Source organism: Domibacillus aminovorans, from assembly GCF_001643235.1.
Classification (GTDB): Bacteria; Bacillota; Bacilli; order Bacillales; family Domibacillaceae; genus Domibacillus; species Domibacillus aminovorans.
Map to the genome: position 1 here is coordinate 1 of NZ_LQWY01000021.1, position 57,671 is coordinate 57,671.

The following is a 57,671-nucleotide window of genomic DNA, read 5'->3' on the forward strand; positions in this document are numbered from 1 at the left end:
TTTTTGAAGCTTTCCAGTCAAGCATCTACTTTTGCAGTGCTCTCCATTACCAAACGGAATTTTCCGAAAATATAATTCAAATACTGCTTTTTTTGTATGTGTGCCATCGTACCAGTACGTTTCAGCCATATTAATTTGGTAAAGGTCCGTATGCAAGGCAAGACTGTCGTCTTCATATCGTGACATAATTACTACTCCCTTTTGCTTTTCCATCGCGCTTCATTCCTGTCATCTTACACCTTTTTGCATGTGGCGGCAACCGCTCCTGGGACATTTATTGTCTCTAACAAACAAAAACCCGCATTACACGAGTTTTTTTGCTTCAATATATACGATGTGATGTCCGTCCATTTCCGTCACTTTAAACACCCAATCGTCCTCTTCAATACTATCGTGTAATTCCGTGTCTATTTTGCCCGTTAAAAACCAGCCGCCAAGCGTATCAACGTCTTTATCATCTAGCGCCGTGCCAAGAAGGTCGTTTACTTCTCCAATTAACACTTTTGAGCTAAATAAATAATGATCCTCTTTTACTTTGCGTACTTCTGCAATTTCATCGGCATCAAATTCATCACGGATTTCGCCGACAATCTCTTCTAAAATATCTTCAACGGTCACAAGACCAGCCGTACCACCATATTCATCAATTAAAATGGCCATATGCGTCCGCTCTTTTTGCATTTTCACAAGCAAATCATGAATAAGTATATTCTCAAATACACGAATAATCGGTTTGACAAACGGACGCAGCTGTTCGACTTTCGGAAGTGGTTCTTCTTTCACCGCAACAGTTAAAATTTCTTTAAAGTTGACCATACCGATCACATTGTCCTTATCCCCGACAATGACCGGATAACGTGTATATTTTTCTTCTTTGACAACCTCAATCACATCATTCATCGTGTCTTCAATCGACAGACTGACCATTTCCGTCCGCGGCACCATTATTTCTTTAGCCATGCGCTCATCAAATTCAAAAATGTTATTCACATACTTTAGTTCATTTTGATTAATTTCTCCACTTTCATAGCTTTCAGATAGCAGCAGCCGCCATTCTTCTTCCGTATGAACAGATTCGTGTTCTGACGCCGGCTTCATTCCAAAAACACCGACTAACAGACGGGCAGATCCGTTTAACACCCAAATAAACGGATACATGATGCGGTAAAACCAGATCAACGGAACAGCTAATGCCAGCATAACAGCTTCTGCTTTTTGGATCGCAACTGTTTTTGGCGCCAGTTCCCCGACGACAACGTGCAAAAATGTCACAACGGAAAACGCGATCACAAATGACAAAATCGTCGCTATAGATGGTGCTAGTCCAAATTGCTCAAACACCGGGTGCAATAGCGCCTCAACGGTCGGTTCGCCTAACCAGCCGAGTCCAAGCGCTGTAACGGTAATTCCAAGCTGACAAGCGGATAAATACTCATCCAAATGCGTTGTGACACGCTCAACTGCTGCCGCACCTGGTTTTCCTTCTGCGACGAGTTGTTCGACACGCGATGAGCGCATTTTAACAACCGCGAATTCTGCTGCAACGAAAAATGCAGTCAGTGCGATTAATAGAGCGACTCCGATTAAATTGATTATCTCCAATGACAAGCCCCGAATAAACGAGGCCTACACCTCCTGTAATATAAAAATAAACCGTTTATTTTATCTTATTATACCACGTTATATATCCATTTAACACAAAATCCGGCTCAGCATCGCTGACCGGACTGTTAGTAAAGTTCGTCTACCGTGACGAGTTCATACCCTTGCTTTTGAAGATAAACGATCACATCTTCAAGGGCATCAGCCGTCGTTTTGTGAATATCATGCATTAAAATAATCGTGCCGTCTCTCGTATCCCGTTTCACAATATCATAAATGGCTTTCGGGTTGTGGGATTTCCAGTCAAGCGTATCGACAGACCAAAGAACAGGTGGTACGCCAATAATTTGATTGACTTGTTCATTCGTTGCTCCATAAGGCGGACGGACCGCAATCGGCGAGACACCAGCCGCTTGTTCAACAGCTTCAGCCGTCATACCAAGCTCTTTCTTTACCGCTTCCACTGTAATTTTCGTTAAATCTTTATGGCTCCATGTATGGTTGCCAATTTCATGGCCTTCCTGAACCATCCGATCCACAAGTTCCGGATAAAAATCAACACGGCTGCCGAGAACAAAAAAGGTTGCTTTCACATCATACTTTTTTAACACATTTAAAATAGCCGTCGTGCTGTCTGGATTCGGACCATCATCAAATGTAAGGGCCACTTTTTTTACATGATTACCGCTGGATGTAGCAATCGTTTCCTGAGCCTGCTGTTCTGCTTCGATATTTTTGGCAAAGCGTTCCCGCCATTCCTTTTTGAAATAAGGATAAACCTTTTTAAACGGTAATCTCGCCTCTTCTAATTCAACTTCATTAAAAGTGAAGACCACATTATGCTCTTCTATATACATATTTGACAGTGCCTGTTCACCCGCGAATTGTTGAGCGACTTGTTTACTTTGTCTTTCTTTTTCCGGAAGAGCATTTTGCAATGCACGTGCAGCTTTGTCTGGATTAATAAATAACTCCCGCGACGTGATCCACTTTTTAGCTGCCACATCTGCGATCACTGTATCGCATGAAACAGTGTTTTTACCCGTTCCGATATATGTGTCTGTCGTGAATAAAATAGAATAAAACCCTTCACCTGCTGGATTAAGACGGAATGTAAGGGTAAATGATGCTGGTTTTTTAGACATTCTACCTTTACTAATCGTATCCAATTCGTCAAAAAATTGTGTTTCTTTTGCCCGGACATACTTTTCTATCTGTTCATTTAAAGTCGATTCTGAAAAAACGGGATAATGAACAGCCATATTATAAAGCTTTTCTTCTGCCACTTTCGTTTTAATGTCCACACCGTCATATTTTGATTTTTTCATTTCTGTTGCCCAAACAATCGCCTCATCCCCGCTGTCCGTTCCTGTCACAAGGAGGTTAGCTGCGATCATAAGAATAAACAGCGTTATACCGCCTAGCGCCACAAGAATTATTTTTTTTTGTTTCATCTTGTATCCCCTACTATTTAGCACATATTTTGGTTATCACTTCCATTTATCAATTTTAATTAATCTATGAAAAGAACACAACCCTTTTCCTGAAATAATTGTTACATTTTTGTCATCGTTTGTCGCAGAATGCAAAGTGCATCTTTTTTAGTTAACGGAGTTTCTCCACATAAGCGTCCAATTTCGAATGCCCATGGAATGTCTAAAGCAGAGGGGAGCGGCTCACTGAAAACAACAGATGGCCGATCATGTTTTACTAGACTACCTTCGTTTAAAATCATATATTCATCCGCCCATTCATAGGCAAAATCAACATGATGGGTTGATGCGATGACGGTTTTTCCACGCTGATGGAACGTGTTAATTAGAGCAACAAGTTTTTGCACATTCGCGGGGTCCAGTCCAGCTTCTGGTTCGTCCAGAACGAATACATCCGGATTCATCGCTGCTACACCAGCAATAGCGGCACGTTTTTTTTCACCTGCGCTAAGTGCATGAGGCGGTTTATGACGAAGGTGATCAATTCCACACGCCTTCATCGCTTCAGTTGCGGCTATTCTCGCCGATTCTTTCGTCCAGCCGAGCTGAAGCGGTCCATACATCACATCTTCCTCTATTGTCGGCGCAAACAACTGCATATCCGGGTTTTGCATCACAAAGCCGATTCTTCTTCTCCATTTTTGCAAATGCTTCCTTTTGTAGGTAAGCTCTTTCCCGTCCCATGAAATGGCACCGGCAGTTGGCTGCATTAATCCGGTTAAATGATGAAAAAGAGTCGATTTTCCTGACCCGCTTTCACCGAGGACAGCTATTTTCACGCCACTTTTGATCGTCGTATTGATTTGTTTTAATGCTTCTGTTCCATCAGGATAAACGGAACAAATACTTTTTAATTCGATCATTTCTTTTTCCTCCAGAATGATTGCCATTCAGACGATGGAATATAGTCCAAACCGCCACGTAAATCGACAGCATGCTGCCTCTCATTCATTTCCATTAATGTTGATGTAAAGATATGAACGGCGGCTCTCGCAGCCATTTGAATACCCGGGCGTCCGGAGCGCAGTGTCTGTGCCATTATCACCTCACTCTTTTTTTCCCATAATTGAAAAATAAAGCGATAGACGAGTGCCACAATTTCAATAAATAATGACGGCAATTTACACACATTCATCAACCAGATGATTTGTGTAAATGGCGTTGTCAAAATAAATGCGTAGAGAGATGCCGCAGAAGCAAACGCCGCACAGGCTGTTGTCACAGCTTCTTGTATGGACTCTTTATTTGCGTATATAGATAACCAGCCTTCAAAAGAAAAAGCAATTGGCAAAACGCCGGCTAAAATAAACGCAGCCGGCGCCAGTAAAAGTCGAATATATAAAATGAGTGATACACCGCCCCAAAAAACAAACATGGAAGCCATGATCACAACAAAAAACGTTGCAGCAGGGTCTCGCCATATTAAAGAAAGAAACAGCATCGGTAAACAGATAGCCGCCTTTTCAGCAGGGTGAATACGAGCGAAACGACTGTTGTATGCCGCGCGGTTGAGTACATTCATGATTTCTCTCTTTTCGAACGTGTGCGGATCGTCCCAATTACGTATCCGATTACGCCAGCGCCAATGGCAGCCTGCAATGAAAAAAGAAGACTCTCCGTTTCACCGCCTGGCGGTTCAAAAATGGGTGTGGCCCACGGTTTATAATCCGTTTGAATAGCCGTGATTTTTTCTTCTGCAAGACCGTCTGCTCCGCCAAATTCACTGTCCTGCCACATAAAAAGCGGAATGATAGCAATTGCCGCGGCTAATAAAAATAAGGTGATGTTTTTTTTCATGAGAAATGAACCCCTTTCAGCGATGTACGGTGCTTCTCTAACCAATTAACGGCAGCGGCTGTCAGCAATCCTTCACACACGGCAAGCGATACTTGTGTCACGGCGAAAATGCCCGCAAATTCAAGAAATGATGCATATACTCCGCCCGTTTCAGATGGAAAAGCAAGTGCCAGTTGCAAAGACGTAACTGTATAGGTAACGATATTTGCCACAAAGGCCGTGAAAAAAGCATTCGTTCCCGCTTTCATTCCGGCTTTTTTCAACATACGGTACACGGCATACGCCGCAAATGGACCGGCAACCGCCATTGAAAAAGCATTCGCACCGAGCGTTGTAATGCCGCCATGCGCAAGCAAAAGAGCCTGAAATAGCAGAACAATCATACCTAGTACGGTCATTGCTGCTGGTCCAAACATCATCGTGCCAAGTGCTGTCCCGACCGGATGCGAACTACTGCCGGTCACAGAAGGAATTTTTAACGCGGATAAAACAAACGCAAAAGCACCAGCAAAACCGATCATAAGCTTCGCTTCCGGGTTTTCATCAACAGCTTTTTTTAACGTTTTTAATCCCCATAAAAAAAATGGTATGGTCACGATCCACCAGAAAACAGCCCATCCTATGGGCAAAAACCCTTCCATAATGTGCATCGCTGCCGGTTCTGTGTAAGAGTTTAGCCAGAAAAAGACAGCAAGCAATAAAATGATTAATTTATTCATACAGTAGCCTCTTTTCGATTAATTGAACGGGCTGCAGCGACAAAAGCAGCAGCAAATTCTTTGTTGGATGGAAAATAAATGTGTATATCCGGTCAGCGTATTAAAGGTTAAACAGCTATCCGGTTTTGCTCTGGACCGCTCTTCAGACTGATAAGCCCTCTGGAAGCCACACACCGGTTAAGGCGGTCAATTCAGTGGTGCACGTGTTGATTTCATTATGATGTGGCGTCGGATAATGTGCACATAGAATAGATTGATTAATGCGACTACCTGTATCACTTCTTTGCCAACTCTTCTCATGCATGTCGAACCATCGCAAATAAGAACGTGCCGATTCATTTCGGTTAATTTCTATGTTGACGTATGTCGATCACTCCTTTTTTCAGAAACGCAAAAAGCCCCCGCTTCTTCAATGGAAGCGGGGGCAGAAAATCGCAAAAAAGGCATACTTTATACGCATTCATCCCGTTCTTCCCACCGAAGAATAATGTTTTGGCATTAAAAGCAGGTCTCCTGGCTTGCGGTCCTTTTACTTTTGTCCCCCTTCCCGGTGTATTCACCAGTGGATATGGACAATTTCATCGCGCTTACAGTAGCGGGGGCTGCATCGGATTCACACCGATTTCCCTATTATCCCGGACGTTCAAACTCCGGGCACTTTCAATGTTTCATATTTAGTTTTGTTATTATAATCAAGAATAGCAGGAAACCCACTATTTTTACAAGGGAAAATTAAGTATTTCAGTAAAAAACTGATTAGTCGTTCATAAACCAAGTAAAAAAAAAAGCGCCAAAGTATCGCGCTTTTTCAAATTAATCATCTGTATCAGTTTCGCCGACTGTTACTTCACCGGTTGCACCGTGTACATACACGTCCGTTTCTGTTTTGCCGTTACGAACCTCAATTTCATAACGGCCGTCGTCAAGCTCGACATTCGTTACGTTACCTTTTACTTTTTTCTTCGCAGCCGCAATCGCTTCTTCTTGTGTAACCGTTACGTTCACCACCTCGTTATTGTCGTCATGATCATCACGTTCTGTTTTCAAAATTTCCCCCGTGTTGCCGTCAATGTCGATATCATCGCTATCTGTATCTACTTCATACACGAGTCCATTCCATTCGCGCTCAAGTTCAATGCTTTTGACGACCGCTTTCGTTTCTTTTTCCGCGATCGCTTTCGCTTCTTCCATCATCAATTTCACATCCACACTCGGCACTTCTGCTTGAATTTTATCTGTTTGAACACCCCACACAGCCCCTCCACCAATAAGTCCTATTGCTAATAATCCGCCTGCCATTGTACGTTTTTTCATGTTGTTTTCCTCCTTGTTTTTTGATCTTGCTTCTATCATAGCCGTGCAAGATGAGAAAATAAGGGTAGAAAAATGAGAGTTTGATGAGAGACATTAATCATCCCATGAAATGGACATAATCTCACCTGAAATAGCATTCACCTGCACGGTTGCCTCGCCACCGTTTGCAAGATCAATATCGACAATAAACGAACCAGCTTCTTCGTCGTCACCCATTTCAATTTCGTCGATCGTACCTGGCACTTCACCGAGCGCAATCTCTCCCGCTTCCACTTCTGTCAACGGTCCTGATTCCTTCACCGGAGCTGTTTCTTCTCTATGTACATACTGTTCTTCAATCGCTGGCTCTAACATACGGGTCATTTCCTGCAGCTCACCCGTCTTACTGTCGACAATCATCTCATATTCACCTTCCGCCACCTCAATCGTATACACATACTGTCCGTTCCGCTCGGCTGATTTTGTCACCGTGCCGCTATACCTCTCGGCCAGCTGCTCACCCGCATCTGCCATCGTAACGTCCGGTGTCTGAACAGTTCGATATAAGAAGAAAAGAGTCGTAGCTGCTGTTAAGACAACGATTGTGATCCAAACTTTTTTCATTTCTCTTCACTCCGTTTTTTCATTCATTGTAGCCCGGTATTCTGAGATATCGCTGAGAGTGATGATCGCAGTCGTCCCTTTTCCTTCTTCACTTTCTATTTTTACATCTGCTCCGATCGCAACCGCTATATCTTTAGCCAGCGACAGTCCAAGACCGAATCCCCCCGTTTTACGCGAACGCGCTTTATCGACTCGATAAAAACGGTCGAAAATTTTATCGATGTCACTAGATGGAATGCCGATCCCTTTATCGATGACACGAATTTCATTTTTTTCAACGAGAAGATGTATTTCGTCATCTGAATATTTACGGGCGTTATCGAGAAAAATGTATAAAATTTGGCGTAACTTCGCACGATCAGTAATTATCGTAAAGGGTGCATGTACCCCCACATCAATACGTCGATCATACGCTTTTTCAAACGCTTCCGCGGCCTCCTTTACAAATGACGCCACGTGTACAGACTCTTTTTGAATATTCCATGATTCATCGCTCCGCGCAAGCGTTAATAGTTGCTGCGTCAACTCTTTCATCCGCACCGCCTCTTCATGAATCGCTTCAACAGATTCATCAAATAAATCTGGCCGGTCTTTCCCGCGTCGCTTTAACAAATTCGCATACGATTCAACGACCGTCAGCGGAGTCTTCAATTCATGCGACGCATTTTGTACAAACGCTTCCTGCTTCACATAGTTTTTTTCCAACTGCTCCATCATATCGTTAAACGTTTCCGCCATTTCATTTAATTCATCATTTTGTTTGCTATTCATTTCAATTTGTTCATACCGTCCGCTTTCTCGAATGTGGCGCATCGTTTGCGTCATATTCACAATCGGATTGGAAATGACCGTACCAAGCACACGCGCTGATATGACTGCTGGAATAACGGCTAAAATGGAAGCGGCGATTAACACAATTCGCAAAATGTCGAGAATGCGGTCAGTCGCCTGCAAATTCTCCATTATTTCTAATGACGCTACGTCCCCATTTCGCCAAATGACAGGCGCAATCACACGTGCATAGCGTGCGCTTCCAACCTCGATCACATTCCGCTGTTCGGCCGTTTCGTATACAGCTTCAATATCACGCAAATCGATGGCTCCCGGGGAGGCAGAAACACCGTCCACTGTCGAATCAGGTAATATAATGCGCACCATCCCGTCCGCCGGCGCATATGCCCGAAGCAAATCAGCACTTGACACGGAAGCAGCTGGATTCAAAACTCCGGTCATAATCCGTCTCGCTTCTGCCACTGTTCGGTCAAGGTCTGCTTCTTTTAACATACTGCCTGCCGCAAAATAGACCGCTGTGTTCATGACGATGACGATCACAATAAGTAGCACACTCGTGCCGAGATGAATTTTATTTTTTAGCTTCATCAATCTTTTAGTACGTAGCCGACGCCGCGCACCGTATGAATAAGCGGCACACCAAACGGCTTATCTATTTTATTCCGCAAATAGCGGATATACACGTCGACCACGTTCGTATCTCCATAGTAATCGTATCCCCATACACCATCAAGCAGCTGTTCACGAGATAACACATGGCGCTTATTTTTCAATAAATAGAGAAGCAAATCATACTCACGCGGCGTCAAATCAATTGATTGACCGGCACGTGTCACGTCACGTGACTCTTCATTCACGAATAGATCAGCGGCTGTTAGAGCCTTCGTTTGAACCGACTTGCGAAGTGCTGCCCGAATTCTTGCAAGTAGTTCGTCCATATCAAACGGCTTCGTCACATAGTCACTCGCGCCGATATCAAGACCTTCCACTTTGTCCACCACTGTATCTTTCGCCGTCAGCATAATAACGGGCACGTCGCTTCCTTGACGAATCCGGCGCAGGACACTCATGCCATTCATTCCCGGCAGCATGACATCAAGGAGAACAAGATCAAATGTCCCTTCACGAAAAGCCGCAATGCCATCAAGTCCGTCAAATGCTTTTTTCGTTTCATACCCTTCATGCTCCAGCTCCAGTTCAAGCACGCGAGCAATCCGTTCTTCGTCTTCTACAATTAAAATACGCTGTACGCTCACATCCAGGTCTCCCCTTTCGTTACTACTTATTATCGTTGTGACGATACATTTTGTCCAAACAAAAGGACGGTCCACGGGGGACCATCCTTTTGTTCATTCGTTTAAAAAGTCATGAATTAGCATCTTTAGTTCTTCATGTTCTTTTACATCGCCCAGTACCGCTTCAATAACACGGCGGCGTGGTTCCGTCGTCCGCAGTTCATCCTGTAAAAAAGACAGAAGTTCTTCTTGATCAGAGTCTCCCGTATCCTGCATCAAACCGATCTTCCGCATTAGTACGCTTTTCTTTTTTTCACGATTTAACGCCGTTTCTGGCATCCACCGTTCTAGAATACGTGAATCAAAAAGCTGATCATCTGTCTTCATTACATCTTTCACAGTTGACTCGACACGGCGCATCGCATAGCCGATAATAGTATCAAGCTCCAACGTCTCTTCAACCGCCACAACAAAATGAACCATATTTTGTACCACACCGAGCAATGTAACCGCTAAGTCCGTTGAATAAGGCCGCACCTTTTCGCCAAACACTTCGATCATCCGCCTTTGTATCCATCGTAGTTCCTTTAAATGATGCTGTTTCACAAACTTTTTCAGCTCGACATCCTCCGACGCAAACACTCCTTGAAAAAGCACAAACAAATTATTCTCTTTATTCACTTCCATTTTCACTTTAATCTGCTCGATAAATACTTCTTTATCATGAACGGGCCGCCCGGCAAGCATATTTATCCGCCGTTCATCCGTTTCACTGTTAATTTTTTCAAAAATACTAATTAACAGTTCATTTTTCGACAAGAAATAATTATAAAACGTTCCTTTCGAAATGCCGCTTTCCTCTAAAATATCTTGCACGGATGTGGCTGCATATCCTTTTTCAACAAATAGAGCATGTGCTGCCACCATTACCTTTTTCTTTCGTTCATTCAATTCGTTGCACTTCCCCTAATTTGAACTCATAGTCTAAACACATACTAGCGGAAAATCCCTTTCATTTCAAGACTTTTTAAAATTGTTCGTTTGATTTTTTATACTATTGGTATATTATAAAATTTGTTTAAACAACAGTCTAGTGAATGAAAAAATAAAGTCTTCGAATGGAACGGGAGACCCTGTTTCTATTTCTGATCAACTTTCATCTTTTCTGCGCCACTTAGCTTTTAAATGTTTCGTAATGAACAATCTCTTCAAACGGCACATGCGTCTTCGGTTTCGGTTTCACATCGATGTGCCCAGTGCCGATGACTGCTAAAATGCGGCGATCTTCTGGTATGTCGAGTGCCTCTCGAACGTGCGACTCTCGTTTTGCGGACTCATCTGCATCTTCCGAATGATATATCGCTCCAAAAGCAGCGCCGAGATTCTCCTGTTCAGCCGCCAGCCAAATAAATGCAGAGGTGATGGAAGCATCCTGCAGCCAATATTTACTTACATCCGGACGACCGGTAATCACGATTCCAGCACCAGCAGTCGCCAGCCATTTCATAAACGGGGTAGCACTTGATAAATGAACTAACTTGTCCCGATCCGTTACGATGATCAGTTCACGCGACGGCAAATTATTCCCGGTGGGCGCTAAATACCCAGCGCGGATAATTCGTTCCAATGCGCCTTTGTCAATTTCCAGCGGTGCAAATGCCGTTATTTCCCGGCGTCCTTCAATCGCTTCATGTACATTCATTTCCATTCCCCCTTCTCACTCCATTTTATCAGATTTTTCAGACTAATCGAATTGGATTACTCTTACTGAATGATTTCATCGCTAAAAACGCCCTTCGTCTAAAATCGGCGAGGGCGTTTTTGCTTACTTCACTGCATTTGTTAATGATTTAATGATGCCAACATGTGTGCCTTCATGCCATGTGACAAACTGAAGAATCGCTTCAACCGTCGCCATCTCAAATCCAGCAATCGTAAGCGGATTTGATGCTTCAGCACTTAGTTTCTCTGCAAAATGCGCTTTAATACGGCCTGCCTGCTGCTCAAGTGCCTGTACAATTTCCTCTGCTTCCGGTACGTCGCCTGTCCACTCAGATGGACGTGTTCCCGTCGCAAACATTGCACCCCACTTAGGGCGCTCAATCTCATAGCTGTCATCCGCCATATGCAACAGCCCTTCTGCTGCAAAATAAATATGTCCCGCATTCCAATGAATCGTATTTGGATAGCCATCCGGCTGCTCGCCCCACTTTTCCTTCGGTGCCTGTTGCAGCGCGCCAATTGTAGCCGCACGTGAAAATCCAAATTGTTTAATTGATTCCATCAAAATCACTCCTTTATGTAAATACATATTTCATCATAATATATACTTCATGCCATACATACTATTCCGTTTCATTTTTCGTACAAACGACGATGCCAATTGGGTAGTGCCGCCCCTTCCTTCCAGGTACCGGTTCAACCAACACACCTCGTTGATAGTAGCATTCTACCGATTCATAACGATTAAATGTGCTGAAAAATTCATGTTCTGTCAACTGATGCACATGAAATTTTTCCAACGTCGGCTGGCCGCGTCCGTGGCCAAACGGCGTTGATATGATGAGTGTTCCCCCGGGTTTTAACATCGTATACAAATGATCAAGATACATTGTTTCATCTTGCATATGTTCGATCGTTTCAAAACTAAATATGGAATCGAACATCCCTAATTTCTCAGGCAGCATCGGATCCGCAGCATTCTGCGCCTCAAATGTAACGAGTGGATGATAATAGCGTCCTTTCGCATATACGATCGTCTCGACATCACGATCAACGCCAATCACTTCCGTCAGTCTCTTTTTCGCTGCTTTTGCAATAATCTGCGTGCCAAATCCGCTTCCACACGCAATATCAAGCACGCGCCCTTTTGCATAGTGAATCGCAAACTGGTAACGCGCAATATGCTCAAGCAGCATTCCATTCATTGCGTTCATCTCATCCGGCCAAATCCGTTCCTCTGTCTTCTCCATAAATGACCGCCCCTTTTCGCGAACAATGCCTTTATCGCCGCTATCCATTTATTTTATCATTTTTCGATATAAAAAATGCCCCTCTCTATGGATCCTATCAAGTTAAAGCGGCCTATTTTTTCAATTAAATAACAATTTTACAAATTTCTAAAGGAGTATCTTCTGAAAAGTCGAATACGTTAAGTACTTACAAATTCCAAAAGTTTAAAATCAGTTGCCCAATCAAGAAGAGCTGATCATTGACGAGATGCCATTCACATGGAAGTGCGTGCAATTTCACTTTAAATCTAGTTAGGAGGGTATGCCTTGAAGGCGCCTACGAAGCCATGGACATTGTTGTATAAAATACAACAAGAAGTGATTCCCGACGCTCATCATTATTTAAATGAGTGGAGGGAGAAGGCTAACGAGATCCCGAATGAAGAATTACGAAAACAAGCGCTTTCCAGCATTAAAGAGAAGGCTTTCCACTGTGAGGGTGGAGCTGTTTATGGATTGCTTGCTGGAAAGGAACGCAGAAACATCATTCGATTTATTGTGGCTTATCAAACGATCAGTGACTACTTAGATAACCTTTGTGACAGGAGCACTTCCTTGGAAGAAAGAGATTTCCGTATGCTTCATCGGTCTATGCATCATGCCTTAACCCCAGGAATAGAGCCTGAAAATTATTATCAATATCGGAACGATCAAGACGATGGCGGGTACTTGGCTTCTCTTGTGTTAACTTGTCAAAATGTTTTGAAAAATCTATCCGGATTTCAAAATGCACAGGACGCCATGCATCAACTAGCAGGTTACTATTGTGATTTACAAGTATTCAAACATGTTGAAAAAAATAAACGTGTTGAGTTATTAGAAAATTGGTTTGAGAGGCACAAACACGAAGTACCTGCAATGACTTGGTATGAATTTTCTGCTTGTGCAGGTTCTACATTAGGCATTTTTTGTTTTGCTGCCTATGCGTCATATGGTTTAAAAGCAGAAGAAGTGAACATATTAAAAAATGGATATTTCCCTTGGATTCAAGGTCTTCATATTATGCTTGATTATTTTATTGATCAAGAAGAAGACCGGGAAGAGGATGATTTGAATTTTGTCTTCTACTATGAAAGTGAAGAAAAAATGGTACAACGAATTAGATATTTCAAAGAAAAGGCCGAGGAGAGTATTCGAAGTTTGCCGGACTGGAAATTTCATCAACTTATTAACAAAGGTCTGATCGCCATTTATCTAGCGGATAAGAAAGTTCAAGAAGATAAGGAACTGAAACGAACAGCTAAACGATTTATCCGCTTCGGTGGGTTGCCTACTCTATTTTTTTATCTAAATAGTTGGGTGTATCGCCAAGCATAAAATGCTGTTTCAAACAAAAAACCCCTCCCGAATAATCATTTCGGAAGGGATTCTTCTTATTTACCAATAAACATTTGTGTCCAGTGACCGTCTACATATCCAACGCCAATGTGCGTGTAGTCTGCACTTAAAATATTTTTACGGTGCCCATCACTGTTCATCCAAGCATCCATTACTTCTTCCGGTGTTTGTTGTCCTTTTGCGATATTTTCACCGGCTGATTTGTACGTGATGCCAAACTGTTTCATCATGTCAAACGGCGATCCGTATGTCGGAGACTGATGAGAGAAATAGCCTTTATTTTTCATATCTTGTGATTTTGTACGCGCAACATCACTTAACTTCGTATCTAGTTGAAGAGCTTTCACTCCTTGTTTCGCGCGTTCTTGGTTGACCAATTCAAAGACTTGCTGTTCAAATGCGCTGACGCTTCCTGCTTTTTGCTCAGTTTGCTGCGGCTGTGCTACAGGCGCTTTCGGTTGTGCTGCAGGTGCTTTTTCTTGTGTTACAGGTGCTTTCGGTTGTGCTGCAGGCGCTTTTTCTTGTGTTACAGGTGCTTTTGTTGTCTGTTCAACTAGTTTTTGTATGTCAATATTATATTTCTTTGCAAATTCATCTAGATTAACTTGTTGAACATTATATTTCTTTACTAATTCATCTATGTTGACTTGTTGAACTGTTTGTGTTGATTCGTTGACGTTACATGTCGGCGATGCTGCCTCTGCCTGACCTGCTGTGAAGAGTCCTAATGTAACAGCACCGGCTAGTGTTGCCATGCGAATATTCTTTTTCATACTGTAATTCCTCCTAAAAGTTTATGTTTTTCTTGATCTATTAATGTCTGTCCCCCTGCTGCCCATTTATTGTTGCACGATCTTTTACCGCCCCGCAATGCATTCTGGCGTGGCAAATTTCGCTATCTTTTGAAATTGATAGTTTCCTATAATCACCATCCGTTTAAACACTGACACAGTAACGGGTTGAACACGATTGATTTTTTCACTACTTTTTTCAGTAATGAAAGTGTAAATGCTCTGTCATATTCGTCACACAAAAAAAAGCGCCTAAAAGGCACTTTTTTACAGATTATAGACAAAATCTTCATATTGAAGGCGATGTCTACAGGTTTTCACGATATATTACATATTTCCAAACTGCGCTTCATGAAGACGGCGGTAATGGCCGCCTCGCTCAAGCAGCTCGTGATGGCTGCCCTGCTCTTCAATACCAGCCGGCGTCACCACAATAATTCGGTCTGCGTGCTTAATGGTCGCAAGCCGATGGGCGATAACGAGCGTTGTACGCCCGACAGCGAGCTCTGCTAGTGCCAGCTGAATGGCAAGCTCTGTTTCAGTGTCAAGTGCAGATGTCGCTTCATCCAAAATTAAAATCGGTGGATTTTTTAAAAAGATCCGTGCAATGGCCAGACGCTGTTTTTGCCCGCCGGATAGTTTCACCCCGCGTTCGCCGATGACGGTTTCAAGTCCTTCTGGTAAAGAAAGAACGAACTCATCAAGACGTGACCGCTTCAATGCACCCATGATCGCTTCATCAGATGCCCCAAGGTCGCCATACAAAATGTTTTCACGAATCGTTCCGGAGAATAAAAAGACATCCTGCTGTACGATGCCGATCTGGCGTCTGAGAGAGGCGAGTGTCATTTTTTTCGTATCCAGTCCATCGATGGAGATATAGCCTTCCTCCACATCGTAAAAACGCGGCAGCAAACTGCACATCGTCGTTTTACCGGCACCAGATGGTCCGACAAACGCTACCGTCTCTCCTGCTTTAATCCACAAGCTAATATTGTTCAACACAGATGTTTTGCCTTCATAGCCGAACGTGACGTTATGGTAGCCAATATCACCACGCACTACATCAATGTCGATTGCATCCAATGAATCGGCCACATCCTGTTCTGTATTCAGCAGTTCGACATACCGTTTAAAACCTGCAATGCCTTTCGGGTAGCTTTCAATGATTGCATTGATTTTTTCAATCGGTCGGAAGAAAATGTTCGACAGCAAAATAAAGCCCACAAACTCTCCGTATGTCAACTCGCCTTGCATGATAAAATAGGTGCCGCAAATCAGGACGAACAGTGTGACGGTCCGCATCAGCATATAGCTGATCGACATGTTGAGCGCCATGATTTTATATGAGAAAAGCTTCGTCAATCGGAAACGGCTGTTGTTTTCTTCAAACTGCGCTCTTTCATGTTTTTCATTGGCAAACGCCTGCACGACACGAATGCCGCCCATGCTGTCTTCAATACGGGCATTAAAGTCCGCAATATCACCAAACAGCCGATGAAAGGCGCCAGTCATTTTTTTGTTGAAGTAGATAGCCAACCATAAAATAACCGGAATAATGATAAAGGTTAATACAGCTAACTTCCAGTTAATGTATGCCATCATCGCAAACGCGCCGGTCAAAGTCATCAAAGCGATAAACAAATCTTCCGGACCATGATGCGCCATTTCACCAATTTCCATTAAGTCACTCGTCATCCGTGAAATAAGGTGACCGGTTTTCGTATTGTCAAAAAATCGAAACGACAGCTTTTGCACGTGGCCAAAGAGTTTACGGCGCATGTCTGTTTCAATGTTAATGCCGAGCATATGTCCCCAATACGTCACTACATACTGAAGGCCGGCATTGACAATGTAAATAAGCAAAAGCCCGATGCTCACGGCCAAAATTAAATTCCAATCGCCATCCGGCAAAAGATCATCAATAAAATGATTAACAACGAGTGGAAAGGCGAGTTCCAAAAGCCCCGCCATCACTGCACAGAAAAAGTCCAAGAAGAAAAGTTTCTTATAAGGACGGTAATAAGAGAAAAATTGCTTAATCACATCTTCACCTGCTTTTTTAAAAATAAGAGCGTGTTTCCCTTTAAACCTGCCATCACTTCTAATCATTTGATTTTATATCAAATTTTATATATAAAACAAATTATTGTAATTGATAATCACTTTCAATTAAAAATCTACCACAATTCTGTCTAATATGTCTATACTTTCATGTAAAAACGGACTATCTCATATGCTCTAATAATTGCGTTTTAAGACAATGCAGTGATTGAGAATTTCTTTGGCCTATTAAAATCAGAATTACTCTACTTACAAGAGTTTGAAAGTATGAAACACTTCAAGTGTGAGCTTAAACAATATATTAATTACTATAATCACAAACGAATTAAGGCAAAACTAAAAGGCCTAAGCCCGGTGCAGTACCGGACTCAGACCTTACAAGCAGCCTAGCTAAATAAAGTGTCTAACTTTTTGGATCCACTTCAAAGCTGGGGGCTATTTCCTTATTAAATTTTCGGGTGAACAAAATCGTGATTGCGCTTTAGCTATCGTTGAAATCTTTTAAGTCATTTCAATCGTACATGGGCCCGATTCAAAGTGTTCCCCTAATAGAAAACCTTGTTCATCCGTATAATCAATGTGTATCTCCTCATTTAAATAACGCTTTGTGAAGTGATCGATTCGAATTTGAACACCTTTATTCTCCAAAATAATATCATGTCGCCGCGGCTCATCGAAAATAATGGAAAGATTGACGGCCAATCCGCATCCTCCAGATAGATTGGCGTCAATCCGTGGAAACTTCCCTTCATTTGAAACAGATGCTTTTAGTTTATTCACTGCCGCCTCCGTTAACGATATACGTATGTCTCTCCCTCCTCCCTAAGAGTATGCAGTTTATTCCTCTTTCGAATAACGCAATATGGGCTGTCTTGCCGCTTGTACTTCATCTAATCGTCCAATGATTGTTGTATGTGGTGCTTCTAATACGACGTCTGGATTTTCTTCTACTTCTTTGGCAATCTGAATCATTGCCTCAGCAAAAGCATCCATCGTTTCTTTCGACTCTGTTTCCGTTGGTTCGATCATCATGCATTCCTCTACATTTAATGGGAAATAAATGGTTGGTGGATGATAGCCAAAATCGAGCAGCCGTTTTGCCATATCGAGTGTTCTTACACCTAGCTTTTTCTGTCTGGACCCTGATAAAACAAATTCATGCTTACAATATTGTGAATACGGTGATTCAAAATAAGGCTCCAGCTTTTTACGCAGATAATTGGCGTGAAGGACGGCACTTTCGGATACTTGACGTAACCCAACAGGTCCCATTGTACGGATATACGTATACGCACGTACAAGAATGCCAAAGTTTCCATAATACCCTTTCACACGGCCAATTGATAAAGGATGATGACTATTCAATACATATTGATCGTTTTCTTTCTCAATACGCGGCACCGGCAAATACGGAATCAGTTTCTCTTTCACACCAACTGGACCTGCACCAGGACCGCCACCACCATGAGGTGTTGTAAATGTTTTGTGAAGATTTAAATGGACGATGTCAAAGCCCATGTTCCCAGGTGTCGTTTTTCCTAAAATGGCATTCGCATTGGCCCCATCATAATACAGTAAGCCGCCTGCTTCGTGAACAACCTTGGCAATGTCAACAATGTCTTTTTCAAATAGCCCTAATGTATTTGGATTTGTCAGCATTAAAGCTGCTGTGTCATGACCGACATGCTTTTTCAATTCTGCCAGATCGACTAAACCATCTTCATTTGACGGTATGGTCACTGTTTTAAAACCTGCCACTGTTGCACTCGCTGGATTCGTCCCATGTGCAGAGTCAGGAACAAGTACTTTTATTCTTTTTTCTCCTTTTTGCTCAAAGTACGCTTTGACCATCATTAGCCCTGTCCATTCTCCTTGCGCCCCAGCTGAAGGCTGCAGCGTCACGGCATCCATGCCCGTAACTTCAGCTAAATCTTCTTGCAACTCATGTAAAAGTTTGAGCGCTCCCTGCACCGTTTCAACGGGCTGATATGGATGGATCCGGCTGAATCCCTCAAATCGTGCCACATCTTCATTAATTTTTGGATTGTACTTCATCGTACACGAACCGAGTGGATAAAACCCATTATCGATGCCATGGTTTTTGTTCGAAAGGGCTGTGTAATGGCGAATTAGCTGAAGCTCTGACACTTCTGGGAGTTCCGCTGGCATGTCTCGTATTAAATGGGCGGGCAGTTTATCATGTAAATCGACTTTGTCAACGTCACTTTCCGGAAGGCTTGATCCGATTCGCCCTTGGCGACTCATTTCAAAGATTAATTCATTGTATTCAACCATTTTTCATCGCCTCCAACACCTTTACAAATTGGTCTATCTCCTCTTTTGTCCGTTGCTCTGTCACCGCAATCAGCATTTCGTTCTCAAGTCTATAGTCATTTCCTAAATCGAATCCACCGATCATTCCTGCCTCTAACAGTTTTCCATTTACTTCTTTGACGGGTAGCGGAAATTCTACAATGAATTCATTAAAAAATGGTGCTTTATTTTTCACGTTAAAACCTTTCTTTTGAAGGCATTTAGCCATATAATCCGCTTTTTCAATGTTCAACTGTGCCATCTGACGGATTCCTTCTTTGCCAAGTGACGCCATACAAACAGCAGAAGCAAGTGCATTTAATGCTTGATTTGAACAAATATTAGAGGATGCTTTATCTCGGCGAATATGCTGTTCGCGCGCTTGCAGCGTTAAGACAAACCCTCGTTTTCCTTGGTCATCCGTCGTTTGTCCAACAATACGTCCAGGTACTTTGCGCATCATTTTTTTCTTCACAGCGAAATAGCCGCAATGCGGGCCACCAAAAGACATCGGGATTCCAAGCGGCTGCATGTCCCCGATCACGATATCCGCACCTAGTTTACCTGGTGCCTCTAAAAGCGCTAAAGCGAGCGGATTGGCACTCACGATGAAAAGCGCGCCTTTCTCTTCTGAAATGGTCTTGATCTTCGTTAAATCTTCAATAGAACCGAAAAAGTTTGGATATTGAACAATGACCGCCGCCGTGTCTTGATCCATTTGTTCTTGCAGCTTTTCGAGATCTGTTATATCTCCATCTAGTGCAGCTTCTTCGACAGTATATTCTAGTCCGCCTGATACGGTATTTAAGATCGCTCTCGATTCAGGATGCACCGATTTAGATACAATCACTTTTGAACGTCTCGTTGACGTAATAGCAAGTGACGCAGCTTCTGCCAGTGATGTAGGACCATCGTACATCGAAGAATTCGCTACATCCATTCCTGTCAGTTCACAAACCATCGTTTGAAATTCAAAAATAGCCTGTAATTCCCCTTGGCTGATTTCCGGCTGATAAGGTGTATACGCCGTATAAAATTCAGACCGTGAAATGACATGATTGACGACACTTGGAATGTAATGATCATATGTGCCAGCACCGAGAAAAATAGGATAGTGATTGGCATGTTTATTTTGTGATGATAGCTGATGCATTTTTTTTACAAGAAGCGGTTCTGGTACGGCATTCGGGATGTTTAGCTCACCATCTAAACGAATTTCTTTTGGTACGTCTTCAAACAATTCATCTACTGAAGAAATCGTTAAAAGAGCAAGCATCTCTTCTTGATCTTGTTTTGTGTCTGGTAAGTATCGATAAGTGGACGTCATTTTATCGTTCCCCTTCTCTTTTGTAGAATGGTGTTTTGACAACATGGGCATCCACTTTCTTATGGCGAATTTCTACTTTTAGTGGCGTCCCCTCTTTAGTATGTTCCGATTTAATCAAAGCAAGGCCGAGGTTTCTCTTTAAAGTCGGTGAGTGCGTTCCCGATGTCATAAAACCAATCTCCTCTTCCGTTTCGGAAAATACTTTATACCCGTGACGTGGAATACCTCTTCCTGTCACTTCAATCCCGACTATTTTTCTTGTTAACCCGTCTTCCTTTTGTTTTATAAGAGCTGATTTGCCGATAAAATCACTTTCTTTCGTCGTTTTTACAGCAAAACCGATTCCTGCTTCTAGCGGGCTGATGTCACGCGTGAGCTCTTGGCCGTACAAAGCAAGACGTGCTTCTAAACGAAGGGTGTCACGCGCACCAAGTCCGCATCGCTTTAAGCCCTCTGCTTTCCCATCTTCTAGAAGGCTCTCCCAAAGTTTTTCCGCGTCACTTGCTTTTAAATAAAGTTCAAAACCGTCTTCACCTGTATACCCTGTCCGGGAGACAAGCACGTTTTCCACACCGTTCACACGGACACTTTGCGCAAAATGGAAAAAGCCAATTTCTGATAAATGAACGTCTGTTACTGTTTGTAAAATGCCTTCTGCTTTAGGTCCCTGGATTGCAATCAGTGCAATGTCACTTGATCTATTTTCAAGCTTCACACTTCCTTTCACGTGCTGCTTCATCCATTCGAAATCTTTTTCAATATTTGCTGCATTAATGACAAGCAAATATGTTTCGTTCTCTAACTTATAAATAAGCAGATCATCGATTGTGCCGCCATCTGGGTCACACATCGCTGTATACTGCGCTTGATTGATCTGAAGCTTTGTCACATCGTTTGTGACGAGATGATTCAAATAACGTTCCGCATCTTTTCCTTCGACAAGGACTTCTCCCATGTGAGAAACATCAAAAAGTCCCGCTTTAGTCCGGACAGCTTCATGTTCTTCGATAATGCCTGTAAACTGGACCGGCAATGCCCATCCGCCAAAATCAATCACTTTCGCTCCGTTTTTTTTGTATGTGTCAAAAAGTGGTGTTCTCTTTAGTTCTGTTTCCTGACTCATTCCTACACCCCCGTTTAAGATTTCCCATTTACTTCTTAATTTCGTCCATTATATCTTTTCATTCTTACGTGCTTTTTACTCATAGAAAAAAGGACATAGAAGGGCACACTGTCTCCCTTTATATATCCTTTTACTTGAGATTTTAACCTTGTAATGATGTCAATTTTTTCACAAAAAGCTCTTATAACGACATATTGTCCTCAATATGAAAAAATAAATACTTGATAGCTGGTGTATACGCAGGTGAACTCGTGTAACTCCAATGACGATTCCGGCTGTTGTTCGTATGAGCGTTAACAAAGGGCACACCGCCGCTCTTACTCGTCACAATCGTTGAATGATCCATTCGTCCATCCCCCGTAAAATCATAAAAAATAACATCTCCTAGCTGTAGCTGATCAAGTGATGATACTTTTTTTGCCTTTAATCCGTGCTTTGAGCCTTCCAAATACCACCTTAACGAATGAGACACACTCCAGCTGAAACTCCACGTGCCACCGGCGACCCACCATCCTTTTTCGCGATGAGGATACCCACGCTGCAGTGCCCCGCCTGCCAACAAACATTGCGATATATAATTGGTGCAGTCGACTTCAAAACGCGGAAAAGCCGGATTGTAGCTGTTCCACCATTGTTGTGCGTACGCAACCGCTTTTTCTCTATTGTACAAATATCACGCCTCCTTTTTACATTGTATGCAAAAAAGAGCATAGAAAAACCGGACTGATCAATCAGCCCGGTTTCGTTCATTCATTATTTTGTAACTCACAACGTTTTTAAGATGAAATCTCAATTCACCTCAAATTAAACCGCCGCGGTTCTATTCCACATCGTCGTTTATGATGTACCTAAACGACCTAAGCCCTGCCTTCTCTTAAGTCCTTGTGGCTCCGAAGCCACTCCAGTGTGAATAAGTTTTACCAACACTAGCAGAATGCCAAATTTTCTTATATGAAACGTTCTAAGTTACGATCTTCATGATTTTTCAATTATATCATGAAACTCAATTTGTGTCAATATCACATATACATAACCATCGCTGTGTAGAAAAAATCGGCGACGAGAATTTAATATCGATGACCTCAATCGCTGAATCCGCTAAAAAATCATTTATTTTCCGATCAAACAACTTTTCTGTCCAGCGGATGATGAAACAGTCCCTCAAAACGCTCGTTTTCCTCGATCAGCTTGATTTCATTCAATGCGGAAATGCTCCAATATGGAAACGCTGGTTCAAATGGCTTCGCTTCTTTATACTTCTCTTCTAGATTCATTTTTTCTTTCACACCGCAGCCCGCAATGAGAATGAGTGTGGCAACTCCGATTAATCATACTCTTTTTCCATCAAAACCGCCCCCTTCTCCTCATCATAGCGCGGTAATATGAGAGTTTACCGAGAAAAAACCTGTTTCATCCAAAAACCGGGCCGCTTATTTTTTCCACATCTTTTGAACAATCGGATACAACTTGAGCATTGCAAAAAACACAATGAGAAAGACAATAACCCGCAGTACTACTTCGCTCATTTACATCATTCCTTTCACTTTCACATCCAGAATCCTCCATGCCACGAAAATCTTCTTTCTATAATTTTAATATAACATCTGAAAAAAAACATTTTACAAGGAGATCAGACCTCTCTTTATTGTTCTGTTTAAAATTCCCCATTTCGGAAATAATGAAAGTATGAGATAATGGATAAGATTGACCAATAAAATCGGGGGTGACGTTATGTCTTATTACAGCAAAAATCGTGCCGAGCCATTACCAAACGTTGACATTGAGACGTGGGAGTGTACAAAGGACGACTGTAATGGCTGGATGAGAAAGAATTTTTCCGAAGATGATACGCCTTCGTGCCCGTTTTGTGGAAGTGACATGGAAACCGGGAACCGTCTTACCAATTCCCTACAAAATAATACATTTCGTAAATCGGCTGAAGCCGAACAAAACGAACAAAAAAAAGCGTGATTCCCTTTGTGGAATCCGCTTTTTCTACTTACTTGATTCCTTTTCTCACAGCGAAATGATGGCTTCAAGAAAGAACCAAATAATCATCATTAATTGAATGACGACTTTTGCAAGTGTACCGCTCAAAAATGCAATGAGTGTTGCGTAGGCAACGAGAAAGGCCGTCTTCACATTTTTTTGAATGATGAGTTCAACGAGAAGTACCGCCGCAAACGGCACAATCAAAATTCCAAACGGCGGCATAATAAACGAACCGGCGATAATCGCAACGACCGCTGTCCATTCTCCCCATTTCGATCCACCATACTTTTTCACGAAATAGCTGTTAGCTAGGAAATCAGCGATGAAAGTCAGCACGGTAAATAAAAGCATCGCGATCCAGAAAACAACCGATAGCTCTTCTTTACTAATGCCAAAATAATAAAGGACAAATCCCGCCCACAATACGAGTACGGATGGAACAATTGGAAAGATAAATCCAATAAAACTGACGATAAATAATAAAATAATTCCGGTCCATACTAAAATAGCCACCTATAGCCACCTCTTCTCTGTTATGATAATATTGTACCAATATGTGAAAGAATAGGAAGTGATTGAATTTGATTAAAATTGACATGCCACAAGCGGACTTCATTTTAATAAGAAAACGAAATCCGGAAGATACGAGCGAAGCCGCTATTGCCAAAGAATATGGCTTTACGGATTATCATAAAATTCCGCGTGACAAAGCGGGCATCTTTATGTTTTACGATGTAAGTGACAACTTACTGTTTGTCGGTAAAGCACGAAAACTCCGCATGCGCATCCGCAAACATTTTGAAGATAACGTCTCAGACATTAAAAATCACCGGGATGACGTTCATAAAATTGTCGTCTGTGTTGTAGACAATCCGATGGAACGCGAGATTTATGAAACGTATATTATTAATATGCTCCAGTCAAAGTATAATACAGAAAAAGCCTTTTTTAGATCTTAATCTAACACCCGACTATTTACAAGTCGGGCTTTTTTATTTACGTTTGTTCAACACTTCAACTTAAAATCTCGACAAACATACAAGGTTATAAGAACTTTTGTCGAAACTATTTCTTTCTTTATTTTCATCACGTATACTAATCCCTGATATGTTTCTAGCCTTTTAAAAACGATTATTTTGGAGGATCGTAAAGAATGAATAACCATGATCACTTTCATGACTTAATGATTCAAATTAAAACGGTGCGCAAGTTAATGATTTCAACTGGAGCGGCGAAGGGACTCAGTCATACTGATACGATTAAACATAGTCAACATTTGGACAAACTATTGAATCAATTTCAATTGAAATGCAAATTTTAATTCCTATTCGCTTAGGGCGGGAATTTGATAAATATAAAGCAAACAACACGGCTATATAACACTCGCCGTGTTGCTCATTTGTTTTGATTACTTCAAGCCCTTTTCTTTTAATACTTCCTTCTGTTCTCTCGCTTTTTTGCTGACATACGTATTTTTCCATACAGCGTACAAGTTAATTCCGAGCGCTACTGATGCTCCACAGAGCATCACAAATGCATCGATACTTTGCTGCGTCAACCAGTCAAAAGAGACACCAATCGCTCCTAAAAACAAGAATAATGAAGTCAGGAAACCACCTAATAAAGTGATAATATCTCGTTTCACTAGCATCTCCCCCTTCCATCACTTATTTTATACATAATGTATGTACATCTCATAAATTGTTTACAGACAAACCTGTTTACGCACAAAAAAATCAGTCCCTATAAGGAACTGATTTAGAAAGTTATCGCTAGACAAGCCGCCTTTGCCGTATGGATTACATAAGAAAGTTTTAAACCACCACTTCTCAAAGTGGGTGTTCGCAAAAACGTTCTTGCTTGTCCTCCTTGTCGTATCGACAGAGGCATGTCATTTCCGTTTTTATATAAAACTCCCGATTACAGCTTAAAGGTTAAAACTTAATTATTGATTACGTACAACGCAGCTTGTATTCGTATATTACTCCATTCGCTTTGATAAATCAACGGTAATGTTTTCCCCACCTGCTTAAGTACAGATAATGTACTCTTTCTGAAATCAAGTCATTTTATTTTGTCTCATGAAAAATTCCTGCTACACTAATACAAATCATTATAATATAGAAAGAAGTGTTCCAAACGATGTCTATCCACTATTCCGTTCTCGACCTGGCACCGATTACAGCAGGCGGGACGGCATCGGAATCATTCATTCATTCATTCTGCTGATCTTGCGCAGCATGCTGAAAAATGGGGGTATAACCGCTATTGGCTCGCAGAACATCATAGCATGCCTGGTATTGCAAGCTCGGCCACAGCTGTCGTGATCGGTCACATCGCTGCCGCAACGAATACGATCCGTGTCGGTTCCGGCGGCATTATGCTGCCCAACCATGCGCCGCTCATTATCGCCGAACAATTTGGCACACTTGAATCTCTTTTCCCTGAACGTATTGACCTCGGTCTTGGCCGTGCACCAGGCACAGATCAAATGACAATGCGGGCATTAAGACGCCAAAACCAGAGTGATGGTCATGATTTCCCAGAACAGCTGGATGAACTTCGCAGTTATTTTAAAACAGGCCGCAAACATGTGCGTGCTATTCCTGGAGAAGGGTTAAACACTCCGATCTGGCTACTCGGTTCAAGCGGATTCAGCGCCCGTCTTGCCGGCGATCTTGGCTTGCCATTTTCATTTGCGAGTCATTTTTCACCCGATAATACGATGTCAGCCCTTGCCCTCTACCGCCGTCATTTCAATAATTCTGGCGTCATTGACAAACCGTATGCCATGCTCGGTGTCAATGTGATCGCCGCTGATACAGACGAAGAAGCGGAAAAACTCGCGACGTCGATGCAGCAGCAATTTTTAAACTTAATCCGCAACAATACTGTACCGCTTCAGCCGCCCGTTGATAACATGGATGAACTATGGAGTGATTTTGAAAAAGCAGCGCTTCAACAGCAGCTCAGTGCATCAATTATTGGCGGACCGGAAACAGTGAAGCAAAAACTCAAGACATTTATCGAAGACACAGAAGCAGACGAAATTATGGTGAACGCGCAAATATTCGACCATGACGCTCGTTTACGCTCATTTGAAATTGTTGCTGATCTAATGAAATAAACGAGAGAGAGCTGTCCCTATTTCGGGACAGCTCTCTCTCGTTCCAAAATATAACCTACAGCAGATTGCTGCCGGGAAAGTTTTCTTTATTCCTCTTCCAAATACGAACAGCAATAATCTACTACTGTATGTACGTTTAACTGAAAGGACTCGTTCGCTGGCACGTAAAAAACGCCGCTTCCGTCGATCGTTTCCCACTCGCCGTCTGCAAGCTTATACTGAAGCGTTCCAGCCGTAATATCCATCTCTTCTTTCAGCACAGTCGCAAATTCATATTCCCCAGGCATCATAATACCAAGTGTTTTTTTCGTTCCGTCTTCAAAGAAAATCGTCCGGCTTGTCACTTTCCCATCAAAATAAATATTTGCTGCTTTGTCTACTGTTACATTTTTAAATTGTGTCATCGTCATCTTCCTCTCCTATTCATTTTTTTTACTGTACCACAAAATCTAAATATTGAAAAAGACACCCGATTGGATGCCTGAATTATTCATTCACTGTGTACGTTAATTGGTACTTACTTTCACATTGTATTGTTCAAACCATTGATTCATCTGTACAAAATAAGCAAGCAGCTGCGGTCCCGTCATTAGCTGGCCGAACCATGGCACTTGAAACGATGCCCCTCCTGAGTCTGTGATCTCTTGCAATGATGATCGTGAAAAAAATTCAAGCAGCGGCGAATCTTTGGCAAGAACGTCATTCATCATCCCGCTGACCAGCTTCGTATAGCCCGGATGATGTGTCTTCGGATACGGACTTTTCTTCCGGTACAACACCTCTCTCGGTAGCAAGCCGTCAAGCGCCTTCCGCAAAATCCCTTTTTCCCGGCCGTCCGCCATCTTCATCTTCCATGGAATATTCCACGCATACTCAACGATCCGGTGATCCGCAAACGGCACCCGCACTTCGAGACCCGCCCCCATACTCATCCGATCTTTCCGCTCAAGAAGAGCCGTCATAAACGACACCATATTCACATAAAACATTTCCCGGCGGCGGCGATCGATTCCGCTTTCCCCGTCTAATTGCGGCGTTTCACCAACAAGATCGTTATACCGTTGTTCCCCATACTCTTCTAATGGAAGGGTGTTTCGCCATTTTTCATTTAGTAAAAGCGTCTTATCCGCTAACGACTGAATCCATGGAAAACCACATCCGTTCAACAACTCTTCCCTGTGAAACCACGGATATCCGCCGAAAATTTCATCCGCACACTCACCGGACAATCCGACTGTAAAATCGTGTTTGATTTCTTCACAAAACCATAATAAAGACGAATCAACGTCCGCCATTCCCGGCGCATCACGGGCAATCATCGCAGCCTTTAGTTTATCCGCAAGCTCGTCATGTTCAATGATCGATGAATGATGAATCGATCCGATATGTTTCTGCATTTTATCAATCCACAGCTTATCTTCACTTGGCTGAAAGACACTTTTCTTAAAATATTGGCTGTTTTCCACATATTCAATCGAATAGGTGTGAAGAGAACCACGTCCGTTTTTTTGAAAATAATCCGATGCAAATGCGCTGATCGCACTCGAATCAACACCGCCGGATAAAAAAGTACAAACGGGCACATCGGCTGTCAACTGACGCTCAACGGCATCTTTTAATAAAAATCGAACCTGTTCCGCTGTTTCATCCATCGAATGAAGGTGCTTCTTGCTTTCCACGTTCCAGTATCGCCATATGCGACGCCCAGTTCGATTCAACGTAAGCGCGTGAGCCGGGCGCAATTCATGGATTCCTTTAAAAATACCATGTCCCGGCGTCCGCCCTGGTCCGAGCGTGAACAATTCCATTAGTCCTTCACGATCGATTTCCGCCTTTACATGACGATGCGCCAGAAGCGCCTTTATTTCCGATCCAAACAAAAAAGAATCGTCCCATTCGGTATAAAAGAGTGGCTTTACTCCGAGCCGATCTCTCGCCATAAACAGCTCCTGCTGATTTTCATCCCATACACCGAATGCAAAAATTCCATTTAGACGATCTACACATTTCTCACGCCATTCAATAAAGGCCGTCAACAGCACTTCTGTATCGGAATGTCCTTGAAACGTATATCCCTTTTTCAACAGCTCCTGCCTAATTTCTTCCGTATTATACAGCTCACCATTATACACAATCGTATACGGACCGCACGTCATCGGCTGCCTGCCGCCTACCGGATCGACGACAACGAGCCGCGTGTGACCGAATGCTGCATGATGGGTTGCCCACACACGAAAGTCATCCGGACCACGCTTTTTAAGCGTCGCCGCCATCGTTTTAACCGCCTCTTGTTCATTCCTCATATCGCGTGCAAAATCTACCCATCCCGTTATTCCGCACATGTAGATCACCCTTTCCTGCATTAATGTATTCAGGCAGGAAGTGAATCATTCCAAGAGAACATTGACGGACTACATACGAATAAGGACAAGTATATTTCACATTATCAACCCCGATACTATTTTGTGAATTTTATTATGCAGCTAATGAGGTAAACAGTGTGGTAAGCGTTGAGGAAATAGATGGTTTTAAAATCGTTGATGAGCAAAAACCTTCACTGCTCCTCTATCTGAACATTGTAAAGCGCTGATAAAAGCACAAAGCTGTGGTCAATGAATGCCAGACAAAATGTCTCATCCAGAATGATCTTGTCTCTTTGGTCTATCATTACATACTCCATATCGGCAATAATGTTTCTTAATTTTCGCTCTGACCTGAATGCACTCACATCCCCGCCACTATGGACCAAACAGTTCCGAATCCTATTCGTGTTTTGGATGAATTTCCACGCTGGTGTATCAACTGGAAATGCCACGTTCAACTCGGTTATTAAATAATCTCTCGCTTTATTAATCAACGGTTTCCGGCTGCTGCTTCTCTTACTAAAAGTTCTTCCTGATTCAGTAGGGTGACAGAGCGCCACCAATTTACTTTCTACAAAAGAGTACATGCTCGTTAAAAGGGAGCTTCTTAAAATATTGGGGAAATCACTACGGTAAAGGCTAACTTCATCTATATGCCAATCCCAAAAGCTTTCTTGATCCTCCTCATCGAATTCTGCTGCCATTTTTTCATACCTGCCTACCTCACTCTTTAGTGAGCGTTCTATAAATTCAGCATACTGTTCGAACTGATTTAAAGGATGCTCAACATCGAACAAATACTGTAGTTTGCTGGGCGTCATCCTCTCTATCCCATTCTCCTCCTTTGAAAGTATAATTTCTTCATGTAAGATGTGAACCTTCTCACCATTCCACTCTGGAACTGCCTCCACAAGCCAAAAACCAGTGAATATACCATTCAAGTATATTCGTTAAGAGTTGGCATAACACCAGTACTAAAAACATATCTGCTAAAAAAGCTATGTTTAAGGCATTACCGCAAGTTAGAGACGACAAAAATAGTGCTGGAATCAGGGTCTACTTCTTACTGTCATTTTTTACAACAAAAAGACCGACCTTATCACTCAATCGGTCGGTCTTTCTCTTATTCTATTTATAAATTGCTTACAATTGTCATTTCTATTTATCCAATTCCGTTCTAATGGGTTGTAATTCCTTTTCCTCATCATTTTCAACCATATGTTTAAGCATTGACAATTTATTATTCCAAAATTGTTCATAAAAAGAAAGCCACTGTTGTAATTCTTCTAATGGTTCTGGCTGCAACCGATAAAGTTTTTCTCTACCTACCTTTCGTCCACTGACTAATTTTGCTTCTGAAAGGATATAAAGATGTTTTGCAATAGCGGTACGACTCATCGGAAAATGTGATGTTATTTTTGAAATAGATAATTCCTTTTGAGCAAGCAATCTCAGTACTTCTCTACGAGTTGGGTCAGCAATAGCTTGAAATACATCATATTTTATTGCTGATGAAGTCATTTAACCCTCAACAACCTTTTTAAGACGTTCATTAACAATCGCTACCCAACCATTGTCCATTCTATCGCGAATAACGGAACTTTTCTCCTTCGCTTTTGGCAGAACAACATCAGGATGTTTCCATCCACTATGAATAAGAATAAACTCTGTCTTGTCACCCAACTCTTTTAAAATAAATGTAACAACCCAGCCATCTGTATCCCACGAAAAAGAAAGCCGATGAGGTTCATTAATTTCTAATACTTTACATGGAGATGGTCCAAATGGTGATTGTAAATGGAATTCGTGTCCTTCTTTCCGTTCAAAATCATTTTGCATAAACCATGCTGCAATGCCCTCCGAAGTGGATACTGTGTTCCATACTTTTTGAATAGGCGCTTCAATAATAACCGTTTGTTTAATATCTTGTAGTATGTTTTGATTATTTGTTTCCATCATATTCTCCTTTATCTTCATTCTTTATTGTACTAGACTGCCTCGCTAGTTCAATAAGACGTGTTACAAAAAACGCCCAGATCTTAGTATCTGTGGCGTTTTTAATACAACATAATACCTTTATGTTGATTTATAATTAAAAAATTTTGAAATAAAATTCATTCATGTGTGTAGATAAATCATATTGAACTCTCACCTATCTGTATAGCCATACCCGTATGATTGAAAATAGCTGATCTAAATTTACTGGTTTACTAATATAATCGGATGCACCTGCCTCAATACATTCCTTTCGATCATTTTTCATCGCTTTAGCTGTAAGGGCAATGATTGGAAGACTTTGGAATTCATTTGTTTGACGGATCATTCGAATCGTCTCAAATCCATCCATTTCAGGCATCATAATGTCCATAATAACGAGATCGATGTCTGGGTTTCCTTGCAAAACGACAATCCCATCTCTTCCGTTTTCGGCAAAAATTACTTCAACTTGATAGCTTTCAAGCGCTGTTGTCAAAGCAAACACGTTACGCATGTCGTCATCCACCACGAGTATTTTCTTACCTTCTAGCAACGCTTTCCTTTCGGGTATTTGTTTCCAAGAATCATCTGCCTGAAATGGATACTCAGCCGAAACAACAGGTACGGTGCTTGAATTTTCGAGATGCGTTGTGGCTGCCTCTGCTTCAGAAATGGCTATTTCCTTCCTTGCTATGTTTTGATAATGAGGCAAATATAACGTAAATGTGCTTCCATAGCCTTCTGTGCTTTCGACTTCAATGAAACCGCCTAATAAATGAGCGAGTTCTCTGCTAATGGAAAGCCCTAATCCCGTTCCACCATATTTTCGGCTGATGGTCCCATCCGCTTGTTTAAACGCGTCGAAAATGATGTCCTGATTTTCTGTTGCAATCCCAATTCCTGTATCTTTAACAGAAAAGACAAACCCTATATTTGAATGAGTGAATGCATCCTCTTGCTCTTTTGAAAACATCCCTTTTTCCGCTTTTTCTATTGTTAATGTTACAGCACCCTGTTCGGTGAATTTAAATGCATTGGATAATAAATTTTTCAATATTTGCTGTAGTCGCTGTTTATCTGTATGAATAACCTCTGGCAAATCAGAAGCAAGCTGAACATGCAATTGAATATTTTTCTTACGAGCGACAGGAGTAAATTGCGCCTCCACAAATTCTTTCACGTTATTCAGTTCCACATCTTTAGACATGACTTCTGTTTTTCCTGCTTCAATTTTCACGATGTCTAAAATATCATTGATTAAATGCAATAAATCATTTCCTGATGAGTAGATTGTTTTCGCGTAACTCACCTGTTTTTCAGTAAGATTTCCATCGACATTATCCGTGAGCATTTGAGCGAGAATTAACAAGCTATTAAGTGGCGTTCGCAGCTCGTGGGACATATTAGCCAAGAATTCCGATTTATATTGCGAACTGAGCGTTAACTGCTGTGCCTTTTCTTCAAGAATATCTTTTACTTTTTCTACTTCTTTTGTCTTCTGTTCGGAGTGTTCATACTGCTCTTCAAGTTGTTCATTAACGGTTCTTAACTCTTCTTGCTGAGATTGAAGTTCTTCCGATTGGCTTTGCAATTCTTCCGTTAAAGCCTGTGATTCTTGAAGCAGCTTTTCTACTTGCATATGTCTTAAAATACTTTTTATGTTCGTACCAAGATTGCTCATGACCTCTTGCAGCAGCATTTCCTCTAGGTCACTAAACGGTTCAAATGAAGCTAATTCAATAACAGCCAATACCTCTCCTTGAAATTCTGCTGGAAGAACGAGTACATTAGACGGTCGGGCTGAACCTAAGCCAGACGTGATTTTTATATAGTCTTCTGGAACTTGATTGAGTGAAATGATGCGATTCTCTAGTGCACACTGCCCAACGATTCCTTCCCCTAAATGAAAGCTGCTAGCACCAACCTCTTGTTGATTATCATAATTATCTGCATAGGCAGCTAGCTTCTGAAAGCTCCCATTATATTTCGTATCCTTCTTTATATAGATGACGCCATACGCTGCACTTACCATAGGAGTGACCTTTGTGATGAACATGTGGGCTAACGTCTCTACATTATCTATTCCAGGATACATGGTCGCAATTTCAGCAATTTTCGTTTTTAACCAGCTTTGTTTCTCTGCAGCATTTTTTAATTCTTTCTCCTGTTTTGTATGCGTTTCAAGAGCTTCCGCCATTTCATTGAATGAAATAGCAATTTTTCCAATCTCATCTTTTGTTTTAAGATGTATACGAGGTAATTTATCCAAGCTATTAAAATTAACTTTCGACATGACGGAACTGACCTTATTCAATCTGCCCGTCACATTCCACAGAATAAAAAGTAACATTGTTAATCCAAGCAAATATGATACAGACACATAGGCTCTAGTTATTGTAATAACTTGATTATACGTCTTGTTTATTTCGATGGAATTTTCGGTTGCTATAGTATTCTCCCTATTTTTTAGCTGAGTGGAAACTTCATTCATATTGTCCATACTTTCTCGACCCTTATACCAGTACAGTAGAGCTGCTTCCTCATTTTTTCCTTCTTGTATGAGAGTAGACATTTCTTTATCTACTTCAGCATACGTTCTCATCGTTGCCTTTAAATTCTCCACTATTTCTTGTGATTCTTCGCTTTCACCCAACTTTTCCAAGGAATTGATCGCTAGGTTCACATCTTGAAGGTGTTTATCCCTATCTACCTCAATTGTACCTTGAAGGTCTTGAGGTGGATTCGCGACTAGATCTCTTAAGTCTTTGCTGTAATCATTCAATCCATCTTGAATGATGTTCGCATACATAAGTACCTCATTGCTTTTAGTAAAATTTTCCATTTCTTGGTTAAAGTTAGCCATCCTTGTCCCAACATAAGTATGAAGAAGAGCGTCTACTGCATAAATAATGCCAAAAGCTAAAAATAGTTTCATTTTAAATGTCATATAACTCCTCTTTTCTGGTCTATTGTTTTCCTACCAAGTATCACTTGCTCAGGAATAGAATAACGTTCTTTTACTGACTAGTATCACTGCCATTATGATAAAAATAATTACGGGTGACGTTTTTATTATAGTTTAAAAATTTTCAGAATTAAATTATAAATTGTAATTAATAAATATTTTATTTCACGGGTGTTGATTATCCAAAATCAGACTAAATATTTTCATTATTTCCAAAATAATTATTCGGAAATAACGCTATTTCATCAGCACATACGCAATTAAGGACACAAAAAGCTATTTGTACACGGCGTTTTCAGTCTGCCAAATAACACTGGCACATTTCTTTCTCGTCTTTTCGTTTTTTGAACAGCCACCTGTTTTGTCCTCCAAATGAAATAAGAGCCCCCGATTCCTACAATTAAAGCTAATAGATAGAGCAACTCATCCACTCCAGTCCCCTTCAGCTTGTTAGTCATTTTATTATAAAATTCCCTTTGAGTGATGATTTACTAAAAGGGAATTATGATCTTAAGTAAAAAGAAGAAGAGTTAGGCTACTTCCCTAACTCTTCTTGACCGTTAGCTATTCATTATCATCCATCACGTTGTATCTCTATCAAAAAAGCTCAAATATAATTGTAGAAAAAGTCTTCTATTCATTAATATTCTAATGAGCAAATGACTTTTTTAGCGATCTTTATTATTAAATATATAGTTAACTTTTATCTCACCCACACGGTTATCCTGTTCATATATTTTAGCATCTGTCGGATATCCTACTACTAGCTCGTTCTGGTTCCATTTGACATCAAATTTCTTGTCAGCGTGAAACGTATTCCCGCCCTTATTTTTTAACTTCTCATCACTGTCTCAAAAAGACATGATTCATTTAAACTTATTCACTGACTAAATTGTACAAAACCGTGTTTAATACCAATAAGTCCCCCAGGATTTAGTAAAAACCCTGGAGGTGTTCATGCAACAAAATTCACTTTTTTCATTATACGAAGCGAGATTGTTATTTCTCACCGAATTTAACAAACCTCATTTCATCTTCAATTAATCCGCAGGCAGCACATTGGATTCTCCGTTTTGGACCGTTGTAAACGGTATGGAAAGGACCTTGGTCAGCCGTACCTTCAAATCGTTCAATGACTTCTCCTGTCTGAGGATCTAATTTGACTGCATGGGCAACCTGTTCAATAATGTTGAATCTAGTCCGATTCGTTTTGCAGTTTGGGCAACAATATCGAGTACTCATAAGAACCCCCTATAGTAGATGATGTCCATTATGATATCCAATAGCGCCATTATTATTAATAAATTGAAAGCGCTGGAGACAATTAAGCTCCAGCGCTTTTTAATCGTTCTTTCAATTTTCTGTGCAGACCATTCAAGTTTTTCATTAACTGCTCGTATTCATCGCGTTCAATTTTGCATAAATTGATTTCTTCCGCGACACGTTTCGTAATGTGTGGCTGTTCTATTCGTGCTTTTGTTTTAAGATAAATGAACACTTTCCGTTCATCTTCTTTCGACCGTTCTTTTCGAAGCCATCCGTTCGCTTCCATTCTTGAAATCATTGGTGTAAGCGTACCGGTGCCAAGATTCAGTTTGGCGCCGAGTTCTTTCATCGTCACTTCATCTTTTTCCCACAATGAAAGAAGCACGAGGTATTGCGGATAGGTCAATTCGAATGGCTGCAGGACGCTCGTATACAGCTTATTAAACTCGCCAGCTGTTTCATACACCGCAAAACATAGTTGTTTATTTAACGTTAAAAAATCATTCATTACAATACGTTTTTCAAATCCTCTTCCATTTTTTCCGGATCTGTCGTCGGCGCATACCGTTCGACAACCTGTCCATTTTTATCGACTAAAAACTTCGTAAAATTCCATTTGATTTTTTTCGATAAAATCCCTTTTTTCTCTGTCGTCAAATGTTTAAAAAGTGGGTCCGCCTCGTCCCCATTTACCTCCACTTTCGCAAACATCGGGAACGAGACACCATAATTTCGCTGGCAAAACTCGGTCGTTTCGTTAATGTCATCAAACTCTTGATTGTTAAACTGATCGCACGGAAAACCGAGCACAGTCATTCCTTCATCTTTATATTTTTCATACAGAGATTGCAGCCCGCCAAACTGAGGCGTGAATCCGCATTTGCTTGCAGTATTGACAATTACTAACGTCTTTCCTTCATACTCTTTCAACGACATCACTTCACCATTCGGCTTCTTCACTTCGAAATCATATACACTTGTCATGCTTGATCATCTCCCCTTCTCAAAATTATATCTTCCACGATTTAATCGTATACGATACAATTACTAAATACAAGTTTTTTGCACAAAGAAGCCACTCTTAAAAAAGTGGCTTCTTTGCATATAAGGGGGATGTTTTGGTCAGCGCTTTTTTCTTTTCAAAAAAGGAATCCGGCCATTTCATCATTCCGTACGCCTGGCATACTGAATTTATGCCGCCGTCAATGCCTTTTCCAGACGTCTTAAATGTCCACCCATCTTCCGTTCGGCACACTTCACCAATCACAACTGCTGTTTCATTCGAAAAATCTTTTTCCAGCTCGTAACAGGCGATTTCTTCTTTCGTTTCGTCACTGACAATACGAACAAAAGCATCATTCACTTCACCAAATGTTTGACCGCGCTCATCCGCCTCATGAATGACAATTGCCACCACTATTTTATGAATCGAAGCAGGTACATACGATAATTGAATGAATAATTGTTCATCATCGCCTGTTCCGGCACCATTTTGATTATCATTTGATAAAACAACCACTCCATCAAACGCCGTTAACTGATTGTAAAACACAATATGTTCCTTTGAACGAATATTGCCTGTTTCATCCACTAGTAATGCCAATGCGTCCAAATCAAAATGGGATGTTGAATGGTCACTGATTGACCAACCGAGACCGAGCCGAATGGATGTCACCATAGAAGAAGGCTTCGTTAACTCTACTTTTTGTCCGTTAACCAGTTTAACCAACATGATTCCTCCTGCCTAAAATAACTTTTCTTACTCTCATTATAGTAATTAAATCGTACCACACCGTCCTATCTCTCTTCAATTTTGAACCCTTTTCACCCCAGTTTCTCTCCCCTTAGTTCATCAAAAAGACAAAAAAAGCACCCCCAATGGATGCTCCTTCATTAACGAACCTCTTCCGTCAACGTAAAATCCCCTGCTTCATTAACGTCTACGTTCAGTCTATTTGTTGCATTTAAATACCTTAATATCGTAATGAACCGTGCTTGCCCAATCCCCTGTTTCTCTAAATCTGACTGCATATTAGTGAAGGGTGGAAGTTCCTTCGTCTTTTCTTCTGCCTCCACATACGGAGCAAAGTAATGAGACACTTTGTTCACTTCTTCTTCAGTGATAAAATTCAAGTGTTCAAACTCATTGTTTAACGCTTCTTCAAAACCGTTTAACAACCCGAAAATGTGGCCTTCATCCACTTTCTTAATCCCTTGTTTCTTTTGTATTTCGTATAATTCACCGAAAGCTTTCCCTAAGACTATTTTTAAATCTGTCTCCACCTTATCTCCTCCTTTTTCGATATCTTTTGCAAACGAAAACATTTTATCCGGGAGGGAGGTTTAATGTTGTTTCATTAAAGTTCTCGTATCATTTTTTAATTGGATCAACATTTGTTCAGCAATCGCATTGTACCCGCGCGCGTTCGGATGAACTCCATCATAAGAAAGATATTGTGGCTGCTCACTATTGATCACATCCGCCGTTTCAATCACCAATGCATAGTCCACTTTGTCTGCCAGTTCATAGAGCTTCAAGTTCCATTTAGGCAGTATTTTGTCTGCTAAAGAATAAAATTCATTTTCTTGATCCAATGGGTTGTATAACTCCAACAAAAGAACGGTCGCATCAGGATTAAGCTCGTTAATTCGATTCATCGTACTCGATAGGTTATGGACAAAATCGGTTTGAAGTCGATCAAATGACCGAATTGCTTCATAAAAGCCCTCCTCAAAACCGAGGCGCAGTATATCATTTCCCCCAATATTAATAGTGACAATATCCGCGTTTTTAATTTTCTCGTCAAATTCTCCCTTTTGAACTAACTCGTTTAATTCTTCACTTGTGATTTCATTAATGCCTTCATTTTGATAAAGAACCTCTTTTTGAATATCCTCTTCCAAATTCAACGAAAACGATCTGACTAAATTCTCATTCGAACTAGCCCCGAAACCTTTTATAATCGAATCGCCTAACGCTAGATGATGAAGGATTGGTTTATCGACAGAACGGTAATAATCCGTATACGAAATGTGATGTTCACTCGCCATTGTATGTGAAACAGCGGCCGTTTCTTTTTTCACCTTATCGATTTGATACTGCGGATAATATATCCAAATCGATACACCTAATACGCCTACTCCTAAGAGACTGAGTACATATCCAATGACTTTCATTTTTTCGTCTTACTTCCTCCTTTTATATGCAAACACATTCAATTATCGTCCAATTAATAACAAATTATACGTAATACATCGTCGTATCAATCATAAAAAAAGCTAGCACTCATAAACTAAAAAGTCAAATAATGAATACGCCAATAAAGCGTAATGGAGTGATAGGAATATCCGTGAAAAAACATGGTCAATGAAACCTTTTTATGTCATCTTTTTTCTCGTTTATCTGATTTATGTAATTGGCATCAGTTCGTACCTGTTTAGTCTTACGCCCGGTGATATCCCACAAGACTATAAAGGAACGACAGCAGATCCTGCTGCCTTTTTAACCTCCGCTCAAATCGAAGAGTCCCATCAGCTTGATTTGATCGGTTATTTTACTTTTTTTTTAAAAACACCACTTGATTTTTTCCTTTTCATTGCCGTTCTTTCCTTTTCCAAACGGGTGTGTGACCACGCCAAAAAAATCGCCAAACGCTCCTTCTGGCAATTTTCTTTTTACTATTTCGTCCTTTCGCTCATGCTCGCAGCCATTTACCTTCCTCTTGATCTGTTCTTTTTTTATCTCGGTCATCATTATGATTTGACGAGTCAAAGCCTGTACTCTTGGGTAAAAGATTTTCTCCTTGATCTCGGCGTAGACTTACTCATCATGACGCCTCTCTTATTCGGTGCTTTCTGGCTCATCAGAAAACAGCCGAAAAAATGGTGGCTTAGCATGTGGGGCTTTTGCCTGCCTCTTACCGTTCTAATGATGTTTCTTGTCCCTCAGTTTATTAGTCCACTCTTTAATGAATATAAACCGCTTGAAGACAAAATCGTTCGTACTGAAATTGAACAGCTTGCTGCGGAAGCAGGGATTCCGGATGCAAAAATTTTAGAAATGAATATGTCTAAACAAACGAACCAGATGAACGCATTTGTCACAGGGATCGGTTCGAACATGCAAATTGTTCTTGGAGACACAACGATTGAAAAATTGACGATCGATGAAATTCGTTTTGTGATGGCACATGAAATCGGCCACTATAAGTTGAAGCACATGTACCACGATCTTTTCTTAAATGTGTTCATGACCTTCTACGTCGCATTTGGTACGTACTATGTGTACCACTTTCTTTTACGTAATGTCGGTTCACAGATTGGCATAAAAAAAGCCGACGATTTTGCGGCTCTTCCCCTGCTTTTGTTGGCAGTATCAATCGTCAGTTTTCCCCTTTCTCCTTTGGAAAATGTATATTCAAGATATATGGAAACACAGGCGGATGAATATGCGTTGAACATGACAGACGATAAAGAAGCCGCTATTTCAAGTTTTCAGAAGCTCACGAAAGATTCCAAAACAACCGGGTATGATCCTGATGTGATTCATTTTTTCCAAGGTTCTCATCCCCGTCTCATTGAACGGATTGATTATGTCGAACATTATCAGATTCCAGAGGATGAATAAGAAAAAAGAATAATGAATAATCTGAAGCCCGGTCTTTCAATAGACTGGCTTTTTTCATTACATAATACCCCACTTCAAATACGTAAAGCGCACAGCTCGGTATTAAGCGTGGGATGAATCGCCTTCGGACAAGGGGTCGCTTTAGCGGTCTCGATTGTCCGACTGTTCGAAAGCTGTTTGAATTAGACGAAAGGAACGATGATACGAATGCCCCCTTTTTTCTTCTATTTTTCTAAAAGAAAAAACAGAACTAATGTTTGTTTTTTCTTTTAGGAATGGTATAATGAGGAAGATGGGAACGGAGGTATCATACAATGATCATGCACAAAGCGTATAAATTCCGCATCTACCCAAACAAAGAGCAAGAAAGGCTGATTGCGAAAACAATCGGAAGCAGCCGTTTTGTCTTCAATCACTTTTTAGCGAAGTGGAATGATACGTACAAAGAAACAGGCAAAGGATTGACGTATAACTCGTGTTCTGTCCAATTAACACAACTAAAGAAGGAATTAATGTGGTTAAAAGAAGTCGATAGTGTTGCCATTCAATCATCACTTAAAAATCTTGCGGATGCTTATTCGAGATTCTTCAAAAATCAAAATAAACGACCACATTTTAAATCGAAAAAGAACCATGTTCAATCCTACACAACAAAGCACACGAACGGCAATATTGCGGTTGCTGATCATAAACTGAAATTGCCGAAACTTGGTTGGATTCGCTTTGCGAAAAGTCGTGAGGTGGAAGGACGTATCTTGAATGCTACGATTAGACGCCATTCAAATGGCAAGTATTTTGCCTCTATTCTTGCCGAAACAGAGGTGAAAGAAAAATCGAAAACAGGTTCATCCGTTGGAATGGACGCTGGATTAAAAGACTTTGCTATTCTCTCTGACGGAAGCATATACAAAAATCCTCGTTTCTTCCGTTCACTTGAAAAGAAACTGGCAAAAGAGCAACGTGTTCTTTCACGTAGAAAAGAAATCGCTATCAAACAGAAACGTAAGCTGTCTGAATCAAAGAATTATCAAAAACAACGCAGAAAAGTGGCTCGTATCTATGAACGCATGGTGAATGCACGTAACGACTATTTGCATAAGATCAGCACCGAGATCATCAAAAACCACGATGTGATCGGTATTGAAGATTTGAAAGTGTCCAACATGTTGAAGAATCATAAATTAGCGAAAGCCATCAGTGAAGCGAGTTGGTCGCAATTCAGAACTATGCTTAAATACAAAGCAAAATGGTATGGAAAACAGGTTGTAGTTGTTGGAAAAACATTTGCCAGTTCTCAATTATGTTCTTGTTGTGGATATAAAAATAAAGACGTTAAGAATCTTCATTTGCGTGAGTGGGATTGTCCAGAGTGCCAAACTCATCATGATCGAGATCTTAACGCAGGATTAAATCTCAAAAACGAAGCCATAAGACTTTTAACCGCAGGGACTGCGGGGGTAGCCTACTCCATAACTGGCCGATAGGTTGGTGTTCTTAGGAATCCCCTACTTCAAACAGACATAATGTTGTTACGTGGGGGTAGTTCAATGTCGTATACTGTAATTTAATAGATTTTAAACATGTTTTTGATTTCATCTTAACTATTATGAAGGAGCGTGTTTGATCGTGAACGCTGCAAAAGTGACATCACTATGGAGATACCCTGTTAAATCGATGATGGGGGAAGAAATGAATGCGTGCGACATAACAAAAAAGGGACTATTAGGGGACAGAGCATTCGGCGTCATCGACATGTCCACAAGTAAACTCGCAAATGCAAAAAATCCACTGAAATGGCCGAACATGTTTCAATACCGGGCAGCTTTTACGGAGCCGCCACAACTGTTATCGTCTACTCCGCCTGTCCGAATCACGTTTCCTGATGGCACAGCGATTCTAAGTACAGATGAGGAAAAGAACACAAAGCTTTCTGAGAGCTTTAATCGAACGGTACAGCTGTCGAGTCCTTCATCACTCGATGTCGAATTTGAGGGGTACATTCCTGAAGATATAGAGGAATTAGAGAATCCAGGTTCCATTTTCACTCGAACATCACCTGAAGGTACTTTTTTTGATATTGGAATCGTTCACATTATTACGACGTCAACGATCAATACGTTAAGAAAATCGATTCCCGAGAGCAGAATTGAACCGAGACGATTCAGACCGAATATCATCATTGATGTTCCAGAAGCAGAAGGGTTCGTAGAGAATGAGTGGATTGGTAAAACATTGACGATCGGTAGCCATGTGCAGCTAAAAATTTTGCAGCCGACGAAGCGGTGTGTCATGACGACACTTGCACAAGGCGATCTTCCGAAAGATCCCGCTGTTTTAAAATCAATCGTCAAAAACAATGCCGGCAGTTTCGGTGTTTATGCTGAAGTCGTGACAGATGGAAAGATACATGCTGGAGATCATGTGGATATTAAATAGAAGAAAAAACACACAGCCTGGAAGAACATTTCTCTTTCGGGCTGTGTGTTTTTATGAATGTTCATGAAGTATCAGGACAGAATAGTGTAGACAATGTATTTTATGAAATCGATTGTACTCTTCATTTCACAGACAGGGAGTTGAAAAAGATAAAAAAATTTTTAGACCCTCCCAAAGTTCTCGTACTGGGCTTTTTGACGATCTCTTTAATTGGAACATTTCTGTTATCTCTGCCTTATGCGACAGTCGATGGAAAGGGGCTGTCTTTTTTAAATGCTTTATTTACATCTACATCTGCTGCTTGTGTCAATGGTCTCGTCGTTGTGGATACAGGCACTACCTTTACCCTGTTTGGACAGCTTGTCATTTTATCGCTCATTCAACTAGGTGGACTCGGGTTTATGACGTTTGCTACCTTTCTTGCTGTTTTGTTGGGGAAACGAATTTCTTTAAAAGAACGGTTGCTGCTTCGTGAATCGACAAACAGCTCGTCCATTTCAGGCGTTGTGACGTTAACGAAAAGAATTATCCTTTTTAGCGTTACGATTGAAATCGTTGGGGCAATCCTTTTAGCGTTTCGTTTTGCTGCTGAGATGCCGATTGGAAAAGCGATCTATTACGGGGTTTTCCATTCGATTTCAAATTTTAATAATGCAGGTTTTGACTTAACCGGGGGATTTAAAAGTTTAGCCCTTTATGCAGAAGATCCGATCGTAAACCTGACGGTTTGTGCGCTCATTACAGTAGGCGGGATTGGTTTTATTGTCTTGAATGAAGTGTTCGAATACCGGGAAACCCGCCGTTTATCTTTACATACGAAAGTTGTACTCGCTACGAGCTTCGTCTTAACGTTTGGCGGTACAATTTTCATTTTGCTGTTAGAGTTTGGAAACCCGAAAACATTGCAGCCCTTATCTTATTCTGGAAAAGTGTTAGCCGCACTTTTTCAATCTGTTACGACACGATCAACTGGTTCCAGTACATTGAACATTCCCGATTTATCGCAGTCTACTTTATTCCTGCTTATTTTTCTTATGTTCATCGGAGCTTCTCCCGGTTCAGCTGGGGGCGGGATTAAAACAACCACTTTCGCGACTTTATTAGGGGCTGTCTGGTCACAGATAAAAGGGAGAGAAGATGTTGTATTCTTTCGCCAATGTATTCCTTTTGACACCATCTATAAAGCTCTTACCATCACGATCAGCGGGTTATTTTTCGTTATCATCCTTACCATGCTGCTGACGATTACAGAAAGTGGAAAAGACTTTTTAATGATTTTTTTTGAAGCCGTTTCTGCCTCTTCTGACGTCGGTTTATCCATGGGGCTGACCCCTGAATTATCACCGGTTGGTCGTATACTCATTATTTTCGCCATGTTTGCAGGGAGAGTGGGACCTTTAACGATTGCCTATGCCGTTGCTACAAGAGAAAAACCGAATGCGTTCCGTTATCCGAAAGGAAAAATAATGATTGGCTAATGAATTTGTAAGGAGTGTGGCGACAAGATGCCAAAAGAACAATTTGCGGTCATTGGGATGGGCCGATTCGGAACGAGTATTGCAAAAAAACTGAATGAAACCGGTCATGAAGTAATGGGTATTGATATAAACGCGGACGAAGTTGAAGATGCTGAATTATTTATTACGCATGGAGCTGTAGCCGATACGACTGAAAAAGCAACATTAAAATCCATCGGTATTAGCAATTTTGATTGTGTCATCGTCGCGATTGGGAGTAATATGCAGGCAAGTATTTTGACCGTATTGCTCTTAAAAGAATTAGGGATTAAAAAAATTATCGCCAAAGCGCTGAGCGAACTACACGGGCAAGTGTTAAAAAAAGTCGGAGCTGATTGGATCGTCTATCCGGATAAAGATATGGGCGAACGTGTTGCCCATCAGCTGCTGTCACCTAATGTCTTAAACTTTATCGAACTATCGAATGAGTACAGCATAGAAGAAATAAAAATCCCTTCAAGCATGGTGAGTAAAAGCCTGCGGGATCTTGGTATACGAGCAACGTATCATTTAAATGTGATTGCGGTCATGAGTCATGACGAAATGACCATCTCCCCTTCACCTGACCACGTCATAAACGACGGTGATATTTTAATCGTAATCGGCAAAAAAGTAGATCTATCGGCATTTTCCAATACAGAATAGCCCCGTTTGTTTTGGATATGCCGATCATGTGTATTACATGTCGAAGAAGTTTTTTCTTTTCTGACGCTTTTTCTGGTATCGCTGATAAAACCAAATCGCGATCGTAAGCCAAAATCCACCTACTAAATAACCACTTATAATATCTGTTGGGTAATGCACGCCTAAATAAATACGGCTCGTTCCAATCATCATCATCATCATGGTACTGATAACAATTAAGAGCGTACGGCCCCATCCAACTGGTATATGACGCCAAAGCAGAAAAGCAAGAATACCATAAAGAGTAATCGCGTTCGTCGCATGGCCGCTTGGGAAACTATATCCTCCCACTTCGATAAGCCGGTGAAAATCCGGACGCGCTCTATGAAAGAACCATTTTAATGATTTAAAGAGAATGTTCGAACCTAGAACGACCGCTATAAATAAAATAAGTTCTGAGCGGTGTTTGAATACGTTGTAAAGAAAAAATAACACGAGAAGGGAAAGCACTACAATCGAATACGTTGAACCAATAAACGTGAAAAACTTCATAATCGCCGTCAACATCGACGATTCCAATCCTTGAATAAACGAGATCACAGTCTGATCAAATTGAATAATCTTATGGCTGCTCACTAAAAAAGCCATAAAGCCAAATCCAATTAACGAAACAAGACTGATGATAAAGGCAATGGAAAGCTGAAACTTTAAGTTCATAGCAACAAACACCTCGAGTTTATTATCAATTTGTATCGGCTGTTCATTTTATCACACTTAAAAACACCATTCAAAAAATCGAATGGTGTCAGCAGAAGAACGTTTTATTACATAGGATCTTTTAATCTTTCCGGAGGCCTCATTTTCGCATTGGGCAAATCCAGTTTGACCGTATTCAACTCTTCACCAAAGATCGCCACATGTTGGCGGTCTGGTGCAAATTCTCTTCCATTCCATTTAAGTATATTCTCCATATAGCCAAGTCTATCGGCGTTATATCGGCCGGCGATGTTTTGAAATGTGTTCAGTTCATACATGCCATCCCTGTCAAAATCAACGGGATACAGTCCCGACAAAGGAGATACCCAGCCTTCGATTGGCTCTTTCAGCGTCCCATCCGCGTTATAGATCTCCGCTAAATAATCAGCACCTTTATACATGAGATCAATTGTATACTTCTTCTTGTTGAAGCTTGTCACAATGGCCTTATAATGATCTTTGTATACCACATTATACGTATATTTTTCATTAAATGATTCAGAATCAAAGATCTGACGAATTTCCCCATTTATATACGAAAACATATACGCATAAATCATTCCACCGCTTCCCCCTGTATTGATGACAATGAGAATATCCTCTACTTTGTCACCTGTGAATTCACCAAGAAAAATGGTCGGATTATAACCGGCATTTTCTTTCAAATAAATTTTTTCATACTGATTGGTTCTTCCATCTCGAACGACAAGAGTGATATTTTGCCAAAACGGACTGTCCGGCGTTTGATCTGCTGTCAGATAGACTGTATCAATAGTGCCATCCCCGGTAACGTCTCCTCGCTTCACTTGAACGACTTTATTATTTTCTGCCTGCAGCTGCCGCTTCATCTCAAGCAGTTTTTCTTTAGACGGATAAGGAGTCGATGAGGACAGCGCTTTATGAATGGTCGTTAAAGCTTGATCCAGTAATCCTGCTTTCATTTGCGCATCAGCTAAATAGTACCAATAAACAGGAGAATCCATCTCTTGAAGTAAGGCTTTATAGTAATTCGCTACTTTCTTGAAGTAATAAGGGTATACGTCCGTTGCTTTAACGAGGTCGTTTGTGCACCAACGATAGATGTCTATTTGATAGGCATTTCCTGTGTCATGATTCCAGAGGGCAATCTCATACGTGCCTGGACACTCATTCATCTCTTCTACCTTCATTTTGCTGTAGACCTTTTTATTGGGTGTCAAATGCTTAAAGCCTTCTGGCGTCCACTGCAGTAAGTCGAGCTCCGACCAAATACCCGCAATCTGCCAGCCAATGAGCAATGTGTTGATCGTACTGTCCACGACAGGAGCGGCCAATAAATCCGTTATGCTGTACCCGCTCCCTTTCATGTGAGCCACTTGATACCACGTATGATCGTACTCTTTTAGTATGACGATATAGTTTTCACCATGATCTTTATAAGCTCCCACTAATTCTAGACAATGATCTCCGTCTAAGTCAGCCAGCAAGATCGCAGGACGTTTTTCTGGCTGCTGCAGCTCCAGAACTTCGACTCCTCTAGGTAAAAACGCCTTTAAGAGTAGTACATAGTCCGTCATCATTTTCTCCATATCACACACCTCACCTGCTTATATTCTCCATAACTAATATATGCAGAGCGCACCTGTTTGGATAGTGTGACAAGATAAAGTGAATTTTTATTCTTTTATCCATTCACGCAATTTCGTTTTGGAGAAATACACTTGTCCATTTAATTTAACGTGAGGAATATCGGGGTGTTCTTGAATTAACACTCTCGCCTCTTCTTTCGTTATGCCCAAAAAATGATGCACGCTGCTCTCTGCCAACAATTCACGTTGATCATTTTTTTTAAAATAATCAAAGAAACTTTTTTCTGTTGGATTTTGGTAATTCCGTAATCCATCACAAATAAAATATCCGGCTATCGCCAGTCCAACACCTATGAACAAATCCATCTACTCCCCTCCTGCTTTTTCATCATACTTGTCCATCATATATATGTGTCATATGAATCCAAATTCCTCTAATATCCGGATTAAGTATAAAAAAGAAAAGTGAAAATACAATGAAAAAAGCCGCCTGCGTTTATGGCAAGCGGCTTTTCTTATCTACTTAAACCATCCCTTTTCTTTCGATTGAGAAATGGCTTCGATTCGATTTTTCACCTCGAGCTTATCAAAGATAGTAGAAATATAGTTTCGCACCGTTCCATTCTTAATCTGGAGTTCTTCAGCGATTTGTTTTGTATTTTTCCCATCAGCTACAAGCTCTAATACATCTTTTTCCCGTTCAGTCAGTGGATTTTCTTCACTGTAAAAGTCGTCCATCAATTCAGGTGCATACACGCGTCTTCCAGCCATAATGCTGCGGATGGAGCTAGCGAGCTCTTCACTCGGGCTGTCTTTCAACAAATAACCGCTCACTTTCGCTTTGATCGCACGCTGGAAATAGCCGGTTCGGGCAAATGTTGTTAAAATGATCACTTTGCAGTCACAGTCTTTTAACTCTTCTGCAGCGTCTAGTCCTGTCTTTAATGGCATTTCAATATCCATAATGCACACATCCGGTTGTAACGTCTGAACGAGTGCAACCGCTTCTTCCCCGTTTGCTGCTTGTCCGACTACTTCCATATCGTCTTCTAAACTGAGCAGCGAGCCTAATGCCCCGAGCAGCATCCGCTGATCTTCGGCAATAACGATTCGAATCATTCATATTCCCCCTCATCACGCTGTTTCACGTCATTTGGCACATTCATAATAATCATCGTTCCATTATCTGATCGAATATCTAGACTACCATTCACAAATTCAAGCCGCTCTCTCATTCCGAGAAGGCCGCTTCCTTTTCCAATATCTTGCCGGATCATCCCAATCCCATCATCTTTTATAGTCAACTGCAGCCCGGTTTTCGTCTGCTTAATGCTAATATGACAAGAAAAGGCCTGGCTATGCTTGACAATATTGGTCACAGCTTCTTTCATGCACATACTGATAATATTTTCAACAAAAAGCGATACGTTGTTCAATTTAAATTCTTTCTCACCCGTATATTCGATTTGTGCCGCTTTTAACAATTGTTGAACGAGCACAATTTCGTCGTTAATCCGAATGCCGCGCATCGATGAAACTAAATTCCGCACTTCATTTAATGCCGTTCTGGCGGTTTGCTGCACGTCGATTAATTCCTCTTTTGCCTTTTCCGGATCTTTATAAATAAGCTTTCTCGCAAGGTCACTTTTCAAGCCGATGAGAGACAGCCTTTGTCCGAGCGTATCATGAAGATCACGGGCAATGCGCTGCCGCTCTTCTTGTTTGACCAATTCAGAAATGCGATTGTTCGCCATTTGCAGTTCCTCTTCAAGCTTGTCCTGTTTTTTTCGATTATATAGATTAAACGGCAGTAATATGACACTAATAAACACAATCACGATGAGCGGCAGCTGCTGAATAAAGAACGGATCTTTCAGAACAAAATTGTAATTGATCGAAAAGGCCGTGCCGACTAAATGAATGACATATGCTGTAATGAATGCCCCTCTCTTTTTTATATTGCCGTTATAATACGCAATATAAAAGGCAAAATAGATAAACTGAAAGAGTATCGTCATGATGATCGATATGCCTACTAAAATACAGATCCATACATAAGCAGGCCAATTTTTAGATAGAAACGCGAACCGAAAGCTAACATAAAAGAGTATCGTCAGCGTGATCCCGAAGATAATTTCCTTCGTCGAGGAAGACTGGAATATAAAATAAAAGGGCAAAAAACTTAAAATACTCCATATATATGGAGACATGCCTGAACTTTTTTGAAAGACTGTCGTTCGTTTTTTCATCGTTGTTCCTCATTTTTCTTGTACTTGCTTCTTATTTTAGCACAATCATCCCACATTTCTGTAAAAAAAACCATATTCCCGTTAAGACGGAAATATGGTGATGGACATATTTTTATACAATTTATTCACTCATGACGCTTTTCTTCAACGATTTAACAGATTGATTCGCATCTTTAAATGTAACAAACTTATTACTTTGCTCATCCCACAAACGGAATTTTACGGACTGAATACTCGTCCAGAGCGTAATGGTCGGTACATTTTGCAAAGGATCTGCGTTGTTGTGTGCCGCTTCTAATTGATAATTCGGTACACGTGGGCTTAAATGATGCACGTGGTGAAAGCCGATATTTCCTGTGATCCACTGCAACGGTTTTGGAAGCTTGTAGAATGAGCTACCTTCCACTGCTGCTTGCACAAAATTCCAATTTTCATCTTCTTCAAAATAAGAATCTTCGAACGTGTGCTGTACATAAAAGAGCCAAACACCCATTGAACCGGCAATCCAGAACATTGGACCATGTACGAGCAGGAATGACTGCCAGCCAATCGCCCAGCAAAGCAATCCAGCACTCGCAAAAATCAGGATGTTCGTGAGATACGTATTCATACGCTCTTTCTTTCTTGCTCCTTTTACGTTAAAGCGATTCGTAATGAGGAATACCCAGATCGGCCCAATGACGAACATAACGAATGGATTCCGGTAAAGACGGTACGCAATACGTGTTTTTAATGGAGCCGTTAAATATTCTTCAACCGTCATCATCCACATATCACCTGTCCCGCGTTTATCCAAATTACTGCTCGTCGCGTGATGGATATTATGGCTGTGTGCCCATTGATCATAAGGGAAAAACGTTAAAACGCCTGTAAGTGTTCCGACAATTCGATTCAATTTTCTATTTTTAAAAAACGAGTGGTGACAGCAGTCATGAAAAATAATGAAGATCCGCGTAATAAATCCTGCGCCAATAACCGATAAACCTAACGTTAGGAAATAGGAAATGGACAAGCTTTGATACGCCAGGTACCAGATGACGACAAACGGTACAATCGTGTTAATGAGCTGCCAAATACTCGCTTTCGTATTTGATTTTTCGTATGGAGCAACTTGTTTTCGTAAAACTTTTGCTTTTTCTTTTTCTTTGCTCATATTATTGTGTTCCCTCCGCTAGTTGATGATATACCTTATTATAACGAAGGGATTTTTACTTATGCAGTAGCACCCGTCACACCCTGAGTATGACAAGTGTCATATTTTGAAAACTTTATCTAAATTTCATTCCATACTCAGCTTGAAACGTTTCGCCCACTTCAAGCATATTAATACCAAATTTGTCCTTCAGCTCTCCCGATGTCTCGTTCGTGTCAGCAACGCCATACCACGGTTCAATGCAGATAAACGGGGCGATCGTGCCATCTGCTTCATCGTATTTAGACCAAATCCCGACGAATGGAAAGCCTTTTAACGTGACGTCTATGCCATAGCTTGTTGTATTGGATTCGAGCGTGACGTAATTAATATTGCTGTAAATAGACGCATCATTTGCGAATAAGGACGGGGTTAATGTAAAAGCTTGAACACCGTCAGCTGGACCTTTCTCCTTAATGAGAGAATCTGTTAGTTCGTATTCCATTGCTTTCTTATTTTCAGCAGGCATCACTTTTACTTTGTAATCCTCGACTGTTTCATTTTCCAAAAGTGGGATCCGAAACGCCGGATGCGCACCGATCGAGAAATACATCTTTTCTTTGTTTTCATTCGTTATTTCCCAGCGAACGGTAAGTGATGCCTCATCTAGTGTATAGTGAATGACTGCCTTGAATTCGTATGGGTATATGTCCGTGAATAAACCAGCCGATTCAAATTGAAAGGAAGCTTTGTCCACTGTTTGCTCGGCAATTTCAAAGTTAACGTCGCGTAGAAAACCATGTTGGGACATCGGATAGCTCTGTCCATCCACTACATACTGATCTCCTTTTAAACGCCCAACAATAGGAAACAAGACTGGAGATACACGTCCCCAATACGCGCTGTCACCCGTCCACATATAATGTAGCTCGTTTTTCTTATGGTACACTTCTCGCACTTCCGCTCCTTCCGTTGAAATGCTTACTTTTAACCAATCGTTTTCAATCATAATCATCGTTTCTTACTCCTCATCTTTATAAAATTTCTCCTTCTTATTATGACGGATCTATTGAGAAAAACAATCATCTTTCCCTTTAAATGACGCAAAAAGCTCAGCATAATTTCTGCTGAGTTCTTCTTATTCATTTTCCAAATCATCCAAATCAACTACATGAAAGGATGGATCTTCACACTTCTTTATTCCCGTTGCTTTTACATTTAAAATGGTACGTAGGCCGGCGATGACCGTTTTAAGATCTGTTACAGAGGTGCTTTTATTCTCTGTAACGATATCTTCTACCAGTCGTTCAAGCCCCTCTATTTCCCCTAATTTACTTTTTAGCTCCATAATTTCTTGATGACTAATGTTATATTTCAACCGGTGAGCATATTTGTTTCGCAGTTCATTAAATTCAAGCAGCATCTCGCATTGATTTTGGTCAATCAGGTTAAAGGCAGACGCTATTTCCGTTTTGGTCCGAAATCGTTCTTTATACAGTTCTAATATATCTGGATTTGGGATAAACCCTTCAAGCAATTTGTTTAATTCATTTTCAATATAAAGATGGCCTCTTAAAATTAAATATAATTTGTCATTTTGATCATCCAAATCGTCTATGAAAGACTCTCTGTCCGATTTAGGTTTCATACGTTCACTCCTCATCATTTACAATCATTTACCTTGAAATGAAATATCAAAAAAGACGAGCAATTTAAACTCGTCTTCCTTTCATGATACACATTTACTCAAAGTCGTCAGGATTTTTATCTTCTTGCCCTGGCTTTTTTGGATCTCGAGCTCGTTGTGGCTCAATATCCTGTCCTTTTTCTTTTTTTACCTTTTGCTCGATCGAGTCATTACGTTTTACACCTTTTTCTTCTGTCATGAAACGTCCCTCCCCTCACAAATAGTTAACATGTATTCATTTATCCTGTTTTATTAAATATAAACACGGCGCATTGCCGTAATGGTTTCCTTTGTCTAAATACAAACAGACCTGGTACCCCAGGTCTGTTTTTCACATCGCTCATTATGCCTTACTTACATTTGTTGCTTGCGGGCCACGTTGACCATCTTCAACTTCAAAAGTCACTGCCTGGCCTTCGTCTAATGATTTGTACCCCTCGCCCTCAATGGCAGAGAAATGTACAAATACATCCTCTCCCCCTTCACGTTCGATAAACCCAAATCCTTTTTCACTGTTAAACCATTTCACTTTACCGCTTTCCATTTTGTTCCTCCTAGCATAAAAAATACTTCATATCGCAATTTCAGATTGCTTATGTATTATCTCTGTTTAACCGTTCCTTTATACATATTCAAACAAGTTCTTCGATTTCAATGAAAATAAGGGAACTATTTTCCAAATTTTAGATTGTTTCCATGTATTTGTTCCTTTGACAACAAACACATGTTTCTATATAATGAATGTAGAACAAATTTTCGTCATTGATATATGAGCCTTTCCTGGAATGTGTTTCGCATTATAATGAAACAATAATGGAGAGCGTTTTTCTTTCAAGAGGCGCTTATTTTTGGGAAGGATGATAATAATGAGTGCAGATAGACAAGCAGCATTAGATGCTGCATTAAAGCAAATTGAAAAGCAGTTTGGCCACGGGGCGATTATGAAGTTAGGTGAACAGGCCGACAAACGTGTGAGTGCCGTTTCCAGTGGATCTATTCAAGTCGATAAGGCTTTAGGGATTGGCGGATATCCGAAAGGTCGTATTATTGAAATATACGGTCCGGAATCATCTGGTAAAACGACGGTCTCTCTTCATGCTATTGCAGAAGTGCAGGCACAAGGCGGGACGGCAGCCTTTATAGACGCGGAACACGCACTTGACCCTGTTTATGCGGAAAAGATCGGTGTAGACATTGACGAACTCCTTCTCTCTCAGCCAGATACTGGCGAACAGGCGCTTGAAATTGCAGAAGCACTTGTGCGAAGTGGAGCGGTTAATATTTTGGTTATCGATTCAGTCGCTGCTCTCGTTCCAAGAGCAGAAATCGAAGGAGAAATGGGCGCTTCACATGTCGGCTTACAAGCTCGACTCATGTCACAGGCGATGCGCAAATTAAATGGGGCGATTAGTGAGACGGGCACGATTGCCATCTTTATTAACCAAATAAGAGAAAAAGTAGGGGTCATGTTTGGCAATCCAGAAGTGACACCTGGAGGACGCGCACTCAAATTTTATGCATCCGTCCGGGTCGAGGTTAGACGTTCTGAACAAATTAAGTCCGCAACAGAAATTCTCGGAAACAAAACGAAAATCAAAATCGTCAAAAATAAAGTGTCACCGCCTTTCCGTACAGCAGAAGTAGACATTATGTATGGAGAAGGGATTTCAAAACAAGGGGAAATCATCGACTTAGGTGCTGAAACAGAGATCATTGAAAAATCAGGTGCATGGTATTCATACAATGGAGAACGTCTTGGACAAGGACGGGAAAACGCAAAAGTCTTTTTAAAAGAGAACAAAGCCATTTCCGATGAAATCGAAATGAAGATTCGAACTCATTTAGGCATTAATTAAAGAAAATGACTCCGGTCTCAAACCCGGAGTCATTTTCTTTCCTCTTCACTTCTATCATTCTTTTCCCCAAAGGACAAACGAATCGATCTCTATTTTTTCAACGACGAAAAACTTCTTATCATCGATCCAACAAACATTATACATGCCCCGCCAACGAGCAGCGTGAAAAACGTTGGTTTATCCATCACGTCAAGCGGATAGAGTACGCCGCTTAAAATCGCAATAAATCCGATCACCGTTAATCCCCAGCCTAGTTTTTGCATACATAAAACACCTTCTATCTATCACTTTTTCTCCATTATACAACAAAAAAACGTTGCCCCATCTGTCTTTATTTCACTGAAATCCCAAAATGACCGTCCCATCAACACAGCTAAACTCCATTCCATCCGTTTATTGACTATTTTCTCCATCTACATTCACAAGTTTCATTGAATTCACTAAAAAAAAGCAGTACACTTACGCTACCGAATTCTTGCTAAAGGAGAACTGTCTGATGATTCATTTTGTCGCATTAGATTTTGAAACCGCGAATGCGAGCCGGAGCAGCGTTTGCTCCATTGGCCTTGCAAAAGTGGCTGGCAGTGAGATTACTGATACGTATTATTCGCTTGTCAATCCAGGTGAACAGTTCGATAGCCGCAACATCGCGGTCCATGGTATCCACCCGGCAGACGTGCAAGATGCTCCGACATTTCAGGAGTTGTATGAGGATGTGTTCGCCTTTATTGGCCATGATCCAATCGTTGCCCATTTCGCCCAATTTGATATAAACGTGCTGCGCGGCACGGCCGAAAAATATGCGCTGCCGCTGCCGGACAATCCATATTTCTGCTCTTGCATGCTCGCGAAAAAATTGCTGAAGCTGCCTTCCCATAAACTGAACGTCGTCGCCGATCATTTCGATTTCCAGTTTGAGCATCATAATGCACTTGAAGACGCCATAGCCTGCGCAACGATTGTCATTCATATGACAAAAGAACACTCGTCCCTTCATCATTTACTTAGCGAAATCGACTACTCATTCGGCTATTTGAACGGGCCGGCTTTCCATAAAAATAAAGCACCCCGTAAAAAAACACCGGTAAAAGTGGAGCTAGACAAGCACCATCCTTTTTACGAAAAATCACTCTGCTTCACCGGTACACTCACATCTATGAAACGCGCAGACGCCATCGAACTCGTGACGAAACGAGGCGCGCATGTCCACACGTCTCTTAAAAAAGACACAGACTACCTCATCGTCGGCGAATCAGACGCAATAAAATACCGAAAAGGACAAGTGTCGTCTAAAATTCAACAAGCAAAAGAGTGGCAGCAAGCGGGATATAAAGTAAAGCTTGTATCAGAACATAAATTTTTCGGAGCGGTTTTCAAATAAAGGATAGGAGAACGCAGACTAAGACCGTCACTTCCTATGACAACGTCTGCGTGACCCACGTCCGGTGGACCTCACCGCCACTGAATGAAGTTGCACTTTATATCATGCAAAAAGGACATGATCTTCGCTTAACCCGTCATCATTTGAGCCTGGATTATTCATCTGCCCTAAATATGTCATTACCCTTTGATCTCTCATTTCGTCGTAAAAGGACTGATTTCTGTACCAATGATCATAGTCTAGATCATTTTTGCTTGAGTTGCATGTGCTACAAGCGGGGATAATGTTTTCCTTGCCAAAGCTGCCGCCTTTTGAAAATGGAACAACGTGTTCGAACGTTAATTTTTCTTTCTTTCCGCAATAGGCACATTCATTGTTAAAATGATGGACGGCGTTCTCCCATTCAGCATCCGTCAAAGAAAAATCTCCCCGATGCCGATGCCTTTTTTCTTGTGCCACTATTGCGCCATTCTTCACTTTCTTTTGCCTAGTTGCAGCGTGCTCGTATAACTCATTAACGTCCAGCAGTTCTTCAAGACCCATAAGCTTTATTGTAGGATTGATCGTCAAAATGGAATACGCCACTCGTTCTCTTTTGTCATCATCATTCGCTTCCAAATACAGAACAACGAACACTTCAACCATTTCTTCAATTGTTGCAATCGAATTTTTTTCATCTAAAGTGGCGTAATAATGATCAATAAACGCCTTTTGCTTTTCTGTTAAGTTCATTTCACCTAACCTGCCTTTAGATTATTTTTACGGACTTTAGCTGGGCTCATTCTTTTCTTTTTATCTTTTCCTATTTTCATTCGGTATATGATCATTCATTATGCCTTCTTCAAATAAAAAAGCACCCGCTAGGATGCTTTTTGTTTAAACGATCATAAAGACCTCAATTTGTGGAATCCTTTTTCAACTCCGCAACGGAAGGCTCACTAAAAAAGTAGTTCCTTCGCTTGAGGTGGAAACCAATTCGATTTTCCCTTCATGGTTTTGAACAATTCTTTGCACAAGTGTTAAACCTAAGCCGGTTCCGTTTCCTTTAGATGTTGAAAACGGATTATATAAAGATTGTTGCATATCAAGAGGGATTCCTGTGCCCGTATCTTTAATATAAATTTGATAAAAGCCGTTTTCTTTAGTTGAATAAATATATATAGTCCCCTGTTCATTTATCGCTTCTTTACTATTACGAATTAAATTGTAGAAGACTTGTTTCATTTGATTCATATCAACGAATACAGGCACTCGCTCTACATCAATGATAAATTTAATCTGATCCTCTTTTAATGAAGATTGAGTAATTAAAGGCAAAATGTCATTAATAATCTCTTCTATATAGGTTTCGTTTAAAATAGGTGCTCCAGGCTTAGATAGAAGAAGCATATCCTCAACGATGGTATTAATTCGGTCAATTTCTTTCATGACTAGCGGCAAATAGAATCGTTCTTTATCTACATCAGGGATCGCGTCGTTCATCAATGATAGAAAACCTTTGATCACCGATAGCGGATTTCGAATTTCATGAGCTGCCCCTGCAGCTAATTCGCCTACAAGAGCTAACTTTTCTGATTGATGGATTCTATTTTCTAATTCTTCCGTTTTCGTTATATCGATGAAATAAAAGATTCTTCCGATTACTTCTTTATGTTGATTGATTAACTGTGATTGAGAAACTAACAATTGATAATGTTCCCCATTGATTTTCAACGGAACCTTTATATTTTGACAAATTCGCTTTGATAACAGAATATCCCAAAAGGGTGTGTTTTGGGCATATACTCCGTTCTTAATAAGCGTTTTTATCTTTTCTTCATCTATATCTAATACATTTTTAGCTGACGTATTGAGTGAATAGAACGTTGTTTGATTATCGCTTGTAATAATGCCCACGGGTAATGAATTTAAAATTTCATCTAGATAGATCTTATCAGCCAAAATTTTGTTAAATGACTCTTTTAATCGGAGTGACATCTGATTAATCGAATCCGTTAAGTGCTGCAATTCAATTTGATTCGTTTCATTGATGGTTAAACCATATTGACCATTCGCTATATCATTTACGTTGTGAATCATTTTTTCAATCGGTTTTGTTAAACTACTGCTAATTTTATACGATGCATAGATAGATAAAATGACAGCCCCGCACGTCATTAAAATTAATAGTACTAATGAATCTTCAATGATCGTTGAAAAATCATTCGTATGATCATTTAAAGATAAAAAGGTTTCTTCCTCCAAATCTTCCAATTCTTTCTTTAATTCTTCCATTTTTGGGAGATATTGATCTTTAATATATTTTTTAGCGGCCTCTTCATCTCCATACACTATAAGGCCCTGTACATTGTTGACAATGATAAAATCCAATAAATTCATTTCACGTTCAAAGCTTTCCATTGACTTTGGTATTTCCACCTGATTTTGTTTTGCATATTGAAATTTTTTCATTTCTTGTGATGTATACATTTCAATAAAGCGATCACTGGTGTTATGTAAGAGATAGCTTTCAACTATATATTGTTTAATACTTAACTCTTCTTTCCAATAAGAAATCCAGACGACTCCCGGAATGTTATTATCTTTCACTTTTTTACTCACTTGATTGATATCTTCGATCGAATGA

General features: G+C 40.8%; 61 protein-coding genes, 1 other RNA gene, 2 pseudogenes and 1 riboswitch (1 of these 65 running past the window's edge). Of the genes and pseudogenes, 13 read left to right on the top strand and 51 right to left on the bottom strand.

What is annotated here, in order from left to right; translation table 11 throughout:
• From AWH49_RS08745 to AWH49_RS08815, 15 genes are all read right to left on the bottom strand, one after another.
• Positions 1-186, bottom strand: a 186-nt coding sequence (locus tag AWH49_RS08745; protein ID WP_425305702.1) for a hypothetical protein, incomplete at its 3' end; no start/stop codon positions are given.
• Positions 187-303: 117 nt separating this feature from the next.
• The gene (locus AWH49_RS08750; RefSeq protein WP_063965384.1) at positions 304-1,602 is read right to left on the bottom strand and encodes a hemolysin family protein; all 1,299 of its coding nucleotides are present in this window, start codon (positions 1,600-1,602) and stop codon (positions 304-306) included.
• A gap of 128 nt (positions 1,603-1,730) precedes the next feature.
• Positions 1,731-3,056 carry a polysaccharide deacetylase family protein gene (locus AWH49_RS08755; RefSeq protein ID WP_063965385.1) on the bottom strand — a complete coding sequence of 442 codons (1,326 nt, stop codon included), beginning with the start codon at positions 3,054-3,056 and terminating at the stop codon, positions 1,731-1,733.
• Between the two features lie 101 nt (positions 3,057-3,157).
• Positions 3,158-3,958 (bottom strand): energy-coupling factor ABC transporter ATP-binding protein, encoded by an 801-nt coding sequence (locus tag AWH49_RS08760; RefSeq protein WP_051928001.1) that lies wholly within the window; start codon positions 3,956-3,958, stop codon positions 3,158-3,160.
• On the bottom strand, positions 3,955-4,617 hold the full coding sequence (locus AWH49_RS08765) for an energy-coupling factor transporter transmembrane component T family protein (RefSeq protein ID WP_063965386.1): 663 nt from the start codon (positions 4,615-4,617) through the stop codon (positions 3,955-3,957). The genes AWH49_RS08760 and AWH49_RS08765 overlap by 4 nt, the downstream gene beginning before the upstream one ends.
• Positions 4,614-4,892 (bottom strand): energy-coupling factor ABC transporter substrate-binding protein, encoded by a 279-nt coding sequence (locus tag AWH49_RS08770; RefSeq protein ID WP_063965387.1) that lies wholly within the window; start codon positions 4,890-4,892, stop codon positions 4,614-4,616. Before AWH49_RS08770 ends, AWH49_RS08765 begins: the two co-directional genes overlap by 4 nt.
• The gene (locus tag AWH49_RS08775; protein ID WP_063965388.1) at positions 4,889-5,611 is read right to left on the bottom strand and encodes an energy-coupling factor ABC transporter permease; all 723 of its coding nucleotides are present in this window, start codon (positions 5,609-5,611) and stop codon (positions 4,889-4,891) included. Before AWH49_RS08775 ends, AWH49_RS08770 begins: the two co-directional genes overlap by 4 nt.
• A gap of 486 nt (positions 5,612-6,097) precedes the next feature.
• Positions 6,098-6,288, bottom strand: a riboswitch (cobalamin riboswitch).
• Positions 6,289-6,424: 136 nt separating this feature from the next.
• On the bottom strand, positions 6,425-6,925 hold the full coding sequence (locus tag AWH49_RS08780; RefSeq protein ID WP_063965389.1) for a PepSY domain-containing protein: 501 nt from the start codon (positions 6,923-6,925) through the stop codon (positions 6,425-6,427).
• A gap of 93 nt (positions 6,926-7,018) precedes the next feature.
• Positions 7,019-7,528: a PepSY domain-containing protein gene (locus tag AWH49_RS08785; protein ID WP_063965390.1), complete on the bottom strand. Its 510-nt coding sequence runs from the start codon at positions 7,526-7,528 to the stop codon at positions 7,019-7,021.
• A gap of 6 nt (positions 7,529-7,534) precedes the next feature.
• The gene (locus tag AWH49_RS08790) at positions 7,535-8,908 is read right to left on the bottom strand and encodes a sensor histidine kinase (RefSeq protein WP_063965391.1); all 1,374 of its coding nucleotides are present in this window, start codon (positions 8,906-8,908) and stop codon (positions 7,535-7,537) included.
• Positions 8,908-9,576, bottom strand: coding sequence for a response regulator transcription factor (locus tag AWH49_RS08795; protein ID WP_063965392.1), 669 nt, complete (start codon positions 9,574-9,576; stop codon positions 8,908-8,910). Before AWH49_RS08795 ends, AWH49_RS08790 begins: the two co-directional genes overlap by 1 nt.
• A 93-nt stretch (positions 9,577-9,669) precedes the next feature.
• Positions 9,670-10,506: a TetR/AcrR family transcriptional regulator gene (locus AWH49_RS08800; RefSeq protein WP_063965393.1), complete on the bottom strand. Its 837-nt coding sequence runs from the start codon at positions 10,504-10,506 to the stop codon at positions 9,670-9,672.
• A 223-nt stretch (positions 10,507-10,729) separates the two neighbouring features.
• A complete protein-coding gene (locus AWH49_RS08805; RefSeq protein ID WP_063965394.1) occupies positions 10,730-11,257 on the bottom strand; it encodes a nitroreductase family protein in 528 nt (175 codons plus the stop codon).
• 123 nt (positions 11,258-11,380) lie between these two features.
• Positions 11,381-11,839 carry a DinB family protein gene (locus tag AWH49_RS08810; RefSeq protein ID WP_063965395.1) on the bottom strand — a complete coding sequence of 153 codons (459 nt, stop codon included), beginning with the start codon at positions 11,837-11,839 and terminating at the stop codon, positions 11,381-11,383.
• A gap of 61 nt (positions 11,840-11,900) precedes the next feature.
• Positions 11,901-12,527 (bottom strand): class I SAM-dependent methyltransferase, encoded by a 627-nt coding sequence (locus AWH49_RS08815; RefSeq protein WP_063965462.1) that lies wholly within the window; start codon positions 12,525-12,527, stop codon positions 11,901-11,903.
• A gap of 306 nt (positions 12,528-12,833) precedes the next feature.
• Here AWH49_RS08815 and AWH49_RS08820 point away from each other — a divergent pair, with 306 nt between their 5' ends.
• Positions 12,834-13,883 carry a tetraprenyl-beta-curcumene synthase family protein gene (locus tag AWH49_RS08820; RefSeq protein WP_018392139.1) on the top strand — a complete coding sequence of 350 codons (1,050 nt, stop codon included), beginning with the start codon at positions 12,834-12,836 and terminating at the stop codon, positions 13,881-13,883.
• A gap of 56 nt (positions 13,884-13,939) precedes the next feature.
• Here AWH49_RS08820 and AWH49_RS08825 read toward each other — a convergent pair whose 3' ends face one another.
• Together AWH49_RS08825 and AWH49_RS08830 are read right to left on the bottom strand one after the other, a co-directional pair.
• The gene (locus tag AWH49_RS08825) at positions 13,940-14,677 is read right to left on the bottom strand and encodes a CAP domain-containing protein (RefSeq protein WP_063965396.1); all 738 of its coding nucleotides are present in this window, start codon (positions 14,675-14,677) and stop codon (positions 13,940-13,942) included.
• Positions 14,678-15,022: 345 nt separating this feature from the next.
• Positions 15,023-16,741 (bottom strand): ABC transporter ATP-binding protein, encoded by a 1,719-nt coding sequence (locus AWH49_RS08830; RefSeq protein ID WP_063965463.1) that lies wholly within the window; start codon positions 16,739-16,741, stop codon positions 15,023-15,025.
• 213 nt (positions 16,742-16,954) lie between these two features.
• Here AWH49_RS08830 and AWH49_RS19120 point away from each other — a divergent pair.
• A pseudogene (locus AWH49_RS19120) lies at positions 16,955-17,149 on the top strand (IS3 family transposase); the annotation flags it as partial.
• A gap of 111 nt (positions 17,150-17,260) precedes the next feature.
• Here AWH49_RS19120 and AWH49_RS08835 read toward each other — a convergent pair.
• The 6 genes from AWH49_RS08835 to AWH49_RS19965 form a co-directional block, all read right to left on the bottom strand.
• Entirely contained in the window at positions 17,261-17,566 is a 306-nt protein-coding gene (locus tag AWH49_RS08835) for an iron-sulfur cluster biosynthesis family protein (RefSeq protein WP_026221556.1), read from the bottom strand.
• A gap of 30 nt (positions 17,567-17,596) precedes the next feature.
• A complete protein-coding gene (gene gcvPB, locus AWH49_RS08840) occupies positions 17,597-19,054 on the bottom strand; it encodes an aminomethyl-transferring glycine dehydrogenase subunit GcvPB (RefSeq protein WP_063965397.1) in 1,458 nt (485 codons plus the stop codon).
• Positions 19,047-20,399 carry an aminomethyl-transferring glycine dehydrogenase subunit GcvPA gene (gene gcvPA, locus AWH49_RS08845; RefSeq protein WP_063965398.1) on the bottom strand — a complete coding sequence of 451 codons (1,353 nt, stop codon included), beginning with the start codon at positions 20,397-20,399 and terminating at the stop codon, positions 19,047-19,049. The genes gcvPB and gcvPA overlap by 8 nt, the downstream gene beginning before the upstream one ends.
• 1 nt (position 20,400) lies before the next feature.
• Positions 20,401-21,522 (bottom strand): glycine cleavage system aminomethyltransferase GcvT, encoded by a 1,122-nt coding sequence (gene gcvT / locus AWH49_RS08850; RefSeq protein ID WP_063965399.1) that lies wholly within the window; start codon positions 21,520-21,522, stop codon positions 20,401-20,403.
• Positions 21,523-21,703: 181 nt separating this feature from the next.
• Positions 21,704-22,192, bottom strand: a complete 489-nt coding sequence (locus tag AWH49_RS08855) for an amidase domain-containing protein (protein WP_063965400.1) — start codon at positions 22,190-22,192, stop codon at positions 21,704-21,706.
• Positions 22,193-22,643: 451 nt separating this feature from the next.
• The gene (locus AWH49_RS19965) at positions 22,644-22,808 is read right to left on the bottom strand and encodes a hypothetical protein (protein WP_157723692.1); all 165 of its coding nucleotides are present in this window, start codon (positions 22,806-22,808) and stop codon (positions 22,644-22,646) included.
• Between the two features lie 445 nt (positions 22,809-23,253).
• Between AWH49_RS19965 and AWH49_RS08860 the strand changes: the two genes are divergently transcribed.
• Positions 23,254-23,493 carry a cold-shock protein gene (locus AWH49_RS08860; RefSeq protein WP_018392128.1) on the top strand — a complete coding sequence of 80 codons (240 nt, stop codon included), beginning with the start codon at positions 23,254-23,256 and terminating at the stop codon, positions 23,491-23,493.
• 45 nt (positions 23,494-23,538) lie between these two features.
• On the opposite strand, the gene AWH49_RS08865 is transcribed toward AWH49_RS08860, so the two are convergent.
• The gene (locus AWH49_RS08865) at positions 23,539-24,027 is read right to left on the bottom strand and encodes a DUF456 domain-containing protein (protein ID WP_063965401.1); all 489 of its coding nucleotides are present in this window, start codon (positions 24,025-24,027) and stop codon (positions 23,539-23,541) included.
• Between the two features lie 68 nt (positions 24,028-24,095).
• On the opposite strand from AWH49_RS08865, the gene AWH49_RS08870 reads away from it, so the two are divergent.
• Together AWH49_RS08870 and AWH49_RS19125 are read left to right on the top strand one after the other, a co-directional pair.
• On the top strand, positions 24,096-24,473 hold the full coding sequence (locus AWH49_RS08870) for a nucleotide excision repair endonuclease (protein WP_034290109.1): 378 nt from the start codon (positions 24,096-24,098) through the stop codon (positions 24,471-24,473).
• Positions 24,474-24,667: 194 nt separating this feature from the next.
• Complete coding sequence (locus tag AWH49_RS19125) at positions 24,668-24,835, top strand: aspartyl-phosphate phosphatase Spo0E family protein (protein ID WP_082862744.1); 168 nt, start codon at positions 24,668-24,670, stop codon at positions 24,833-24,835.
• Positions 24,836-24,922: 87 nt separating this feature from the next.
• Here the strand turns inward: AWH49_RS19125 and AWH49_RS08875 are convergent, their stop codons facing one another.
• Positions 24,923-25,159, bottom strand: coding sequence for a phage holin (locus AWH49_RS08875; protein ID WP_157723693.1), 237 nt, complete (start codon positions 25,157-25,159; stop codon positions 24,923-24,925).
• Positions 25,160-25,288: 129 nt separating this feature from the next.
• A non-coding RNA gene (gene ssrS, locus AWH49_RS08880) (6S RNA) lies at positions 25,289-25,487 on the bottom strand.
• A 169-nt stretch (positions 25,488-25,656) separates the two neighbouring features.
• On the opposite strand from ssrS, the pseudogene AWH49_RS08885 reads away from it, so the two are divergent.
• Positions 25,657-26,641, top strand: a pseudogene (locus AWH49_RS08885) (LLM class flavin-dependent oxidoreductase).
• 86 nt (positions 26,642-26,727) lie between these two features.
• Here AWH49_RS08885 and ppnP read toward each other — a convergent pair.
• The 12 genes from ppnP to AWH49_RS08945 form a co-directional block, all read right to left on the bottom strand.
• Positions 26,728-27,045 (bottom strand): pyrimidine/purine nucleoside phosphorylase, encoded by a 318-nt coding sequence (gene ppnP / locus AWH49_RS08890; RefSeq protein WP_063965464.1) that lies wholly within the window; start codon positions 27,043-27,045, stop codon positions 26,728-26,730.
• A gap of 102 nt (positions 27,046-27,147) precedes the next feature.
• A complete protein-coding gene (gene asnB, locus AWH49_RS08895; RefSeq protein ID WP_063965403.1) occupies positions 27,148-28,983 on the bottom strand; it encodes an asparagine synthase (glutamine-hydrolyzing) in 1,836 nt (611 codons plus the stop codon).
• Positions 28,984-29,195: 212 nt separating this feature from the next.
• Positions 29,196-29,915 carry a hypothetical protein gene (locus tag AWH49_RS08900; RefSeq protein WP_157723694.1) on the bottom strand — a complete coding sequence of 240 codons (720 nt, stop codon included), beginning with the start codon at positions 29,913-29,915 and terminating at the stop codon, positions 29,196-29,198.
• Between the two features lie 247 nt (positions 29,916-30,162).
• On the bottom strand, positions 30,163-30,525 hold the full coding sequence (locus AWH49_RS08905) for an ArsR/SmtB family transcription factor (protein ID WP_063965404.1): 363 nt from the start codon (positions 30,523-30,525) through the stop codon (positions 30,163-30,165).
• Positions 30,526-30,960, bottom strand: a complete 435-nt coding sequence (locus AWH49_RS08910; protein ID WP_063965405.1) for an SRPBCC family protein — start codon at positions 30,958-30,960, stop codon at positions 30,526-30,528.
• Positions 30,961-31,156: 196 nt separating this feature from the next.
• Positions 31,157-33,928 (bottom strand): response regulator, encoded by a 2,772-nt coding sequence (locus tag AWH49_RS08915; protein ID WP_063965406.1) that lies wholly within the window; start codon positions 33,926-33,928, stop codon positions 31,157-31,159.
• Between the two features lie 1,017 nt (positions 33,929-34,945).
• The gene (locus AWH49_RS08920) at positions 34,946-35,188 is read right to left on the bottom strand and encodes a hypothetical protein (RefSeq protein ID WP_018392112.1); all 243 of its coding nucleotides are present in this window, start codon (positions 35,186-35,188) and stop codon (positions 34,946-34,948) included.
• 82 nt (positions 35,189-35,270) lie between these two features.
• Entirely contained in the window at positions 35,271-35,720 is a 450-nt protein-coding gene (locus AWH49_RS08925) for a MarR family winged helix-turn-helix transcriptional regulator (RefSeq protein WP_034290096.1), read from the bottom strand.
• Positions 35,720-36,196 (bottom strand): glutathione peroxidase, encoded by a 477-nt coding sequence (locus AWH49_RS08930; protein ID WP_063965407.1) that lies wholly within the window; start codon positions 36,194-36,196, stop codon positions 35,720-35,722. Before AWH49_RS08930 ends, AWH49_RS08925 begins: the two co-directional genes overlap by 1 nt.
• Before the next feature lie 97 nt (positions 36,197-36,293).
• A complete protein-coding gene (locus tag AWH49_RS08935; RefSeq protein WP_051927995.1) occupies positions 36,294-36,941 on the bottom strand; it encodes a TerD family protein in 648 nt (215 codons plus the stop codon).
• Between the two features lie 164 nt (positions 36,942-37,105).
• Positions 37,106-37,495, bottom strand: a complete 390-nt coding sequence (locus tag AWH49_RS08940) for a hypothetical protein (RefSeq protein ID WP_034290094.1) — start codon at positions 37,493-37,495, stop codon at positions 37,106-37,108.
• A gap of 60 nt (positions 37,496-37,555) precedes the next feature.
• Positions 37,556-38,389: a GDSL-type esterase/lipase family protein gene (locus tag AWH49_RS08945; RefSeq protein WP_034290093.1), complete on the bottom strand. Its 834-nt coding sequence runs from the start codon at positions 38,387-38,389 to the stop codon at positions 37,556-37,558.
• A gap of 190 nt (positions 38,390-38,579) precedes the next feature.
• On the opposite strand from AWH49_RS08945, the gene AWH49_RS08950 reads away from it, so the two are divergent.
• The 5 genes from AWH49_RS08950 to AWH49_RS08970 all read left to right on the top strand — a co-directional run bounded on the left by AWH49_RS08950 (position 38,580) and on the right by AWH49_RS08970 (position 44,437).
• The gene (locus AWH49_RS08950; RefSeq protein ID WP_063965408.1) at positions 38,580-39,839 is read left to right on the top strand and encodes a M48 family metallopeptidase; all 1,260 of its coding nucleotides are present in this window, start codon (positions 38,580-38,582) and stop codon (positions 39,837-39,839) included.
• Positions 39,840-40,153: 314 nt separating this feature from the next.
• Positions 40,154-41,323 carry an IS200/IS605 family element RNA-guided endonuclease TnpB gene (gene tnpB / locus AWH49_RS08955; RefSeq protein ID WP_063965409.1) on the top strand — a complete coding sequence of 390 codons (1,170 nt, stop codon included), beginning with the start codon at positions 40,154-40,156 and terminating at the stop codon, positions 41,321-41,323.
• 142 nt (positions 41,324-41,465) lie between these two features.
• Positions 41,466-42,275 carry an MOSC domain-containing protein gene (locus tag AWH49_RS08960; RefSeq protein ID WP_244886791.1) on the top strand — a complete coding sequence of 270 codons (810 nt, stop codon included), beginning with the start codon at positions 41,466-41,468 and terminating at the stop codon, positions 42,273-42,275.
• A gap of 140 nt (positions 42,276-42,415) precedes the next feature.
• Positions 42,416-43,753 (top strand): TrkH family potassium uptake protein, encoded by a 1,338-nt coding sequence (locus tag AWH49_RS08965; RefSeq protein WP_063965467.1) that lies wholly within the window; start codon positions 42,416-42,418, stop codon positions 43,751-43,753.
• 27 nt (positions 43,754-43,780) lie between these two features.
• Positions 43,781-44,437 carry a potassium channel family protein gene (locus AWH49_RS08970; RefSeq protein ID WP_063965410.1) on the top strand — a complete coding sequence of 219 codons (657 nt, stop codon included), beginning with the start codon at positions 43,781-43,783 and terminating at the stop codon, positions 44,435-44,437.
• A gap of 33 nt (positions 44,438-44,470) precedes the next feature.
• On the opposite strand, the gene AWH49_RS08975 is transcribed toward AWH49_RS08970, so the two are convergent.
• The 10 genes from AWH49_RS08975 to AWH49_RS09015 all read right to left on the bottom strand — a co-directional run bounded on the left by AWH49_RS08975 (position 44,471) and on the right by AWH49_RS09015 (position 52,352).
• Complete coding sequence (locus tag AWH49_RS08975; protein WP_063965411.1) at positions 44,471-45,133, bottom strand: phosphatase PAP2 family protein; 663 nt, start codon at positions 45,131-45,133, stop codon at positions 44,471-44,473.
• Positions 45,134-45,240: 107 nt separating this feature from the next.
• Positions 45,241-46,020 carry a hypothetical protein gene (locus AWH49_RS19130; protein ID WP_425305704.1) on the bottom strand — a complete coding sequence of 260 codons (780 nt, stop codon included), beginning with the start codon at positions 46,018-46,020 and terminating at the stop codon, positions 45,241-45,243.
• An 807-nt stretch (positions 46,021-46,827) separates the two neighbouring features.
• Complete coding sequence (locus tag AWH49_RS08985) at positions 46,828-47,106, bottom strand: helix-turn-helix domain-containing protein (protein WP_018392099.1); 279 nt, start codon at positions 47,104-47,106, stop codon at positions 46,828-46,830.
• Between the two features lie 153 nt (positions 47,107-47,259).
• Positions 47,260-47,859: a response regulator transcription factor gene (locus AWH49_RS08990; protein WP_063965413.1), complete on the bottom strand. Its 600-nt coding sequence runs from the start codon at positions 47,857-47,859 to the stop codon at positions 47,260-47,262.
• Entirely contained in the window at positions 47,856-48,989 is a 1,134-nt protein-coding gene (locus AWH49_RS08995) for a sensor histidine kinase (protein WP_063965414.1), read from the bottom strand. The genes AWH49_RS08990 and AWH49_RS08995 overlap by 4 nt, the downstream gene beginning before the upstream one ends.
• Before the next feature lie 121 nt (positions 48,990-49,110).
• Positions 49,111-50,142 carry a Delta(5) desaturase DesA gene (gene desA, locus AWH49_RS09000; RefSeq protein WP_034290082.1) on the bottom strand — a complete coding sequence of 344 codons (1,032 nt, stop codon included), beginning with the start codon at positions 50,140-50,142 and terminating at the stop codon, positions 49,111-49,113.
• A 115-nt stretch (positions 50,143-50,257) separates the two neighbouring features.
• Positions 50,258-51,136 carry an aldose 1-epimerase family protein gene (locus AWH49_RS09005; protein WP_063965415.1) on the bottom strand — a complete coding sequence of 293 codons (879 nt, stop codon included), beginning with the start codon at positions 51,134-51,136 and terminating at the stop codon, positions 50,258-50,260.
• 123 nt (positions 51,137-51,259) lie between these two features.
• Complete coding sequence (locus AWH49_RS09010) at positions 51,260-51,769, bottom strand: hypothetical protein (RefSeq protein WP_063965416.1); 510 nt, start codon at positions 51,767-51,769, stop codon at positions 51,260-51,262.
• A gap of 94 nt (positions 51,770-51,863) precedes the next feature.
• A complete protein-coding gene (locus AWH49_RS19970; protein ID WP_157723695.1) occupies positions 51,864-52,007 on the bottom strand; it encodes a 3-methyladenine DNA glycosylase in 144 nt (47 codons plus the stop codon).
• Between the two features lie 144 nt (positions 52,008-52,151).
• Positions 52,152-52,352 carry a cold-shock protein gene (locus tag AWH49_RS09015; protein ID WP_018392091.1) on the bottom strand — a complete coding sequence of 67 codons (201 nt, stop codon included), beginning with the start codon at positions 52,350-52,352 and terminating at the stop codon, positions 52,152-52,154.
• A gap of 322 nt (positions 52,353-52,674) precedes the next feature.
• On the opposite strand from AWH49_RS09015, the gene recA reads away from it, so the two are divergent.
• The gene (gene recA / locus AWH49_RS09020; RefSeq protein ID WP_018392090.1) at positions 52,675-53,664 is read left to right on the top strand and encodes a recombinase RecA; all 990 of its coding nucleotides are present in this window, start codon (positions 52,675-52,677) and stop codon (positions 53,662-53,664) included.
• A gap of 89 nt (positions 53,665-53,753) precedes the next feature.
• On the opposite strand, the gene AWH49_RS20335 is transcribed toward recA, so the two are convergent.
• Positions 53,754-53,927: a hypothetical protein gene (locus AWH49_RS20335; protein ID WP_169815986.1), complete on the bottom strand. Its 174-nt coding sequence runs from the start codon at positions 53,925-53,927 to the stop codon at positions 53,754-53,756.
• A gap of 233 nt (positions 53,928-54,160) precedes the next feature.
• Here AWH49_RS20335 and AWH49_RS19975 point away from each other — a divergent pair, with 233 nt between their 5' ends.
• A complete protein-coding gene (locus AWH49_RS19975; RefSeq protein ID WP_063965417.1) occupies positions 54,161-55,045 on the top strand; it encodes an exonuclease domain-containing protein in 885 nt (294 codons plus the stop codon).
• A gap of 102 nt (positions 55,046-55,147) precedes the next feature.
• Here AWH49_RS19975 and AWH49_RS09030 read toward each other — a convergent pair whose 3' ends face one another.
• Together AWH49_RS09030 and AWH49_RS09035 are read right to left on the bottom strand one after the other, a co-directional pair.
• The gene (locus AWH49_RS09030) at positions 55,148-55,777 is read right to left on the bottom strand and encodes an HNH endonuclease (protein WP_063965418.1); all 630 of its coding nucleotides are present in this window, start codon (positions 55,775-55,777) and stop codon (positions 55,148-55,150) included.
• A gap of 183 nt (positions 55,778-55,960) precedes the next feature.
• On the bottom strand, positions 55,961-57,671 hold the 3' portion of the coding sequence (locus tag AWH49_RS09035; protein WP_063965419.1) for a sensor histidine kinase. It continues 98 nt past the right edge of the window; 1,711 of the gene's 1,809 nt are visible here — the last part of the coding sequence; its start codon lies off the right edge, out of view; it ends in the stop codon at positions 55,961-55,963.

Bases quoted from the DNA above. Each gene is read 5' to 3' on its own strand.
- gcvPB (WP_063965397.1), bottom strand. From the start codon at position 19,054: ATGGTTGAATACAATGAATTAATCTTTGAAATGAGTCGCCAAGGGCGA.
- recA (WP_018392090.1), top strand. From the start codon at position 52,675: ATGAGTGCAGATAGACAAGCAGCATTAGATGCTGCATTAAAGCAAATT.
- AWH49_RS19975 (WP_063965417.1), top strand. From the start codon at position 54,161: ATGATTCATTTTGTCGCATTAGATTTTGAAACCGCGAATGCGAGCCGG.
- AWH49_RS20335 (WP_169815986.1), bottom strand. From the start codon at position 53,927: ATGCAAAAACTAGGCTGGGGATTAACGGTGATCGGATTTATTGCGATT.
- AWH49_RS08970 (WP_063965410.1), top strand. From the start codon at position 43,781: ATGCCAAAAGAACAATTTGCGGTCATTGGGATGGGCCGATTCGGAACG.
- AWH49_RS19130 (WP_425305704.1), bottom strand. From the start codon at position 46,020: ATGAAGCGGCAGCTGCAGGCAGAAAATAATAAAGTCGTTCAAGTGAAG.
- gcvPA (WP_063965398.1), bottom strand. From the start codon at position 20,399: ATGACGTCCACTTATCGATACTTACCAGACACAAAACAAGATCAAGAA.
- AWH49_RS08975 (WP_063965411.1), bottom strand. From the start codon at position 45,133: ATGAACTTAAAGTTTCAGCTTTCCATTGCCTTTATCATCAGTCTTGTT.
- AWH49_RS08910 (WP_063965405.1), bottom strand. From the start codon at position 30,960: ATGGAAACAAATAATCAAAACATACTACAAGATATTAAACAAACGGTT.
- AWH49_RS08905 (WP_063965404.1), bottom strand. From the start codon at position 30,525: ATGACTTCATCAGCAATAAAATATGATGTATTTCAAGCTATTGCTGAC.
- AWH49_RS19970 (WP_157723695.1), bottom strand. From the start codon at position 52,007: ATGACAGAAGAAAAAGGTGTAAAACGTAATGACTCGATCGAGCAAAAG.
- desA (WP_034290082.1), bottom strand. From the start codon at position 50,142: ATGAGCAAAGAAAAAGAAAAAGCAAAAGTTTTACGAAAACAAGTTGCT.
- AWH49_RS08925 (WP_034290096.1), bottom strand. From the start codon at position 35,720: ATGAATGATTTTTTAACGTTAAATAAACAACTATGTTTTGCGGTGTAT.
- asnB (WP_063965403.1), bottom strand. From the start codon at position 28,983: ATGTGCGGAATAACGGGATGGGTAGATTTTGCACGCGATATGAGGAAT.
- AWH49_RS08760 (WP_051928001.1), bottom strand. From the start codon at position 3,958: ATGATCGAATTAAAAAGTATTTGTTCCGTTTATCCTGATGGAACAGAA.
- AWH49_RS09005 (WP_063965415.1), bottom strand. From the start codon at position 51,136: ATGATTATGATTGAAAACGATTGGTTAAAAGTAAGCATTTCAACGGAA.
- AWH49_RS19125 (WP_082862744.1), top strand. From the start codon at position 24,668: ATGAATAACCATGATCACTTTCATGACTTAATGATTCAAATTAAAACG.
- ppnP (WP_063965464.1), bottom strand. From the start codon at position 27,045: ATGACACAATTTAAAAATGTAACAGTAGACAAAGCAGCAAATATTTAT.
- AWH49_RS08805 (WP_063965394.1), bottom strand. From the start codon at position 11,257: ATGAATGTACATGAAGCGATTGAAGGACGCCGGGAAATAACGGCATTT.
- AWH49_RS08990 (WP_063965413.1), bottom strand. From the start codon at position 47,859: ATGATTCGAATCGTTATTGCCGAAGATCAGCGGATGCTGCTCGGGGCA.
- AWH49_RS08810 (WP_063965395.1), bottom strand. From the start codon at position 11,839: ATGGAATCAATTAAACAATTTGGATTTTCACGTGCGGCTACAATTGGC.
- AWH49_RS09030 (WP_063965418.1), bottom strand. From the start codon at position 55,777: ATGAACTTAACAGAAAAGCAAAAGGCGTTTATTGATCATTATTACGCC.
- AWH49_RS08770 (WP_063965387.1), bottom strand. From the start codon at position 4,892: ATGAAAAAAAACATCACCTTATTTTTATTAGCCGCGGCAATTGCTATC.
- AWH49_RS08775 (WP_063965388.1), bottom strand. From the start codon at position 5,611: ATGAATAAATTAATCATTTTATTGCTTGCTGTCTTTTTCTGGCTAAAC.
- AWH49_RS08785 (WP_063965390.1), bottom strand. From the start codon at position 7,528: ATGAAAAAAGTTTGGATCACAATCGTTGTCTTAACAGCAGCTACGACT.
- AWH49_RS08765 (WP_063965386.1), bottom strand. From the start codon at position 4,617: ATGAATGTACTCAACCGCGCGGCATACAACAGTCGTTTCGCTCGTATT.
- AWH49_RS08945 (WP_034290093.1), bottom strand. From the start codon at position 38,389: ATGAAAGTCATTGGATATGTACTCAGTCTCTTAGGAGTAGGCGTATTA.
- AWH49_RS08915 (WP_063965406.1), bottom strand. From the start codon at position 33,928: ATGACATTTAAAATGAAACTATTTTTAGCTTTTGGCATTATTTATGCA.
- AWH49_RS08790 (WP_063965391.1), bottom strand. From the start codon at position 8,908: ATGAAGCTAAAAAATAAAATTCATCTCGGCACGAGTGTGCTACTTATT.
- AWH49_RS08995 (WP_063965414.1), bottom strand. From the start codon at position 48,989: ATGAAAAAACGAACGACAGTCTTTCAAAAAAGTTCAGGCATGTCTCCA.
- AWH49_RS08860 (WP_018392128.1), top strand. From the start codon at position 23,254: ATGTCTTATTACAGCAAAAATCGTGCCGAGCCATTACCAAACGTTGAC.
- AWH49_RS08825 (WP_063965396.1), bottom strand. From the start codon at position 14,677: ATGAAAAAGAATATTCGCATGGCAACACTAGCCGGTGCTGTTACATTA.
- AWH49_RS08755 (WP_063965385.1), bottom strand. From the start codon at position 3,056: ATGAAACAAAAAAAAATAATTCTTGTGGCGCTAGGCGGTATAACGCTG.
- gcvT (WP_063965399.1), bottom strand. From the start codon at position 21,522: ATGAGTCAGGAAACAGAACTAAAGAGAACACCACTTTTTGACACATAC.
- AWH49_RS08780 (WP_063965389.1), bottom strand. From the start codon at position 6,925: ATGAAAAAACGTACAATGGCAGGCGGATTATTAGCAATAGGACTTATT.
- AWH49_RS08920 (WP_018392112.1), bottom strand. From the start codon at position 35,188: ATGAGTACTCGATATTGTTGCCCAAACTGCAAAACGAATCGGACTAGA.
- AWH49_RS08950 (WP_063965408.1), top strand. From the start codon at position 38,580: ATGAAACCTTTTTATGTCATCTTTTTTCTCGTTTATCTGATTTATGTA.
- AWH49_RS08985 (WP_018392099.1), bottom strand. From the start codon at position 47,106: ATGGATTTGTTCATAGGTGTTGGACTGGCGATAGCCGGATATTTTATT.
- AWH49_RS09015 (WP_018392091.1), bottom strand. From the start codon at position 52,352: ATGGAAAGCGGTAAAGTGAAATGGTTTAACAGTGAAAAAGGATTTGGG.
- tnpB (WP_063965409.1), top strand. From the start codon at position 40,154: ATGATCATGCACAAAGCGTATAAATTCCGCATCTACCCAAACAAAGAG.
- AWH49_RS08930 (WP_063965407.1), bottom strand. From the start codon at position 36,196: ATGACAAGTGTATATGATTTCGAAGTGAAGAAGCCGAATGGTGAAGTG.
- AWH49_RS09010 (WP_063965416.1), bottom strand. From the start codon at position 51,769: ATGAAACCTAAATCGGACAGAGAGTCTTTCATAGACGATTTGGATGAT.
- AWH49_RS08815 (WP_063965462.1), bottom strand. From the start codon at position 12,527: ATGGAGAAGACAGAGGAACGGATTTGGCCGGATGAGATGAACGCAATG.